The 51,604-nt window shown below is 70.8% G+C and carries 44 protein-coding genes and 1 pseudogene (1 of these 45 running past the window's edge); 24 read left to right on the plus strand and 21 right to left on the minus strand.

Annotation, left to right across the window (positions count from 1 at the left end):
• Window positions 1-80 carry the final stretch of an FG-GAP and VCBS repeat-containing protein gene (locus tag ABT147_RS29570; RefSeq protein WP_351411642.1) on the plus strand. It extends 1,372 nt beyond the left edge of the window, so only the last 80 of its 1,452 coding nucleotides appear in the window; the start codon falls outside the window, past its left edge; the stop codon is at window positions 78-80.
• Window positions 81-159: 79 nt separating this feature from the next.
• On the opposite strand, the gene ABT147_RS29575 is transcribed toward ABT147_RS29570, so the two are convergent.
• The gene (locus tag ABT147_RS29575) at window positions 160-1,068 is read right to left on the minus strand and encodes a GlxA family transcriptional regulator (protein WP_351411644.1); all 909 of its coding nucleotides are present in this window, start codon (window positions 1,066-1,068) and stop codon (window positions 160-162) included.
• A gap of 30 nt (window positions 1,069-1,098) precedes the next feature.
• On the minus strand, window positions 1,099-1,701 hold the full coding sequence (locus ABT147_RS29580) for an isochorismatase family protein (protein WP_351411646.1): 603 nt from the start codon (window positions 1,699-1,701) through the stop codon (window positions 1,099-1,101).
• A 304-nt stretch (window positions 1,702-2,005) separates the two neighbouring features.
• Here ABT147_RS29580 and ABT147_RS29585 point away from each other — a divergent pair, with 304 nt between their 5' ends.
• The gene (locus ABT147_RS29585; protein ID WP_351411648.1) at window positions 2,006-2,461 is read left to right on the plus strand and encodes a cytidine deaminase family protein; all 456 of its coding nucleotides are present in this window, start codon (window positions 2,006-2,008) and stop codon (window positions 2,459-2,461) included.
• 82 nt (window positions 2,462-2,543) lie between these two features.
• Window positions 2,544-3,719 (plus strand): cytochrome P450, encoded by a 1,176-nt coding sequence (locus tag ABT147_RS29590; protein ID WP_351411651.1) that lies wholly within the window; start codon window positions 2,544-2,546, stop codon window positions 3,717-3,719.
• A 20-nt stretch (window positions 3,720-3,739) separates the two neighbouring features.
• On the opposite strand, the gene ABT147_RS29595 is transcribed toward ABT147_RS29590, so the two are convergent.
• Window positions 3,740-4,489, minus strand: a complete 750-nt coding sequence (locus ABT147_RS29595) for a hypothetical protein (RefSeq protein WP_351411653.1) — start codon at window positions 4,487-4,489, stop codon at window positions 3,740-3,742.
• Between the two features lie 222 nt (window positions 4,490-4,711).
• On the opposite strand from ABT147_RS29595, the gene ABT147_RS29600 reads away from it, so the two are divergent.
• Window positions 4,712-5,392 carry a class I SAM-dependent methyltransferase gene (locus ABT147_RS29600; RefSeq protein ID WP_351411655.1) on the plus strand — a complete coding sequence of 227 codons (681 nt, stop codon included), beginning with the start codon at window positions 4,712-4,714 and terminating at the stop codon, window positions 5,390-5,392.
• A 56-nt stretch (window positions 5,393-5,448) separates the two neighbouring features.
• Here ABT147_RS29600 and ABT147_RS29605 read toward each other — a convergent pair whose 3' ends face one another.
• From ABT147_RS29605 to ABT147_RS29640, 8 genes and pseudogenes are all read right to left on the minus strand, one after another.
• The gene (locus ABT147_RS29605; protein ID WP_351411657.1) at window positions 5,449-5,931 is read right to left on the minus strand and encodes an SLATT domain-containing protein; all 483 of its coding nucleotides are present in this window, start codon (window positions 5,929-5,931) and stop codon (window positions 5,449-5,451) included.
• Entirely contained in the window at window positions 5,910-6,632 is a 723-nt protein-coding gene (locus ABT147_RS29610) for a hypothetical protein (RefSeq protein ID WP_351411659.1), read from the minus strand. The genes ABT147_RS29605 and ABT147_RS29610 overlap by 22 nt, the downstream gene beginning before the upstream one ends.
• Window positions 6,633-6,809: 177 nt before the next feature.
• Entirely contained in the window at window positions 6,810-13,007 is a 6,198-nt protein-coding gene (locus ABT147_RS29615; protein WP_351411661.1) for a DNRLRE domain-containing protein, read from the minus strand.
• A 342-nt stretch (window positions 13,008-13,349) separates the two neighbouring features.
• A complete protein-coding gene (locus ABT147_RS29620; RefSeq protein WP_351411664.1) occupies window positions 13,350-13,913 on the minus strand; it encodes a hypothetical protein in 564 nt (187 codons plus the stop codon).
• A 175-nt stretch (window positions 13,914-14,088) separates the two neighbouring features.
• Entirely contained in the window at window positions 14,089-14,532 is a 444-nt protein-coding gene (locus tag ABT147_RS29625) for an isocitrate/isopropylmalate family dehydrogenase (RefSeq protein WP_351411667.1), read from the minus strand.
• A gap of 83 nt (window positions 14,533-14,615) precedes the next feature.
• Window positions 14,616-14,822, minus strand: a pseudogene (locus ABT147_RS29630) (isocitrate/isopropylmalate dehydrogenase family protein); the annotation flags it as partial.
• Window positions 14,823-15,111: 289 nt separating this feature from the next.
• The gene (locus ABT147_RS29635; RefSeq protein WP_351411669.1) at window positions 15,112-16,170 is read right to left on the minus strand and encodes an RNA-binding protein; all 1,059 of its coding nucleotides are present in this window, start codon (window positions 16,168-16,170) and stop codon (window positions 15,112-15,114) included.
• A gap of 124 nt (window positions 16,171-16,294) precedes the next feature.
• On the minus strand, window positions 16,295-19,282 hold the full coding sequence (locus tag ABT147_RS29640) for a tetratricopeptide repeat-containing protein (protein WP_351411671.1): 2,988 nt from the start codon (window positions 19,280-19,282) through the stop codon (window positions 16,295-16,297).
• A gap of 182 nt (window positions 19,283-19,464) precedes the next feature.
• Here ABT147_RS29640 and ABT147_RS29645 point away from each other — a divergent pair, with 182 nt between their 5' ends.
• A complete protein-coding gene (locus tag ABT147_RS29645; RefSeq protein WP_351411673.1) occupies window positions 19,465-19,713 on the plus strand; it encodes a hypothetical protein in 249 nt (82 codons plus the stop codon).
• Window positions 19,714-19,912: 199 nt separating this feature from the next.
• Here the strand turns inward: ABT147_RS29645 and ABT147_RS29650 are convergent, their stop codons facing one another.
• Window positions 19,913-21,130: an acyl-CoA dehydrogenase family protein gene (locus ABT147_RS29650; RefSeq protein ID WP_351411676.1), complete on the minus strand. Its 1,218-nt coding sequence runs from the start codon at window positions 21,128-21,130 to the stop codon at window positions 19,913-19,915.
• A 128-nt stretch (window positions 21,131-21,258) separates the two neighbouring features.
• Here ABT147_RS29650 and ABT147_RS29655 point away from each other — a divergent pair, with 128 nt between their 5' ends.
• From ABT147_RS29655 to ABT147_RS29685, 7 genes are all read left to right on the plus strand, one after another.
• Window positions 21,259-22,107, plus strand: a complete 849-nt coding sequence (locus tag ABT147_RS29655; protein ID WP_351411678.1) for an enoyl-CoA hydratase/isomerase family protein — start codon at window positions 21,259-21,261, stop codon at window positions 22,105-22,107.
• A gap of 94 nt (window positions 22,108-22,201) precedes the next feature.
• The gene (locus ABT147_RS29660) at window positions 22,202-22,834 is read left to right on the plus strand and encodes a hypothetical protein (protein WP_351411680.1); all 633 of its coding nucleotides are present in this window, start codon (window positions 22,202-22,204) and stop codon (window positions 22,832-22,834) included.
• A complete protein-coding gene (locus ABT147_RS29665) occupies window positions 22,831-25,425 on the plus strand; it encodes a putative PEP-binding protein (RefSeq protein ID WP_351411683.1) in 2,595 nt (864 codons plus the stop codon). The genes ABT147_RS29660 and ABT147_RS29665 overlap by 4 nt, the downstream gene beginning before the upstream one ends.
• A complete protein-coding gene (locus ABT147_RS29670; RefSeq protein ID WP_351411684.1) occupies window positions 25,422-26,543 on the plus strand; it encodes an acyl-CoA dehydrogenase family protein in 1,122 nt (373 codons plus the stop codon). The genes ABT147_RS29665 and ABT147_RS29670 overlap by 4 nt, the downstream gene beginning before the upstream one ends.
• 25 nt (window positions 26,544-26,568) lie before the next feature.
• Window positions 26,569-27,102, plus strand: a complete 534-nt coding sequence (locus ABT147_RS29675) for a Zn-ribbon domain-containing OB-fold protein (RefSeq protein WP_351411686.1) — start codon at window positions 26,569-26,571, stop codon at window positions 27,100-27,102.
• Window positions 27,099-28,253, plus strand: coding sequence for a thiolase family protein (locus ABT147_RS29680; RefSeq protein WP_351411688.1), 1,155 nt, complete (start codon window positions 27,099-27,101; stop codon window positions 28,251-28,253). Before ABT147_RS29675 ends, ABT147_RS29680 begins: the two co-directional genes overlap by 4 nt.
• Before the next feature lie 17 nt (window positions 28,254-28,270).
• Entirely contained in the window at window positions 28,271-28,975 is a 705-nt protein-coding gene (locus ABT147_RS29685) for an SDR family NAD(P)-dependent oxidoreductase (protein WP_351411691.1), read from the plus strand.
• A gap of 6 nt (window positions 28,976-28,981) precedes the next feature.
• Here the strand turns inward: ABT147_RS29685 and ABT147_RS29690 are convergent, their stop codons facing one another.
• Window positions 28,982-29,665: a TetR/AcrR family transcriptional regulator gene (locus tag ABT147_RS29690; protein ID WP_351411693.1), complete on the minus strand. Its 684-nt coding sequence runs from the start codon at window positions 29,663-29,665 to the stop codon at window positions 28,982-28,984.
• Between the two features lie 141 nt (window positions 29,666-29,806).
• Between ABT147_RS29690 and ABT147_RS29695 the strand changes: the two genes are divergently transcribed.
• The gene (locus ABT147_RS29695) at window positions 29,807-30,412 is read left to right on the plus strand and encodes a TetR/AcrR family transcriptional regulator (RefSeq protein WP_351411695.1); all 606 of its coding nucleotides are present in this window, start codon (window positions 29,807-29,809) and stop codon (window positions 30,410-30,412) included.
• 17 nt (window positions 30,413-30,429) lie between these two features.
• On the opposite strand, the gene ABT147_RS29700 is transcribed toward ABT147_RS29695, so the two are convergent.
• The 4 genes from ABT147_RS29700 to ABT147_RS29715 form a co-directional block, all read right to left on the minus strand.
• Window positions 30,430-31,830: a dihydrolipoamide acetyltransferase family protein gene (locus tag ABT147_RS29700; RefSeq protein ID WP_351411698.1), complete on the minus strand. Its 1,401-nt coding sequence runs from the start codon at window positions 31,828-31,830 to the stop codon at window positions 30,430-30,432.
• Window positions 31,827-32,852 carry an alpha-ketoacid dehydrogenase subunit beta gene (locus ABT147_RS29705; RefSeq protein WP_351411700.1) on the minus strand — a complete coding sequence of 342 codons (1,026 nt, stop codon included), beginning with the start codon at window positions 32,850-32,852 and terminating at the stop codon, window positions 31,827-31,829. The genes ABT147_RS29700 and ABT147_RS29705 overlap by 4 nt, the downstream gene beginning before the upstream one ends.
• A gap of 14 nt (window positions 32,853-32,866) precedes the next feature.
• Window positions 32,867-33,871: a thiamine pyrophosphate-dependent dehydrogenase E1 component subunit alpha gene (locus ABT147_RS29710; RefSeq protein ID WP_351411702.1), complete on the minus strand. Its 1,005-nt coding sequence runs from the start codon at window positions 33,869-33,871 to the stop codon at window positions 32,867-32,869.
• Window positions 33,872-33,967: 96 nt separating this feature from the next.
• Entirely contained in the window at window positions 33,968-34,423 is a 456-nt protein-coding gene (locus ABT147_RS29715; protein WP_351411705.1) for a VOC family protein, read from the minus strand.
• A 155-nt stretch (window positions 34,424-34,578) separates the two neighbouring features.
• Between ABT147_RS29715 and ABT147_RS29720 the strand changes: the two genes are divergently transcribed.
• The 7 genes from ABT147_RS29720 to ABT147_RS29750 all read left to right on the plus strand — a co-directional run bounded on the left by ABT147_RS29720 (window position 34,579) and on the right by ABT147_RS29750 (window position 43,195).
• Window positions 34,579-35,904: an aromatic ring-hydroxylating oxygenase subunit alpha gene (locus ABT147_RS29720; protein WP_351411707.1), complete on the plus strand. Its 1,326-nt coding sequence runs from the start codon at window positions 34,579-34,581 to the stop codon at window positions 35,902-35,904.
• Complete coding sequence (locus ABT147_RS29725) at window positions 35,901-36,725, plus strand: SDR family NAD(P)-dependent oxidoreductase (protein WP_351411709.1); 825 nt, start codon at window positions 35,901-35,903, stop codon at window positions 36,723-36,725. The genes ABT147_RS29720 and ABT147_RS29725 overlap by 4 nt, the downstream gene beginning before the upstream one ends.
• A 58-nt stretch (window positions 36,726-36,783) precedes the next feature.
• A complete protein-coding gene (locus ABT147_RS29730; RefSeq protein WP_351411710.1) occupies window positions 36,784-38,520 on the plus strand; it encodes a PEP-utilizing enzyme in 1,737 nt (578 codons plus the stop codon).
• 70 nt (window positions 38,521-38,590) lie between these two features.
• Window positions 38,591-38,905, plus strand: a complete 315-nt coding sequence (locus ABT147_RS29735; RefSeq protein WP_351411712.1) for a putative quinol monooxygenase — start codon at window positions 38,591-38,593, stop codon at window positions 38,903-38,905.
• A gap of 175 nt (window positions 38,906-39,080) precedes the next feature.
• Window positions 39,081-41,459, plus strand: coding sequence for a glycosyltransferase (locus ABT147_RS29740; protein WP_351411713.1), 2,379 nt, complete (start codon window positions 39,081-39,083; stop codon window positions 41,457-41,459).
• A gap of 163 nt (window positions 41,460-41,622) precedes the next feature.
• Window positions 41,623-42,024 (plus strand): hypothetical protein, encoded by a 402-nt coding sequence (locus ABT147_RS29745; protein ID WP_351411715.1) that lies wholly within the window; start codon window positions 41,623-41,625, stop codon window positions 42,022-42,024.
• Window positions 42,025-42,175: 151 nt separating this feature from the next.
• Window positions 42,176-43,195 (plus strand): glycosyltransferase family 2 protein, encoded by a 1,020-nt coding sequence (locus tag ABT147_RS29750; protein WP_351411718.1) that lies wholly within the window; start codon window positions 42,176-42,178, stop codon window positions 43,193-43,195.
• A 13-nt stretch (window positions 43,196-43,208) separates the two neighbouring features.
• On the opposite strand, the gene ABT147_RS29755 is transcribed toward ABT147_RS29750, so the two are convergent.
• Genes ABT147_RS29755 through ABT147_RS29770 form a run of 4 tightly spaced genes read right to left on the minus strand, consistent with a single transcriptional unit; the run spans window position 43,209 to window position 46,212 of the window.
• Window positions 43,209-44,264 carry an NADP-dependent oxidoreductase gene (locus ABT147_RS29755; protein WP_351411720.1) on the minus strand — a complete coding sequence of 352 codons (1,056 nt, stop codon included), beginning with the start codon at window positions 44,262-44,264 and terminating at the stop codon, window positions 43,209-43,211.
• A gap of 4 nt (window positions 44,265-44,268) precedes the next feature.
• Window positions 44,269-44,484, minus strand: coding sequence for a transposase (locus ABT147_RS29760; RefSeq protein ID WP_351411723.1), 216 nt, complete (start codon window positions 44,482-44,484; stop codon window positions 44,269-44,271).
• 7 nt (window positions 44,485-44,491) lie between these two features.
• Complete coding sequence (locus ABT147_RS29765) at window positions 44,492-44,794, minus strand: 2Fe-2S iron-sulfur cluster-binding protein (RefSeq protein WP_351411725.1); 303 nt, start codon at window positions 44,792-44,794, stop codon at window positions 44,492-44,494.
• Between the two features lie 8 nt (window positions 44,795-44,802).
• Entirely contained in the window at window positions 44,803-46,212 is a 1,410-nt protein-coding gene (locus tag ABT147_RS29770; protein ID WP_351411727.1) for an aromatic ring-hydroxylating oxygenase subunit alpha, read from the minus strand.
• 367 nt (window positions 46,213-46,579) lie between these two features.
• On the opposite strand from ABT147_RS29770, the gene ABT147_RS29775 reads away from it, so the two are divergent.
• The 4 genes from ABT147_RS29775 to ABT147_RS29790 are packed head-to-tail and all read left to right on the plus strand — an operon-like array spanning window position 46,580 to window position 51,434.
• A complete protein-coding gene (locus ABT147_RS29775) occupies window positions 46,580-47,722 on the plus strand; it encodes a sugar ABC transporter substrate-binding protein (protein WP_351411730.1) in 1,143 nt (380 codons plus the stop codon).
• A complete protein-coding gene (locus ABT147_RS29780) occupies window positions 47,707-49,230 on the plus strand; it encodes a sugar ABC transporter ATP-binding protein (protein ID WP_351411732.1) in 1,524 nt (507 codons plus the stop codon). The genes ABT147_RS29775 and ABT147_RS29780 overlap by 16 nt, the downstream gene beginning before the upstream one ends.
• Window positions 49,231-49,257: 27 nt before the next feature.
• Window positions 49,258-50,388: an ABC transporter permease gene (locus ABT147_RS29785; protein WP_351411735.1), complete on the plus strand. Its 1,131-nt coding sequence runs from the start codon at window positions 49,258-49,260 to the stop codon at window positions 50,386-50,388.
• A gap of 2 nt (window positions 50,389-50,390) precedes the next feature.
• On the plus strand, window positions 50,391-51,434 hold the full coding sequence (locus ABT147_RS29790) for an NAD(P)-dependent alcohol dehydrogenase (RefSeq protein WP_351411737.1): 1,044 nt from the start codon (window positions 50,391-50,393) through the stop codon (window positions 51,432-51,434).
• The last annotated feature ends 170 nt before the right edge of the window (window positions 51,435-51,604 follow it).

Consider the following 51,604-nt stretch of genomic DNA (forward strand, 5'->3'; position numbering starts at 1 on the left):
CGGCGACGTCCTTCAACGCGACGGACTTCGGGTACCCGGTGGTGGCGGGCCGGAGGTTCGCGGACGTGTTCGCCCGCTGATCCCTCGCCTCGCTCGTACGAGCCTTCCGCGCGCGCTGTGCCTCCGCGCGTGCTGTGCCTCCCGCGCTCTCGGGCCGTGTCAGGCGGCTCGGGCGCGCAGGCGGCGCAGCATGCGGGCGTCCTCGAAGCCGACCGAGCGGGCGGCGGCGTCGACCGTGGATCCGTGGCTGATGAGGTGCTCGGCGCGTTCCAGGCGCAGGGTCTGCTGGTAGCGCAGCGGGGTGAGGCCCGTGGCGCGGCTGAAGAGCCGGGTGAGGGTGCGCTCGCTGACGCCGACGGCCGAGGCCAGGCCGGGCAGGGGAAGCGGCTGGTCGAAGCGGGTGTCGATGAGGTCCTGGGCGCGGTGCACGGTGTCGTCGAGGTGGGACCGGTGCCGGAACATCGCGCTGGACTGCGGCTCGTGGCCGTTGCGGCGGGCGTAGACGACCATGTCCCGGGCGACCTGTGCGGCGACGGCGGGCCCGTGCCGGCCGGCGACGAGATGCAGGGCCAGGTCGACCCCGCTGGCGATACCGGCCGAGGTGATCACCCGGTCGTCGGTGGTGAACAGGACGTCGCGGACGACGACCGCGCCGGGGTGGCGCAGCGCCAACTCGTCCTGCACGTCGTGGTGGGTGGTGCAGCGGCGGCCCTTGAGCAGTCCGGCCCGCCCCAGCGCCTCCGCTCCGGCGCAGACGCTGGCCACCGTTCCACCCCTGGTGTGGTGGTCCCGCAGGACCTGCAGGGAGGCGTCGGCGATGGCGGGTGAGTCGGCCAGGGTGACGGCTCGCCAGCCGGGGACCACGATCAGGTCCTCGGGCCCGAGTTCGGGCCAGTCGAGCCCGGCCACCACGGGCAGTCCCTGGGCCGTGGGGATCTGTGGCCGCTCGGCGACGTAGGTGAGGGTGTAGGGGTGCCCGAAGTCGGCCGCGGTGGAGAAGACCTGCGCGGGGCCGGCCAGGTCCAGCAGATGGACTCCGGGCACCAGGAAGAAGACGATGTGGCTCACGATTCGGTCATCATGCCGGAAGATCGGTCGTCATGCCGGCAGATCTGCCGCGGCCTCCACCTCGTCGACGGTCGCGATGGTGGCGAAGCGTCCGGCGAGGGCGTACTCGGTGCGCCGGACGACCTCGTCGGCGGGCAGGGTACGGGGGTCGGCGAGGAGTTCGGCGACGCTCTGGTCGGCGGGGGCGTCGCGGTGCGGGATCGGGTTGGTGGCGGTCGCGTCCACGACGAAGGTGACCGCATAGCCGAGGTCGCTGCCGACGCGGGCGGTGGTCTCCACGCACTGCTCGGTGCGTATGCCGCACACGGCGAGTTCGCGGACCCCGTGCTCGGTGAGGAGTTGCTGCAGGTTGGTGGTGGTGAAGGCGTTGTGCGAGGTCTTGTGGACCAGCGGCTCGCCGTCCTCCCGCCCTTCCAGTTCCTCCAACAGCCGGACATGGCCGAGAGCGGGGTCGAAGGCGTCGCCGCTCCCGGGCTCGGTGTGCAGTACCCACACCACCAGGTCTCCGGCCCGGCGGGCGTGCCGGACCAGTCGGTTCACCTTGTCGGCGATCTTCGGGTCCGAGATGGTTTCCCACAGCGGATGGGCGCGGAAGGACTCCTGGACATCGATGACGATCAGTGCTCGGGTCATGCCCTCAGTCTCAGTCGCGCGGGCGGGGCGGCGACAGGCCGCATCGGGTCCCGAAGCGGACCGATTCGGTCGGGCGAGGCCCGCCCTACGGAAGCCGAGGCGTGGGGCGCGGCCGGGGTGAGCGTGGACACGGTTCGGATTCACGTCGACGCCGCGGCGGGGAAGGCGAACGATCGCTGTGCCGACGGCCGGCGGCGACCGGCGACCGGCGGAACACGCACCGCGCCGATATCGGCTTGCGCGCCCGTCGTCATTCGGGTCAACGTCGCCTGAGACCCGACGAACAGAGAAGACGACTCCGAAGATGACTCCCCCGACACACCACGTCGACCACGAACTGATCCAGGCCGCGGCGCATGTGGCCCGCACTCGCTGCCAGGGCGACAACCACACCATGGCGGCCGCCGCCCGCGCCCGGGACGGCCGGATCGTCACCGCGGTGAACGCCTACCACTTCACCGGCGGCCCCTGCGCCGAACTGGTCCTCATCGGCACGGCAGCCGCTCAGGGCGTCTACGAGCTGGACACGATCGTCGCCGTCGGCGATCGCGACCGGGGCGTGGTGCCCCCGTGCGGCCGGTGCCGTCAGGTCCTCCTCGACTACTTCCCCGCCCTCGACGTCATCATCGGCGCGGGCGACCGCGTCCGAACCGTCGCCATCACCGACCTGCTGCCCGAGAGCTACGTCTGGGCCGACCACCAGCTCGACACCGAGCCGCCCGCGCCGCCCGCCCCGCCCGAGCCGCACGGCAAGGACTGACACCACCAGCCGTCTCCCCTCCGGAACGACTTGTTAGCCTCAGCGGCGTGAACGATCCCTCCCTGCCCGGCCCAGGCACACCATGAGCGTCGCCGACTCCTGCCCGCTCGGCGCCGCGACCACGCTCGCCGAACTCGCCCGGGATCCACATCCGCGCCTGGCGCTGCTGCGGGCGCGGGAACCGGTGTCCTGGCTGCCCGAGTTGGGCGGCTGGCTGGTGACCCGCCGGGATCTGGCGCTGAGCGTGATGCGGGACGCCGAGACGTTCACCGTCGACGACCCTCGGTTCTCCACCGCCCAGGTCGTCGGCCCCAGCATGCTGTCCCTCGACGGCGACCAGCACACCCGGCACCGGGACCCCTTCGCCGCTCCCTTCCGGCCCAGGGCCGTGCGGGACGGTTTCGCCGCGTTCATCGAGCGGGAGACCGACCGGCTCATCACCACGCTTCAGCCGACGGGCGCCGCCGAACTGCGGCGTGCCTTCGCCGGACCGCTCGCGGTCGCGGTCGTGACCGAGGCACTGGGGCTGGTCGGCACCACCGCGGACACGGTGCTGGCTTGGTACGACTCCATCGTGCAGGCGGTCTCGGACATCACCGCCGGCCACGAGGCGGAACCCGCGGGCGTCGCGGCGTACGCGCAGCTGCGCACCGCGGTGGAGGCCACCGTCGCCGACCGGAACGCCGCCTCCCTTCTCGTCTCGGCCGCCGGGCGGCTGTCGGTGCCCGAGGTGGCCTCCAATGCCGCGGTGCTGATGTTCGGAGGCATCGAGACCGTCGAGGCGATGATCACCAACGCGCTGCTGCACCTGCTGCGCCACCCGGACCAACTCGCCCTGGTCCGGGCCGACTTCGACCTGCTGGACGGCGCGATCGAGGAATCCCTGCGCCTCGAACCCGGCGCGGCCGTCGTGGACCGCTACGCCACCCGGGACACCGTCCTCGGCCCGGCCGCCATCCACCGCGGCGACCTCGTCACCGTCTCCCTGACGGGCGCCAACCGGGACCCGGCCGTCTTCCCCGACCCCGACCTCTTCGACGTCCGCCGCGAGAACGCGCGCCTCCAACTGGCCTTCGCACACGGCCCGCACCACTGCCTCGCCGCACACCTCGCCCGCCTGGAGACCCGTATCGCCCTCCAGCACCTGCTCGAACGCCTCCCCGCCCTGCGCCTCGATCCCGAGCACCCCGCCGCCCCGTACGGCCTGGTCTTCCGCAAGCCCACCACCCTGCACGCACGCTGGGACCGCGCGGCCTGACCGGAGGGGCCTACAGCGGGTCACATGTCCGGCAGAAGAAGCCAGACTTCGGAGAAGGCGAGGCCGTGCTCGTGGGTCACCACCCCGCACGGGCAGCCCAGCGAGAACAGGCGCCAGTCGCAGGTCACGGTCCACGGGCCGGTCCTGCCCCCGCACGCCGGGCAGGCGACGGTCTCGGCCGTCCACACCCCGGAAGAGGGTCTGCCGTAGCGTCGGAAGCGGCCCGTGTACCGGACCTGCCAGGGCTCGACCGGGGGTGTGAGCGGGACGGTCCCCGGCGGGCTCGTCGAAGCCAGCTCGGCGAACAGGGCGAGCAGATCGGGGAGCAGGGCCTCGCCGGCCTCTGTCGGTGGCACGGCCGGGCTGCCCGCCGTCCCCGGCGGGGTCCCGTAGCGCGGGGCCGCCGCCGCGGGTGGTGGGTTCGGGGTGGCGTGCCAAGGCAGGAAAGCGCGGGCCACGGCGGCCAGGAGCGCGGCTGCGGGCGGGCTGACGGTGCCTGCGTCGAGGTGGTGCAGGGTGGTGCGCAGGAGGCGTTGGAGTCGCCGGTTCCGGTCCGTGGCCAGCGTCCGTGCGGTCGCTGACCGCCGGGTCGGGAGCGGGGCCGCTAGGCGGTTCAGTACGGCGGCTGCCGCTGCGGAGTCCGCCGGGGCAGGGCGCCACTCCCCGGCGGCCAGGAGCCGCCGCGCCCGCCCCGCCTCACGGGTCAGAGCGCGCGTCCGCAGCGGCCACGGGTCGAGGGCCGCCGCGTGAGTCTCCTGCCCGCTCGTCATGGCCCTCTCTCTTCTCCGCTTCTCGCGTCGTGGATGATCCCCTCCCATACTGCTTCACGCCCGGGTGACCGCCACCGTCAGGTTCGTTCTCGACGCCGACGGACGCGTCACCGGCACCCACGAGGTGGCCCATCTGAGACCCTTCGGACGCTCTTCGGACGCCGTTTTGCCGAACCGGCAACAGGAGTGGCGGACCGGGACACGGTGGGCGACGGTGGGCCCGTGACCGACAACATCGCAGCAGGATCGCCCGCCTCCGACGCCCCCACGGCCGCCGACGGATACCTCGGAGACCCAGCGGTGCGGGAGGAGTGGGACAACCGGTACGCCGACCGGCAACAGTTGTGGAGCGGCCGGCCCAACGGCGCGCTCGTGGCCGAGGTCGCCGGGCTGACACCCGGCCGGGTTCTCGACGTCGGCTGCGGCGAGGGCGCGGACGCCGTCTGGCTCGCGCGCGGCGGCTGGGACGTGACCGCGGTCGAGGTCTCGGGCGTGGCGCTGGAGCGGGCGGCCGGGCACGCGCGGGACGCCGGCGTCGCCGTCCACTGGGTCCATGCCGCGCTCACGGAGGCGGCGCTCCCGCCGGCCTCCTTCGACCTGGTCTCGGCCCAGTACCCGGCCCTGCTGCGCACCCCCGACGCCGCGGCCGAGCGAGCACTGCTCGCGGCCGTCGCCCCCGGCGGCGTACTGCTACTCGTACACCACGCCGGGATGGACACCCAGCAGGCCGACGACGGCGGCTTCGACCCGGCCGACTACGTCTGGCCCTCGATGGTCGCCGATCTGCTCGACGACGACTGGGAGGTGGAGGTCGACGAGCAACGGCCACGCGTGGCACCCGACGGTGGCGCCGGCGCGCACCACACCGACGACGTGGTGCTGCGGGTACGCCGGCTCCGCTGAGACCGCTCAGCTCGCGGCAGGCCCGGCGGCGGCCGGGCAGTGGGATACACGCGCCTTCAGGGACGGGCCGACGGCGTGGGTTCCCGACGCTGCTCCAGCCAGGCGCGGCTCAGGTCGTCCCAGATGGTCTGGTACCGGCCGAAGATCTCGCTCAGCTGATCGAACGTCAGCTCGTCGGCGGGCGTCGATGCCACGAGGTATTCGAGGTCGTCGGCGAGCCGCTGGAACCGGTACTGCGCCTCCTCCATCAGCACCGACCGCGAACGCCAGTTGAAGAACGGCTCGACGGCTCCCAGCAGCGTCACCAGCGCCACGCACGCCAGCGCCAGACCGGCCCACGCGTTGAGATTCTGCAGGCCCAGGATGACGGTGGACGCGGCGGACAGCACCAGCGAGGCCACCTTGACGGCGGACGCGCTTCGGCCGAACCGCCTCTTCTTGCCGTGGGCGTAGCCGTTGCCCTGACGAATCTTGTCCAGCAGGAGGGCGGCCGTCTCCCCCGGGCTGAGACCGACCCCTATTCCGCTGTCCGGCCGCATTGCGCCTCCATGTCCGCGAGGAACAGGCGTGCTGCCCTCAGCCCTTCCTCATCCCTGGCCCACAGCCCCCACTTGGCCTGACCTTCCTGCTGGAACAGTTCCGCGAACGTCCGCCACAGGTGTACTCGAAACCCGTCGGCCTCCCACCACCACTCCGTGTTCCCGGAACCTTCCCGGATCAAGGACAGCCGCGATGCCGCTTCACCGACCCCTTCTACGGACTGACCTACCTTCGGCTCGACCACGGGGATCCAGCTCTCGCACTCCCAGTACAGTGCGTCCGCCTCGATCAGGGCGTCGGCGTCCGCGAACACGGCCACGTCCGCGGCGAAGCGATACACCACCGCGCCGTCGTTCCGCAGCTTCACGGAGTACGGGTGTGCCACCTCGTGGTCGATGAACTCAGCCAGTGGCCCGTGATCCGCGCTGTGCTCGTAGTACGGCCACGGCTCGAAGCGGATCTCCTCGTTGAAGGACCAGGCCGAGGTGCGATAGACCAGCCCGCCGTAGCGGTCCTGAGCCTGCCGGAGCCCGGCGAGCGCCATCGTGGTGTCCACCTCGGGAAACGGCGCGAGCCGGGCGATGAGCTCGGTGTCGTCCGGGTTGTCCTGCACGGGGAAGGGAACAGTGCGGGCCCGCTTGGCGAGAAAGCGGTGCCCCCTGTCCGTCAGCCGTCCAGGTACGTCGAGGATGTGTCGCATCAGGTCATCATCTCCAACTCCGTTCCACGCCTGTGGTGCAGGAGCGCGAACGACGGCATCCGGCGGATCCCATGCCGAGCGGGGTGGCGCGTGACCTCCGCGCCACCCCGCTCGGCCCAGGCCCGCGCGGGTATTACCCCGCGGTGCCTCTCTGTTGGCCAGAGCCGTCAGAAACGGCTAGACCATGTTCTGTCCCTTGGCGTTGGATTTCAGCTTGTGCTTTTTGACCGCGTCCTTGCAGAAGCGGCAGGCGGTTTGTTTCGCCTTTCCGTAGGTCCAGGCCGTGATTTTTCCTCCCAGCTTTCTTCCGACCTTGTTGTTGAACTGGTCGGCCCTGGAGTCACGCTTCGCCTTGTCGCTGCTTCCCGCGTTCTTCTCGTGGGCGTTACCGAGCGCCTTGGCCAGGGAGGAACCGACCGCCCAGGTCAGCATCGCCTGCCAGATGCAGTGCCGGTAGGCGTTCTGCTTCGCCCCCGAGTACCTCTTCTTGGCCTCCCCGAGAGCCCAGTACGTGATGTAGGCCATGTCCGCACACCACAGCAGGAACAGGGCGCATATCGCGGCTTCGGGGACGAGGCCGTTGATGCTGTAGTTGCCGCTGATGTCGTAGCAGTTGACCGGGTCGGCGAAGCAGTAGTCGTAGGAGCTGGCGTTTCCTCCGACGATGCGGTCGACGGAGAGAAATCGCCCTGTGTCCGAGTCGTAGAGGCGAACCCCCATGAGCGTGACCGTGCTCGGAGTCTCGGACGAGCGCTGTTCTCCGCCGAGCCAGCCGTAGCGGGCCTCGTCTGTTCCGGGAAGGAGGTTGCCGTACTCGTCGTAGGTGTTGACGACGGGAGTGGTGGCGTCCACCAGGGGAATCTGCGTGGCTATGTCACCGTGGATGTTGGCGAGTTGGAGAACCACCTCACCGGAGGTGGCACCCGTGGTGGCGATCAGGCCCCCTGTCAGGTCCGACAGGTTTCGGGTGATCTTGTTGTCGCCTTCGCTGATCCAGGTGGGGTTGTCCCCGTCGGCCCCGAAGTGGCTGCGCGCGGTCGCCGTGGTGGCCCAGGCCCCGTTGTCGTCCTGGCTCTCGGTCGTGGACGAGGCGAGCCTGCCGGCCGCGTCGAGGTTCCAGGTGGTGCGCTCGCCGCGCGCCGTGATCTGGCGTACCAGATCGTTGGCGTAGTAGGAGTTCTGCGCGCCGCTCGACTGGGTGGTCGTACGGCCGAAGGCATCGTAGGCGGTGCCGGTGGCGATCAGTCTGTCGGCGCTGTCGTAGGAGGAGTTGACCGTCGTGGTGGCGGGGGCTCCTCCGTCCACGTCGTCGACCGTGGTCACCAGGGACGTACGGTTGGTGTTGTCGTCGAACGCGTACCCGCGGTGGGTCGTGACACCGGTCTGGGTGTCATCGGCCTTGGTCAGGCGGCCGGCCGCGTCGTAGGAGTATTCCTGGTACGCGCCACCGCCCGTGTACGTGGTGCGGGAGACGACCTGGCCGTGGATGTTCTCACTGAGCGACTCGCCCTGGACGGTCCAGCCGGATTCCCAGTGCCAGTAGCGAGAGGTCTCACTGCCGGTGGGGTCCAGGTTGAACTCGACGTCCATGTTCCAGGGCAGCTTCTGCTTGTAGAGGCGCCCGTCGGAGTCGTAGGAACCGGTGACGTCGCCGATGCCTCCCATGACGGAGTCGTGTATTCGGGTCGGCTGGCCGGTGAGGCTGTCGTAGCTGTAGGTGGTCTCCGAAGGAGCCGAGTCGGATCTCCTGGTGACGCGGTCACGGGCGTCGTACTCGGTGCGTGTGACGTTGCCCGTACCGTCGTCGTAGGAGATCTCACGGCCGAGTCTGTCGGCGCTGTGACGAACCGTCGTGGCGCCGTCGGACATGGTGGCCACCTGGCCGTTGGCGGAGTCGAAGGTGATGGTCTGCGTCGGTACCGCTGTGCCGACACCCCCGCTGATCTGGATCTGCTTTCCTCGTCCGGCCGCGTCGTACGTGGTGACGGTGGTGCGTGTCACCCCGTTGGCGGTTTCGGTGACCTTGTTGACGTTGCCCCAGCGGTCGTATTCGAGGGTCTTGGTGGGCAGTTCATCGGGGTTCGGGCCGCCACCGGTGATCTTTCCCGCCGGGCCGCTGGAGCACAGCATGTCCGCCCATTCGGGGCGGCCCGAGCACGCTCCGGTCCCGCCGGCGGACCAGTACTGGGAGACCACCGTCCCCGCGTCGGTTCCGTTGGACTTGGGCTGGCTGTTCTTGGTGATGCGGCCCTGGGCGTCGAACACGGAGGTACGGGTCAGCTTGAGCCCGTTCGGGTCCGTCACCGTGCTGGTGGGCAGGCCCTTCACCCAGTCGTAGCCGGTGGTGCTGGTCCGCACGTCGCCGTCGGCCGGGTAGTCCTCGACGAAGGCACCGGTCGAGGTCGTGGTCGGCTGGTCCATGACCAGCGCGGACCCGTCGGTGGGACGGCCTTCGTCGTAGCGGGTGACGGTGTGTCCCCGCGCGGGCACCTGGGTGCCGGCCGGGATGTCGGGGCTGTCGGAGTCACCTTGGAGCTGCTTGGTCAGGGTGACCAGATGCAGCGGTCCGAGCTGGTCCACGATCCGTCTGCCGTCGGCGGAGTACTTCGCGACGGTGGCCAGCTTCTGGGCGCGCTCGGCCGGCGAATCGGAGAGGATGCCGAGTTCGCTCTGGGTGTTGACCTGGTATTCCGCGCTGCCGAGAGCGAGTTCGCGGTTGGTGGCCCCCAGCTCGAAGACGACATTGCCGAACGCGTCGTACTGAGTGGTGGTCAGATGCCGTCCGGGCAGGCCGGTGTTGACCTGGAGCCCCGAGGCGTTGGTGTAGGTGGTGGTCGCCTTGTCGTAGTCGCCCGCGCCGAGGTCGGTGCCGTTGTGCGAGGCGGGCACCTGGTCGGCGGGGAAGATGGCGGTGGCGTCCGTGGGGGCGTCGGTCTGGGCCCAGGTCCTGGCGTCGGCCGGGGACACCTGGTTGGGCGCCTTGGTGCCGGAGAGCGGAACATCGTAGACAAGGGAGACCGCGGCCTTGCCACCGTCGGTCTCGTCCTTGCTGCCCGGCTTCAGGGTGGGCCGCGAAACGGACAGCAGCATGCCGTCACCGGCCACCGAACCGGAGCCCGCCTTGCCGTACTCGAACGTCCACGGCAGCTCGCCCGGCGGGGTCTGGGTGACCACCCGGCCCGCGCTGTCGTAGGTGTACGTCGTCTTCAGCGCAGGGGAGATCCGGGGATCCCACTGCTCGCGCAGGCGGCCCGAGGCGTCGTACGCGTAGCTGGAGATCACCGTGGCGGTGGCGCCGGACGCGCCCGGGTCGGTGGACCACAGACGGAGGCGGTACACCTGCCCGGCGTAGTCGCCCAGCGTGCTGCCGGTCGCCGTGGTCGTGGTGGCGTACTGGTACTCCAGGATCCGGCAGCCCTTGGTGGACGGCGCGTTCGCACAGGTCTCGTTGCTCACCGCCGACGAGGGGGCGATCGCGTACTTCGGGCGGGCCAGCACGGTGCCGCCCACGGTGACCTTCTCCGAGTACAGCGAGGTGGTGGAGTTCTCCGTCGACAGCGAGCTCTTGGAGAGCTGCCAGGTCGTCGCGGCCGCGTCGATCTTGGTGAACTGCGACGTGGTTCCGTCGGTGTCCTTCAGGGTGAAGGAGCCCGTGAGGCTGCCGGTCAGGGTCAGGGCCTCGGCCCCTTCCTCGGGCTTCCATCCGCCGCCGCTCGTCGCGGTGAACCCGGTCTCGTCCCCTTCGACGTCCACCAGCGCGACCGAGGTGTTCGACGTCTTGCGCAGGTACAGCGACTCGGAGTCGGTGAGTTCCGCGGCGGTGCCCGCGGTCCACTGCGGACCGAAGATGGCGACCTGCCCCTCCTGCTGCCCGCCGGCTGTCGGACGGCGTGAGGAGGCGGTGCGGTTGGCGGTCAGGCCGAACGCCGAACCGTCGGTCGCGGAGAGCGTGGTGTCACCGGTGAGCATGTTCACGTCTCCCGGGCCGGCGGCCTGGGTCGGTGCGGCGCCCGCGTCGCGGTCGACGGTGATGGAGGCGGCCGGGGAGGCGTCGGTGCTGGAGCCGTCGGTGAAGACCGCGCGGACGTCCACCGGACCGTCCTCGGCGAGGGTGTCGGTGATGTTCCACACCAACTCCTCCGGCAGACCGCCGGTCACCTTCACCGGCCAGGCGGCGACGGCCGTGTTGTCCGACTTGCGGCGCACGTCGGCGACGGGGACGTCCTTCCAGCTGTCGGTCTCACCGCGCCGGTACTGGTAGCGGACCCCCGTGTCGGCGGTCTTGCCCTGGCCGGACAGCACGGTCCGCCGCGCCGGCCGGTCCCCCTGGGCCGGGGTCAGCAGTGCCGCGCCGGAGCCCGCGTAGTAGACGAAGGTGGTGGTGGCGGAGGCGTTGCCGGCGGCGTCCTTGGTGCGTGCGGACAGGGTGTGCCTGCCCGCGCGGAACACCGGCTTGGCCGTCGCGGCGGCGCCGGTGGTGGCGATCGTCTGCCAGGCCCCGCCGTCCAGCTGCCACTGGACTTCCTTGACGTCCGTCGACGGCGGAGTGAGGGTGAAGCCACCGGTGAAGTCACCGCTGGCGTTCGGTGTGCCGGACCACTGCCCGGCGGGGAAGTCGCCGGACGCGACCGAGGTCGCGGCGGGGGAGGCGGTGTCCACGGTCAGGGTGCGGAAGGCCGACCAGGCACTGGTGGCGGAACCGTCACCGGCGCGGACCCGCCACTTGTAGGAGCCCGCCGCGAGTGCGGCCGGGGTCCAGTTGGCCTGGGCTCCGGAGGCGACCGCGGCGCTGGAGCCGGTGCGCAGGGCGGCGGTTCCGGTCGAGGTCCACACCTCGTAGTCGAGGGTGACCTGCGAGCCGTCGCCGTCCAGGGCCTTCGCCGACAGCGTCGGGGTGGTGTCGTTGGTGGCCGCCGCGCTCAGCGGGGCGATCAGGGTCGGCAGCTCGGGAACCGAGTTGTAAGTGACCGACACATAGGGGGTGTTGGAGGCGGCGTTGCCGGAGTTGAACCGCTTCCAGCCGTACGGGTCGGTCTCGTCCGTGGCCCGCAGGCCCAGGTGGTTGGTGCCGTTGCCGTTGGCCGCCCACACCTTCGCCAGCGAGGTGACGTCGGCGCCGACCCATCCGTCGTCGCAGGAGCTGGAGAAGCCCTTGGTCTGGGTGCTGGTGGCGTACTTCGTCCCCCAGGACGGCTGTGCCGTCCAGCGCGAGGAGGTGCTCGCGGCCCCGGTGGACCACACCTCCCAGCTCTTCGCGGTGCAGGACCACGAGTGGTACGCGAACAGATTCAGCTTCGCCGCCGAGACCTGCTTGCCCGTGATGTTCTTCATCGGGAACGACAGGAACGACCGCGCCACCTGCGAGGAGCCGTTGTTGCCGAGCTTGAGGTCCGTGGAGGCGGACTGGTCGGTGGTGGTTCCGTCCTGTACGAAGGTGTCGAAGCTGGACCCTACGTTGATCGCGGGGTCGATCGTCACCGGGAACCGCGTCGCGCTGTCGGCCAGGAACTTCGTGTCCGGTGTCAGGGTCAGGGTGACGGTGTCGCCGTCCTGGGCCACCTTCACCCCCACCGGGGCGGTGCGCTTGTGCTCACCGGACTTGGCGTCCACCTGCGCGTCCCACATCACCGGGGTCGGCAGGACTCCGACGGACTTGCCCTTGGCGTCGGCGAAGGAGACCGAGCCGTCCTTGTTCTCCTTCGCGGTCAGGCCCTTGGCCGTCAGGCTGTAGGTGATCGCCCCGCTCGCGTCGACGGCGGAACGATCCTTCAGCTCCAGGAACTGCTCATAGCCGGTACGCGTCGACTCGATCAGGAGGTCCGTCGAGGGGAGGGCGCTCCGGTAACGGGCGACGTTCTTCTCCTCGCCCTCGATCTGGGGCGCGGGAAGGGCCCCGTACCAGCCCAGTTGCATCCGCTGCCCGGTCCGGCCCTCCAGTGTCACCAGGGGCACGCCGGCCGAACCCGTGCTCTCACCGACGCTCTTCAGCCCCTTGGGGGCCGTGGTCTTGCCGGCCAGGCGCAGCCCGTGCGGATGCCGTCGGGCGCCCACCGCGCCGCCCGAGAGCTTCTGCAACGAGACGTCGATGTCCTGCCATCGATCCTTGTCGTCCTGGAACCGGATCGGTCCGGCGTACGCCTCCTCGGTCACCGAACCGTCCGGGTTGACATACACCGTGGCGGTCTCGGTACGGGCGTCCAGCGCCTCGATCCGGCGGTTCTGGATCTTCGCCTTCAGTCGGGCCGCGGCCACCGACCCGGCGGTCGCGGACCCGAGGTCCTTCGCCCGCTTGTCCCGGTCGACGGCCGGGGCTTCGCGGCCCAGGCCGACCGCGACGGTGGAGGTTCCGGCGATCAGGGCGGTTTCGAACGCCATCGCCAGGACGACGGTCGCCGCCACCGAGCGGAGGCGTCTTCGCCGGGCCGGAGGAAGGAAGGGCTGGACGGACGGTCTGTCCGGTCTCCGGCCCGGTCTGAGGAACGTGGCTATCAAGCTCACTCCTTGCAACGGTGCGGGTTCGTCCCGCAAGCACCTGAAGATCTTCATACGGTGCTCACGAATGTCAATCCGTTGCATGACGGGTGATCACTTCCGGCCAAAGTTGGCGGATAGCGATTGGCTTGTTCACCTTGCGGTCACACGAGAAGGGGCTACCGCCTCAGTACACGGCCGGTGTGGGAGCGATACGGCGATGGCCTGGACGAGGCTGACGAGGCTTCAGTCCGAGCAACTGGTCGCGGAACCATCGGCCGTGGAGTTGATGGAGACGCGGTAGCCGGCGCCGGAGTCGAACTCGGGCCCGGTTTCGGTCTCTTCCGCTTCGAGGATCTCCTCGGTCAGGAAGTAGACGTCCAGCGTCGTCGAGTCGTCCTTCTTACCGAGGGTGAAGCACAGGCTCGCGGGCTTGTCCGCCTTCGCGGACTTCCGAGTGGCCGCAGAAGGCTTCCACCCGTCGCGCTCAGCCGCGGCGCGGTAGTGCCGGGTCACCTCGGCCTTGTCGCCGGGGAAGACATAGGTCCGGTCGGCGTACACCCACGCTTCGCCGCTGTCCTCCCAGCAGCCGGCGTTCAGATCCTCGAAGCCCTTGGGCACGATGGTCCCCTGAGGCCTGGAGTCGAGAACGCCGTACGACTTCAGCTCGTCGACCCGGCTCTCGGTGCCCTTGCAGCCCGTGGCGGAGGCGGCGTCCACGAGGGTCTCGCACCCGGTGAGCGCACCGGTCGACACCACGGCCACCAACAGGAGCCTGGCGCACCGGCCGGTTCCCTTACGAGATGCCAAGTCGACTCCTACGGTTGACGTGCCAGGCAGACGACTTCACTGCCTGATACCGAATACACGCGGTTAGTGACATTACCATCTCATCCGCCGCCCACGGTGTGGAGGCAACTCCCGTCGGTCTTGGGGGTGTTCAACAGTTCCGAGTAGGCCAAGTGCGGCCGCCCGGAGCCGGCGGTCAACTCCGGCCGGCGCCGATGGCCTTGATGACGGCGGCGGTGAACTCGGTGGTGGACGCGGAGCCCCCGAGGTCGCGGGTGGCGGTGCCGGCGGCGATGGCGTCGGCGACGGCCTTCTCGATGATCCTGGCGTCGGTGCTGGCCTTCTCGTCGCCATGCCTGGGGCCAAGCCACTCGAACAGCACGATGACGTCGAAGTCCTGGGCGCGGCGCACCAGATGGACGGTCATGGCGTCGATGTGGAAGTCGTCGACCGCCACGTCCGGGTACTCCTGGGCGACTTCCTGGCACACGGTGCGGAACAGACCGGTGGTGAGCCTGAGGACATTGGCCTTGTGGACGATCGACAGCTTCCTGCGACGCGAGCGGGGCAGGCCGAAGGCGACGCGGGCGACGCGTTCGGTGGCCTGAGGTGTTCTCGCGGACGATGACGAGGCCGGCACTGTCGCAGACGGCCTTGGTGCCCGGGAAGCTCTTTGGCGGGGCGGATGTTGGCGAACAGCCGGAAGTGTTTGCGCAGCGTGCCCGAGGGGTTGAGCGCGGACCTGTGCGGCTCGGGGTAGCCGACGGAGTCGTGCGGGCCGAGGTACCACACGTCCAGTCCCGCCCAGGCGTCCACGGTCTCCTCGGGAACGGCCGTGCCACGGGATTCGATCGCGGAGGCGCCGAGCGGCAGGGCCACCCAGTCGACCGGGACACCGGCGGCCCGCGCGGCGGCGGTGGCGATCTCCACGGACTGGTGGCGCTCATGGTGTGGATGCCTCTCGCGACTCTCAAGCTGTCCCTGTCCTGCTTGTCTTCCAGCGTCAGTCAGCCGGTGAAGCCACCCGCGTGCGACACCTACAGCAGAGGCGGAAGCCGGCGATCACCGACGGCCGGAGGCCCTCGCGCTACTGACCCCGCGAGCGGCAGGCAGGCAGGCAGGCAGGCAGTAGGACGTACGACCGGTGTCCGTCGAAGGTGACGCGCGGATCACGTCGAGATCCTCCGAACGCCCGCAGTGGACAGGCCGGTCGAAGCCCTCACCCCTGGCGCCGGCGAAGTGCCCAGTCACGGTCGCTCGGTGTCGGCTCGGTTCGCCAACGAGCTCGTAGGACTCCGTCGTTGTCGGGCATGACAGCCGCGCACAGAGGCATGCGCTCACCCGCATGGACAGGCAGGAGCACGGCGGCATGAGCTCGGGATATCCGGGCGGTCAGTTCGGGGAACTCGTCCTCTTCGGCGATGGCGCTGCGGATGGTGCCGTCGTCGTCCTGCCACACGCCTTCGACGAGGCCATCAGCGGGCAGGGTTCTGAGGACGGCGTCGATGTCGCTGGACAGGGGCGGCCAGACGGCGAGACGGGCCCGGGGAGCCAGTCCCAGGCGAACGGGGTCGATGCTGTCGCGAGTAAGGCGGTGCCATCGTGAGGGCCCTTCGAGGTACGTCTCTTCCAGGATTCCCGCACGACCGGTGACGACTGCACTGTGCACGTCGGCCCAGAAGTCGTCATCGCCGGGCCGCTGGATACCCTGCTCTTCCTCCTCGGCCCCGAAGGCGTACGGGGAGGCGTCCAGGCGTTCCGGGAACAGTCCGAGCTCCCGGGTGCGGGCCAACGCCTCCTCGCAGGGTCGGCTGCTGCCGATGTAGAGGTACTGGTCCCATCCCACATGGACCGTGAACGCGCCTTCCGTCTCCAGTCGGCACCAGGCGCCGTTGTCGCGCAACATGGCGCGCACCAGCCGCAGCGCGATGTCGAGCGGCACTTCTGCCCCGTCGTGAAAACCGGTGAGGCCGGCAGGGAAAAGCCCGTCCAACCCAAAGCCGCCCACCGGAGGCTCCACACCGAAGTGCACGAACGACGCGACCTGTGGTTCACGTACGGCCAAGTGATCGACGCCGCTGTCCCCGGCGAAGGCCGCGACCGCCTGAAGATAGGCCGCCTCGACCTCACCGTGATCGCTGACGGTGTCCTCACTGCCGGTGTAATGCCCGTGCTCGTCACGGTCGGCGGGGTCGTACTTGGTGACGCGGTAGACGTAGGGGAGCTGCACCGCCCCATCATCCAGCACGTTTGTGCCACGCCGCGAGGAAATGGTCAACGCAATGCGTCCCCTGGGCGCAGGGGGGTGAGAACGTCGTCCATGCCCCGTACGGGCACATCCACCAGTACTCGGTCGGCGGCAGCATCCCGTCGACGGCGATGATGCGGCATGGAGGGCATTCTCAGAACGCGAGTATGCCCAGTGGGCGGACCGCACCCTCGGCCACGCGCGCGTACCAGTCGAGCACCGGCTCTGCCCCGGCTCCCCCGGCCCGGAAGATGTCGTCCAGACTCGCGGGTACCACGACTGTCCCGTCTTCTGCCAGAAGGGGCAGCGGAGACAGGTCCTCCTCCACGGAGGAATCCGTCTCGGCAGCGCGGCGGGCCAGACAGCGGAGGATGCAGTAGCCGATCGCCTCGGAGTCCTGACGCAGCGAAGCCGGCAGCGACAGGTGCCGGACGACGGCCATGGCCGCCCCCAGGTACCGGACCGTAGCGCTGGCTTGTCGGCCGGGATTCGAGATCTCTGAGAGGAACAGGACACGCACATGCAAGAGGAGTGCTTTGCACGCGGCCACCGGATCCCTGCCTATCGAGTCGAGGACCGTGTCGACGAGGGCACTGCTCTTGGCCAGGAAGGGCCGCAGATCCTCGGCCAGGGCGGCCCCGTAGCGAATGCGGTCGTAGCGTTCCTCGACGGGGAGCAGGTCGAAGACGTTGCCGTTGATCTGTGAGAGCCGTTCCGCGTGTGCGGCCGTGAAACCGCGAGTGCTCGGGGCCTCCGCGCATCTCCTGACCGCCTGAGTGATACGGCAGGACTGCGTCGTCATGTTCGTGAGCGCCATTGTCCCGGCCGGGATATGAGGATCGAATGCCTCGTCGAACGGCCATTCCATGGGGTGTTGGCCATGGCACCGCCAGTTCAGTTCGTCAAGGACCGCATCGAGGTACTCGGCGTCGATTCTGGCCGCTGCTCGCGCCAGGCCCGCGAGCGCGACCACCGCGCCGACGGAATGGGCGGCATTCTGCTCCGCGTTGACGAACTTCTTGCGCGCCCAGTCGCACACGGTCGCAGCGTTCTGCCACGCGCCGCATTGTTCCTCAGCCCGAGACAGCAGGAGGAAAACCTCGGCCAGCCAGGGCTCTCGCTGTCCCTCCGCCAGCTCCATCCGGCGCAACTCGTCGAGCAGCGGCGGGACATATTCCACGGCCCTGTCCGCCTCGTGCAACAGCAGGCATGTCTCGATCCGGACGAGTCGCGCCCACAGGAAGTACTCGTATCCGTGGCTATCGGAGAGTTGCGACGCCCTGCCGGCGATCGGGCCGAGCTGCGACGCGTATGCGGCCGGACTGATGTCGCCGGATTCGAGCCGCTGACGCAGATACGTGCTGATCAGTTCCAGCGAATCGGGCTCCTGAAGCGCCGTGAGTGCGTTGCCGCGTTTCAGGGCTGTCAGCACGTGGCGCATGATCCAGCCGACGCCGATGTCCTCAGGAGTCCCCTGGAGTCGGGTCTGCTTACAGAGAGCGTTTACTGCTCTGCCGATTCGGATCCGTGCCGCCTCCTCGGGCGAGATGCTCGTGATCCCGGGAATTGCCCGGTACAGGTCCTCGTACTCTCGAAAGGTCACTCCGGTCACAGCCTGACCCACCAGGACATGACCGCTCATGGCGGAAAGAGCCTGCGCGGCGCATTTGTTCAGTGCCTGTCCGGTGTCCAGTCCCAGAAGGTCCTTGGTGATCGCCTGCGTCAGACTGTGCACCGTCCACATGTCCTGGAACGACTTCACGATGCGCATGCGCCGCAGCGTGGACAGCGCACGGGCGAAAGCGAACCTGTCCGTCATACGAGAGGAGTCGTCTCCGCGGCGCTGCCGGTACGCGGCGTGGGTGTGCGCCGCCAGGTTCATGGCCAGATTCGCGTGGTGCAGGACGGTGGTGACCGCCAGCAGATCCATGGCCTCGGGATGACGCTCTTCCAGCAGCGCCATCAGATGTCGGTGAATGACCGTCAGGGAACGGTGTCCCATGGAGGTTTCCGCCTCGAAGGTGGTACTGGCGGACAGGCGGAGCTGCTCGATGAACTCCCCGGGGCGCAGCCAGCCCTCACTGATGAGGACGCTGGAATGAGCGAGGGCGAGAGGCAGGCGCCCCACTTCCTCGGCGAGTTCCCTGCACTGTCCGTCCGTGGCGTGGTCGGCCACGATCAGGAGGCGGGCCATCTGGAACGCCTCCTCCTCATCCAGACAGCCGACCTCGACGATCCGGTGGGGCACAGGGATGCCGAGGTCACCGCTGTTGGACGTGATGATGACCAAGGTGCTCAGTGCGGACTTGACCACCCGTTCGACGGTTCCCCAGTCAGCAACGTCGTCGAGGAGCACGACAGGGGGCAGGTCGGCGGCCCGGGCCTGCAGGAACGCGCGGAAGGCCCCGATCGGATCGCCGTCGACTCCGCTCACGGGTAGACCCCTCTTCCCCACCTCCCTGGCGAGGGCATCCCGCAGCGTCTGCTCCTCGCCGGCTTCGAGGAGCAGCACGTCCCGATCGCTGAGACGTAATGCGGCCTCCTGCGCGAACGTGGACTTGCCGCAGCCCCGGGAACCGACCAGGCATACGACACCGCTCCTGGCGGAGCCGACCGCCACGTCGAAATCGGCGACCAGCCGGGGACGCTCGACGTACAGGGAGGTGGGTGGCGATGGTGTCGGTGAAGAGCCGGTGGAGGCAGCCGACTCCATCTCCAGCAGCTTCTCCGCGAGGATTCCGCGGAGCGTGTTGGTCCGGCGACCCCAAGTCGCGCGCGAGCCACGGAAACCCGACATCTTCTTCGCGTATCCGGTCAGCCGGTTGTAGTCGAAGCGGTTGCCGTCCGCGTCCGGTGGCAAGGCCGTGAACCCGTACAACACCCCCGCGAGCTCTCTCCATGTCGCGGTGAGATCGTCTGCCGAGGACTCCGGGAGGTCCTCGACCGCCGCCCTCACGACCGAGCGCAATGCCGCCGAGCGGTTGGAACTCCACTCCCGGGGGCGAAGGCTTTCGCTGATCCGGGCCAGGACGGGAAAACGCATCTCGTCCTCCTCGTTGGGCCGGGAGAACAGCTGCAGTTGCCGGTCGGCGGCGAATCTGAGCTCACGTCGCAGGTCAGTGGGGTCATCGAACCGCTGCATGCTCCGAGTGTTACCCAAGCGTGCTGCGTCCCACCGAGGATTCCCGACATCGGCGATCGGGCCCGCGGGCCGACGCTCACGCGATTGAGCCTGTGATTGAGCTTCAGCGCATCAGCATGCTCACACCTGCGATGCGACCTTCATGCCAAGCGTTGACCAGCAGGACGGAAGGTGGACGGTCAATGAGTGGGAAGAAGCGCGCACAGGGCGGCGACATGATGCCTCGGCGACGCAAGTTGTCGGTCGTGATTCCTTCGGCGAGCACTGTCTCGGGCTGTGCCGTCGTCACCGGCAGCAGCACGCTCGGCGCGAGTGTCGCGGCCGGCAGGGCGCCGACGGAGCCCGGACAGATCTGGCCGCTGGTCGTGCTGACTGTGGCGACGATGCTCTACGACCTTGGCCGAAGGGCACTCCGCCGGCGCCGCGTCTGACAGGCAACCAAAAAGCGCGGTGCCCAGGCATGTTCCCGGGCACCGCGCTTTACGGACCGGACGGCCGGCATGGGCGAATCGCCTCGTTCGGCCCGGAAACGGGGATGGGGCGGCGCGCGGAGGAGACCGATACCCCAAGACGACCCCTGTGTCCTCCCGCAATTCGACCTCCGTCCTCAGCCGTCAGCCCCGCCCGTCCTCAGCCGTCGGCCAAGCCCGTGCGCGCCTGCCGGTAGGGCCGTACCGCGCGGCGCGCTATGGCGAAGCGGTGTGTCTCCGACGGGCCGTCGTAGATCCGGAAGGGCCGTACCTCGCGGTACAGGCGGGCCAGTGGGGCGTCGGCGGCCGAGATGCCGAGGGCTCCGCAGATCTGCACCGCGCGGTCGACCACGCGGTTCACCGCCTCCGCCACGAAGGTCTTGGAGACCGAGGTGAGCTGTGGGGCGGCGGCGGAGCCGGTGTCCAGTTCCCAGGCGGTCCGCAGGATCAGCGCGCGACTCGCCTCGATGTCGATCTCGGAGTCGGCCAGCATCTGCTGGACCATGCCGAGGTCTCCCAGCGTCGAGCCGAACGCCGTCCGGCTCCCCGCCCGTTCCAGGGCGACGTCCTGGGCGCGGCGGGCCGCTCCCAGCCAGCGCATGCAGTGGGTCATCCGGGCGGGACCGAGCCGGACCTGGGCGCCTTCGAAGCCTCGGTCGACCGCGCCGAGCACCTGCCCCTCCCCCACCACGCACTCCTCGAAGACGATCTCGCTGTGCCCGGCGAAGAGAGACTCGTCCAGCGTCTCGATGCTCCGGACGATGCGCATGCCGGGGGTGTCGGCGTCGACCAGGAACATGGTGGCGCCGCCCGGGTCGCCGGGGCTGCCGGAGGTCCGGGCCATGACGATGGCGAAGTCGGCTCCCTGGGCGCCGGTGATGAACCACTTGCGGCCGTCGATGCGCCAGCCGCCGGGAACCCGGGTCGCGGTGGTGCGCAGGGAGCGGGGGTCGGCGCCCGCTCCCGGGGCGGGTTCGGTCATGGCGAAGCAGGACCGCGTGTCTCCCGCGGCGAGCGGACGCAGATACCTCTGCTGCTGCTCCTCGGTGGCCACCTTCTCCAGCAGGTGGGTGTTGCCCTCGTCCGGGGCCGCGCAGTTCAGCGCCAGTGGTCCGAGCAGCGAGTAGCCCGCCGCTTCGAACACCACCGCCTGTCCGCGCAGGTCCAGTCCGTGTCCGCCCCATCGGGCCGACACATGGGGAGCGAACACACCAGCCTCACGGGCGGCTTTTTGCAGCGTTTCCCGCAGCGCCTCGGGGGCGTCGTGCACGGACCCGCCGCACTCGCGCTCGGCCGGGATGACCACGTCGCGCACGAACTCGGTCGTCGAGGCCGCGAGTTGGGCGACATGGGGATCGACATCGAACTGGATGGGCACGGGGCCTCCCGCCGACGGGCGTACGGGCGTCGGTGCCCGTCGCGTCCTAGAAACTGTATAGCGTCTTCAGTATCTTGCCCGGAAGCACCCCGGACGGGAAGACGACAGAAGATGTCAGGAGAAACACCATGAACCTCCCCATGAGCCTCTCCGTGAACACCGAGCCGGTCCGGGTCGTCCGCCATCCCGACGGAGTCGTCGAGCTGCTGCTGGACGACCCCGGGCGGGGAAACGCTTTGGACCTGAGGACGGCGGAGGCGCTGCGGGACGCGGCCCGCGAGGTGGCCGTGGATCCGGGTGGCGCGGTTCTGCTACGGGCGGCGGGCGGCAGTTTCTGCGTGGGCGGTGACCTGCGCGCCTTCGCCGGTCGCGGTACGGAGACCGGCACCTATGTGCACGCCGTGGCGACCGCCGCGCACACCGCGATACAGGCCCTGTACGACCTGCCGGTGCCGGTGGTGACCGCCGTGCGCGGCGCGGCCGCCGGCGGCGGGATCGGGCTCGCCCTCGTGGGAGACATCGTCCTGGCGGCCCGGTCCGCGCGTTTCCGGCTGGCGTACACGGCGGTCGGTCTCACGCCGGACTGCGGGGCGTCCTGGTTCCTGCCGCGCCTGGTGGGCGCCCGCAGGGCGGCGGACCTGATCCTCACCAACCGGGTCCTGACCGGCGACGACGCCGAACGGTGGGGCCTGATCTCCCGGTCCGTGGACGACGGGGAACTGGACGAGACGGCACACCGGACGGCAGCCGAGCTGGCCGCCGGTGCCACCGGCGCGCTGCGCGCCGCGAAGGGTCTGCTGCGCGCCGGCGCCGGTGACGACCTGCGCCGCCACCTCGCCGACGAGGCGCGGTCGATCGCCGCCCTCGCGGACGGCCCGGAGGCACAGGCCCGCATGGCGTCGTTCCTCGCCGCGCGGGGCCGTACGAAGGCGGGCGAGGGGCGGGCCGGGGCCAGGGAATCGGAAAGTGTTTCTTGAGTCCCTCTTCACTAACGTGCCCGCCGGGGCGTAACCTCCGGGCAACACAGAACCGAGGAACCGGTCACCACAGAACCGGGGAAAAGGTGTGGCGATGCAATCTGCTGCCGTGGGCCTTCCGGACGCTCTCGACGGGCCCCTCACCGAAGCCGTCGTCGACCTCGTTCTGCGGGGGATGTGGCGCGGCCGGCCGGAGTCCGAGCACCGTCCGCTGGTCGATGCCGGGCTGGCGATGGTGAAGGGCCCGGTGGTGCTGCCGACCGAGTCCGCCAAGGCCGTCGCCGCGCGGATCCTGCGGGTTCCCACCGGCTCCGAGCAGGAGGAGCGGATCACCGCCGCGTACGAGGCGTTCCTGCCGGTCAACCGGAAGATCCGCGATGTGTGCACGGCATGGCAGTGCCGCCCCGACGGCTCCGTCAACGACCACTCCGACGACGTCTACGACGCCGGGGTGCGCGAGTCGCTGGAAGACGTGCACGAGGCCATCCAGCCCGTGCTGCGCAGGCTGGACCCGGTGCTCGCGGGCAGCGGACGCTATCTGCCGGCCCTGGAGGACGCCCTCGACCGCTTCGACGACGGCGCGCACCAGTGGCTGGCCTCGCCGCTGTGCGACTCGTACCACACCGTGTGGATGCGACTGCACCAGGAACTGCTGCTCGTCCTGGGGATCAGCCGGGCCGAGGACGAGGCCCGTGAAGAGGAACTGGTCAACGGGGGCCGGGGTTGAGCGTCACCGACCGCGAGGCGGGCGCGCTCGCACGGCCCGAGGGTCCTCTCCCGCCCTCCGGAGCCGCCGGCCGCATCCTGGTCCCCTACGGGCAGGGACGCATCCGGGGCCTGGACGCCGACGAACTGGGCGCGCACGGTGCGGCGATGGACCGGCTGGTGGCCCTCGGCCTGCCGGTCGTGCCGGGGCTCACCGTGCCCGCCGGAGCCGCCGCATCGCTGTGCGAGACCGACACCGCCCGGGCCGCCGTCGACCTGGTCGAACAGCTCGCGGGGCGGCGCATCGGGGACACGACCCGGCCGCTGCTGCTGCGTCTGTCGGCGAGCGCGCCGACCGAGATCGCCGGACTGCCGCCCGACCTGGCCTGTCTCGGTGTCGACCCCGCCCGTGCCGACGACCTGTGCGCCGTCATCGGGCGTGCGGACGCCCTGCACGAGGTGTGGGCCGCGACCGTACGCATGATCGCCGAGTACGCCCTCGACGTACCCGGCGCGGTGCTCGACGACGCCCTCCTGGACACGCCCGAGCCACGGGCGCGGGTGGCGCTGCTGCTGTCCCTGGTGGCGGAGCACGGCTCCCGGCCCTTCCCCGACGACCCGGCGCAACAGCTCGCGCTGGCCGCCCGCGCCCTCCTCGCCCGATGGGACTCGCCGCGTGCGCGGAGGTCCCGCCGCTCCCAGCGGCTCCCCGCCGAACTGGCCGTCGCCCTGCATGTGCAGGCCCTGCGCATCGGCCCGGCCGACCACTCGGGCTACGGCACAGCTGTCAGCCGCGATCCCGAGACCGGCCGACTCTCCCCGCAGGGTTCCTTCTTCCGTGGGGTGCGCCGCAGCGCCCCGCCCCCGCACACCGGTGAACCGCTGGACCGGCTCGCGGGCGGCACCGCCCTACTCGAGCACTCCCTGCTCACCCTGGAGCGCCATCTGCGCGCACCGGTGTCGGTCGACTTCGAGGTGCGCGACGACGCGATCGCCCTGCTGGCCGCGTCGGCGCAACTCCGTCCGCCGCTGCGGGCCTCGGTGTGCCTGGCGGCGGACCTGGCCCGGGACGGGGCACTCGGCCGCGAGGAGGCCGTACGGCGGATCACCCCCGCGCAGGTGCAGGAACTGCTGCACGCCCAGCTCCGGCTGACCGGCGGGGAGGAACTCCTGGTGAAGGGGCTGCCCGCGTCGCCGGGAGCGGCGACCGGAGCGGTCGTACTGTCCAGTGAACGTGCCCTCGAACTCGCGGCCGACGGCACCCGGGTGGTCCTCGTGGCCGCCGAGACGACCCCGGCGGACGTCCCCGGGATGCTGGCCTCCGTCGCCGTACTGACCGGCAGCGGCGGCATCGCCTCGCACGCCGCCGTGGTCGCGCGGGGCGCGGGCAAGCCCGCGGTGTGCGGCGCGGAGGGACTGCGTGTGGACCCGGCCGCCGGGACGGTTCGCTTCGGGGAGCGGGTGGTGCGCGAGGGCGACCCGGTCTCGCTGGACGGCCGTACCGGCGCCGTGTACGCGGGGACGCTGAGCGTCAGTGTCGCCGGACCGCCGCCGGAGCTGTCCACCCTGCTGGAGTGGGCGGACGGCACGCGCCGGCTGGGCGTGCGGGCCAATGCCGACACTGCCGCCGAGGTCGAGACGGCCCTCTCCCTGGGCGCGGAGGGTGTCGGGCTGTGCCGTACGGAACACCAGTTCCTCGGCGAGCGGCTGCCGTTGATCCGCCGGGTGCTCCTGGCCGCCGACGCGGCCGCCCGCGACGAGGCGCTGTCGGAGCTGGAGCGCGCCCAGCACGAGGACTTCCGCGCGCTGCTGACCGCCGTGGGGAACCGCCCGGTGACCGTGCGCCTGCTGGACGCCCCGCTGCACGAGTTCCTGCCCGCGCCCGGCGAGGCCGGGGACGCGGCCGAGGAACAGCGGGCCGCCGCGCTGCGCGAGGCGAACCCGATGCTCGGGCTGCGCGGGGTGCGGCTGGCGCTGCTGCACGAGCGGCTCTACCCGGCGCAGGCCGAGGCGCTCTTCACCGCCTGGGCCGAGGTCGCCGCCACCGGGGCCCGGCCAGAGCTGGAGGTGATGATCCCGCTGGTCAGCCTGCCGGAAGAGCTGGCCGCCGCGTCCGCGTACGTGCGGGGTGCGGCCGACGCGGTCGCCGCCCGCACCGGGGTGGAGGTCCCGTACCGGCTCGGCACGATGATCGAGACCCCCCGGGCCGCACTGCTGGCCGGCGAACTCGCCGAGCACGCCGAGTTCTTCTCCTTCGGCACCAACGACCTCACCCAGCTCACCTACGGGTTCTCCCGGGACGACGTCGAACGTCAGGTGCTCGCCTCGTACCAGGAGCGCGGGTTCCTGACCGCCAGCCCGTTCGCCCGGCTCGACCCGCACGGGGTGGGCGCGCTGGTCGCCCTGGCGGCCGAGCGCGCACGGGAGGTGCGGCCCGGCATCAAGCTGGGTGTGTGCGGTGAGCACGGTGGGGACCCCGAGTCGATCGCGTTCTGCGACGACCTCGGTCTCGACTACGTCTCCTGTTCCGCGCATCGCGTGCCGGTGGCCCGGATGGCGGCCGCGCACAGTGCCCTGCGGGAACCGTGCGAAGAGAGCGGGAGTGCGCGATGACGAGCACCGTGGCCGACGGTACGACGGCCCTGTCGGACACCGAGCTGGAGGATCTGCGCGAGACCGTTCGGTCGGTGTGCGCGGACGCCGGCGGTACCGGCGCGGTACGCCGGCTGTCCGAGGACGCGCCCGGCATCGACACCGGGTTGTGGGACGCCCTCGGCCGGCAGGTCGGCCTCGCCGGGCTCGGGCTGCCCGAGTCGGCGGGAGGCATCGGCGGCCTCGCCGAGATCGCCGTGGTCTGCGAGGAGTTGGGCCGGACACTGGCACCGGTGCCACTGCTGTCCTCCACCGTGCTGACCGGACAGGTGCTGGCCGGCTGCGGTACGGCCGACAAGGCGCTGGCCGAGCTGGCCGGGGGCGCCGTGCATGCCCTGGCGGTCGCCGCGCCCGACGGGGTGTGGCGGGCCGGAGCCCTTCCGGTGGCCGTCTCCTGGCAGGGCGGCGTGCCGCTGCTGGACGGCACCGCGCCGTTCGTCCTCGACGGCGCCGACGCCGAGACACTGGTGGTGGCCGCGGCCGGGACCGACGGCGTGGACCTGTTCCTCGCCGACCCTCGCGAGCCGGGAGTCACGGTGCGCCGCGTCCCCACCCTGGACCTCAGCCGGGGCCAGGCCGTGGTCACCTTCTCCGGCGCCCGGGCCCGGGCGCTGACCGCGGGCGGCGAGGGGGCGGACATCGTCTCCCGCGCGCTGGACGTGGCCCTGGTGGCGCTGGCCGCCGAGCAACTGGGCGGAGCGCAGGCCGCGTTGGACATGACGGTGGCCCATGTGCGCGACCGTACCCAGTTCGGCCGGGCGATCGGCGGCTTCCAGGCGGTCAAGCACGCCTGCGCCGACATGCTGCTCCAGGTCGAGGGCGCGCGGTCGGCCGTCGTACGCGCGGTCCGGGCGGGCGGCTCACCGGAGGCGCTGGCCGAGGCGGCGGCGGTGGCACAGGCGTGGTGCGGCGAGGCGTTCGTGTCCGTCGCCGCCGAGTGCGTGCAGTTCCACGGCGGGATGGGCTTCACCTGGGAGCACGACGCACACCTGTACTTCCGGCGCGCCCAGTCGGACGCGGTCCTGCTGGGCGGCGCCGCACACCATCGGGAACGGCTGGCCGGGCTGCTGGGCTGGTGACGTGGCAAGGGAGGAGGGACGGAACGTGACCACCAGGCTGATCGACGAGTCGTTGTTCGAGAACCGGGGAGCCCGGGAGGACCGGGGAGACCGGGAGGACCGAGGGGACGGGGGGAGTCAGGAGAACCGGGAGTTCGACGACGGGGATCCGCCGCGTCTCGTGGGCGCCCGCTGCTCCGGGTGCGGCACCGTCGTCTTCCCCCGGCAGGACTCGTGCCCCAGGTGTTCGGACGGGACGATGACCGCGCGGGTGCTGCCGGTGAGCGGGCAGGTGTGGTCGTGGACGCTCCAGGCGTTCCCGCCCAGGTCTCCGTACCGGGCGCCGTCCGGCGGCCACCGGCCCTACCACGTCGGCTATGTGGACCTCGGTGAGGTGCTGGTCGAGGCACGGCTGGCGGTGCCCCGCGCGGAGATCCGGATCGGTCTGCCCGTCCGGCTCACCACGGTGCCCGCCTACCGGGACGAGGACGGAACCGAGGTGGTGACCTTCGCGTTCCGTGCGGAGCGTGACGGGGAGCGCGAAGCGGATCGGGAAGCAGATCGGGACGGGGAGCGATGAGCCGGCCCGACGACGTGTACGTGGTCGGATGCGGGATGCACCCCTTCGGCCGCGACGAGAGCGTCACCGGTATGGACATGGCCGAGCGCGCGGTGCGCGAGGCGCTGGCCGACGCCGGTGTCGCCTGGGAGGACATCGGTTACGCGGCCGGCGGCTCCGACGTGTCCGGCAAACCCGACACACTGGTGGGCCGTCTCGGCCTCACCGGGGTGCCGTTCGTCAACGTGCAGAACGGCTGCGCGACCGGTGCCTCCACCGTGCTCACGGTGGCCAACGCACTGCGTGCGGGCGAGGCCTCCCTGGGACTGGCGGTGGGCTTCGACAAGCACGAGCGGGGCGCGTTCCATGTCTCGGCGGCACGCTACGGGCTGGGCGACTGGTACGCCGAGACCGGCATGATGCTCACGACCCAGTTCTTCGCGTTGAAGACGCGGCGGTATCTGTACGAGCACGGGATCTCGGAGCGGGCGCTCGCGATGGTGGCCGCGCGGGCCTTCCGCAACGGCTCGCACCACCCCCTGGCGTGGCGGCGCAAGCCGCTGACGGAGCGGGAGATCCTGGACTCCGCCGAGGTCAGTCCCCCGCTCACCCAGTACATGTTCTGTTCGCCCGGACAGGGCGCGGCGGCCCTGGTGCTGGCGCTCGGCGACCGCGCGTTCGATCTGTGCGAGCGGCCGGTCAGGCTGGCATCGCTGGCCTTCCGGACGCGGCGGTTCGGCTCGTTCGAGGTGTTCTCGCCCTGGCTGCCGCCGGGACCGCACCGCAGCCCCAGCGTCGACGCCGCGGAGGCGGTCTTCCGTACGGCGGGGGTGCGACCGGCCGACGTACAGGTCGCCCAGTTGCAGGACACCGACAGCGGCTCGGAGCTGATCCACCTGGCGGAGACCGGGCTGTGCGGCCACGGCGAGCAGGAGGAGCTGCTGGCCGCCGGTGTCACCGAGCCCACGGGCCGGATACCGGTCAACACCGACGGCGGCTGTCTGGCCGGCGGGGAGCCCGTCGGCGCCTCCGGGCTGCGGCAGTTCCACGAGGTCGTACGGCAGTTGCAGGGCCGCGCGCCCGGTGTGCAGGTACCGGGCGCTCCCCGCGTGGGCTTCACCCATGTGTACGGGGCGCCCGGGATCAGCGCGTGTTCGGTCCTGACAGTGTGAAAGGCGGCGAACAAGGCATGCGGCAGAGTGGCAGAACCGCACTGGTGACCGGCGGGGCACGGGGAATCGGCCTGGAGATCGGCCGGCAGCTCGCGGACCGGGGACTGCGGGTCCTGGTCGGGGCGCGAGAAGCGGCGGCGGCCGAGAAGGCGTGCCGCGCCATCGGCCCGGCGGCACTGCCGCTGGTCCTGGACGTGACCTCCGCGAAGAGCGTCACCGAAGCGGTCCGGGGGGCACGGGAGCGGACCGGCGGGATCGATGTCCTGGTGAACAACGCGGGAGTGTCCCTGGACGGGGAGCTGCGGCCCCCGTACGTCGACGAGGACATCCTGCGCGCGACCCTGGACACGAACTTCACCGGCGCCTGGCGGGTGGCGCAGGCCGTGGTCCCGGGCATGGCGGCAGCCGGCTACGGCCGGGTCGTGAACGTCACCAGCTCGTACGGCTCGCTGGCGCTGATGGACTCCGGCCGGCACCCCGCCTACCGCGTCTCCAAGACGGCGCTCAACGCGCTGACCCGGATGCTCGCGGCCGAGCTGGCCGACACGGGTGTCCTGGTCAACGCCGCCGACCCCGGCTGGACCCGCAGCGGCATGGGCGGCCCGTCCGCCCCGCGCGGTCCTGAGGAGGGCGCGGACACCCCGGTCTGGCTGGCGACCCTTCCCGAGGGCGACGCGACGACGGGCGGGCTGTTCGCCGACCGCGAGCCCCTGCCCTGGTGAACCGCCTCAGGTCCGGGACGTGGCCGGCTTCGCCGACTGCGTCTGCTTCGGCGGTGCCTCCTCGGCGGCGACGATGCGCAGGGCCAGCGCCCTGACGGCCTCAAGGACGGACCGGGAGGGCAGCTGGGACAGCGGTCCCCCCTCCGCCCGCAGCGCGGTGACGAGCATGGTCGTACTGATCAGGGTGCGGACCGCGAGCGCCTGTGCCGCGTGCCGGGCCTTCGCCGCGCGGGGGCTGCGGGTGGTGCCCTCGGGCAGGTAGTCGTAGCCGCGCTGGATGTGCCGCTGCTCGAACTCGTCCCGCAGGAGCTTGACGCTGCCGTTGGCCGAGGCGACCTGGACCTGGTAGAGCCGCGCCTCGTCCGGATTGCGCTCCACCCAGTCCCATACGGCGTCGATGACCCGGACCAGGCCCTCCGCGTCGCCGGGCTCGGACTCGGGACGTGCCGCCTCCACGACCGCGTTCAGCTGGTCGAAGACCCGGCGCATGGCGAGTTCGAGCACTTCCTCCTTGCCGTCGAAGTGGTAGTAGACGGCCGTGGGCACCACCTGGGCCTCGTCCGCGATGTCCTGGATGCTGGTCTCCGCGAACCCGTTGCGGCCGAACACCCGCACGGCGGCGGTGATGATGTGCTGCCGCCGGGAGGGCCGGTGGGCGGGCTGTTTGCCGTTCTTCGTGGTGGCCATCATGCTCCCTGCCGACTGCCGTGAACCCGCCGTCCGTGGGCCCTGCGTACTCAGCAGTCTATCCAGTAACTCCAACCCTCCGTGGGCATAATTCCTGGTGCGTATGGGGCTCCGGGGCCTTCGGGTCCCGGCATACTTGACATCATGACGACCTCCCGGACCCGCGCCGCTCACCGTCCGTCGCGCAAGCAGTGGGTGATCGAGGCAGCCACCGAGTTGTTCGCGACCCAGCCGCCGGACGAGGTGACGGTGGCCGACATCGCCGCTCGCGCGGAGATGACGTCGGCGGCGGTGTACTACCACTTCTCCTCCAAGGACCAGGTCCTGTCGGAGGCCATGCGGGCGTTCGCCACCGCGCTGCGCGAGGAGATGCGGGCGGTCACGGAGGCCCACGAGCCCGGCTCGGGCATCGAAGATGCCATCACCACACTGCTGGCCTGGATGGGCGAGTACCGGTCCGCCGCCACCGTGTACTTCGTGTCGTCGGCCGGCATGAGCCAGGAGGCCGAGACCCTGCGGCAGGAGAGCCGTACGGAGTTGCTGGAGGAGCTGGTGCGGCTGATCCGCAAGGCCCGGGTGTCGGTCTCCGACGCCGAGGCGGCGGTGACCGGCCTGGGCCTGTTGGCGCTGCTGGAGACCGCGGCGATCTCGCAGGTGCGGGGCGACGACGTCTACCGGTCGCTGGGGCACCGCTCCTTCGTCCGCGAGGTCGGCGCTCTCGCGGAGCGGATCGCCGACCCGGCCACCTGAGCGTTGTAGGTCTCGGATCACACCAGGAGACGGAGGGGCTTGCTCAGCAACTCGCCGACCGTGCGCAGATATTCGGCGGCGGGTGCCCCGTCGACGGCACGGTGGTCGAAGGTGAGGCTCAGGGTGAGCACCCGCGTGCGCAGCGGCCGGTCGTCCACCCACTCGACGCCGTCCCTGAGCCTGCCCACCCCGAGGATCGCGACATTGCCGGGGTTGATCACGGGCGTGAAGAAGTCGACGCCGTATCCGCCGAGCGAGGTGACGGTGAAGGTGGCCCCCTCCAGCTGGGTGGGCGAGATCCGCCCTTCCCGCGCGGCCTGGGCCAAGGCCCTCGAACGGCGGGCGATCTCGGGCAGCGGCAGCGCCACCGCGTCCTCGATCACGGGGACCATGAGGCCGCCCGGAACGGCGACTGCGAAGCCCAGGTGGATGCCGTCGAGCAGATGGACGGCGTCCTCCCGCACGGTCGCGTTGAGCAGTGGGTGCTCGCGCAGGGCCAGGGCGGCGGCCTTCAGCAGGAAGTCGTTGAGGCTGGGCACCGGCAGGTCGCTGTCGGCCCACTCCTCCTTGAGGCGGTCCCGCAGGGACACCACGGCGTCCATCCGCACCTCGTAGCCGTGCGTCAGCTGGGCCATCTCCTGGAGGCTGGCGTGCATCCTGCGGGCGATGGTGCCGCGCATCCCGGTGAGCGGGAGGACGTCGCCGGGCTGCGGGACCGTGTTACGGCGGACGGGCGCCGGGGTGACGGCGTCCAGGTCGGACCGGCGGATCCGGCCGCCCGGCCCGGTGCCGTTCACCGTGGAGAGGTCGATGTCCCGTTCCTTCGCCAGCTTGCGGACCAGCGGCGAGGAGGGGGTGGCGCCCTGCGGGACCGGCGCGACGAGGTCGCCGGGGAGGGCCGCGAGGAACTCCTCCACGTCCTCGGAGACGATCCGGCCACGCGGCCCCGTGCCGCGTACGGCGGTGAGGTCGACGTCGGCGACCGCGGCGACCCGCCGGGCGTTCGGCGAGGACAGCAGCCGGCCACCGGCGCCATTGACGGAGGGCGCCGCACCGGCACCGCCGATGCCGGGGGCCGCCCCGGTGCCGGTGACGGTCGGCGGGACGCCCGGACCCGCACCGGCCCCTGGCCCGGCGGGCGTCGGCGCACCCGCCGCCTCCGGTGGCTGCTCCCCCTCGGCCAGCAGCCAGCCGATGAGGGCCCCGGCCGGGACAGTGGCTCCCGCCGGGACCACCGGGTGGAACAGCCCCCCGGCCTCCGCCTCGACGTCAACGTCGACCTTGTCGGTGGCCAGCCGCAGCAGCGCGTCGCCCTCCGCGACGGCGGCGCCGGTGGGCACCAGCCATTCGTCGATCGTGCCTTCCTGCATGGTCAGGCCGATCTTCGGCAGCAGAACCTCGACCGCCACGTCGGTCACGACCTTTCGAGCAGGCGCCGGCAGCCCTGGGCGATACGGGCGCGATCGGGTATGTACGCCTTCTCCAGGACCGGGGAGAAGGGCACCGGGGAGAAGGGGGCGCCGATGCGCAGGACCGGCGCGTCCAGGTAGTCGAAGACGGTGTCCTGGATCTGGGCGGCGATCTCCGCGCCGAGCCCGCCGAAGGTGACGGCCTCGTGCACCACGAGCACCCGGTTGGTGCGGCGGACGGAGGCGAACATCGTCTCGGTGTCGAGGGGCTGCACGGTACGGGGGTCGATGACCTCGATCTCCACGCCCTCGGCGGCGAGTTCGTCGGCCGCCGCGAGGGCCTCCCCCACCATGCGGCCGAGGGCGATCACGGTGACGTCGGAGCCCTGCCGCGCGGTGTGCGCCTGGCCCAGCGGGATGCCGTAGATATCCTCGGGCACCTCGGCGGTGCTGCCGAGCAGGACCTTGTTGAGCATGACGACGACCGGGTTGTCGTCCCGGATGGCCGAGACGGTCAGGCCCTTGGCGGTGTACGCGTCGCTGGGCATGACCACCTTGAGGCCGGGCACGTGGCACAGCCAGGCCTCCAGGCTCTGGCTGTGCTGGGCCGCGGCGCCGAGGCCCGCGCCGGAGGCGGTGGTGATGGTGAGCGGCACGGACAGCGCGCCGCCGAACATGTACTTCATCTTGGCCGCCTGGTTGACGATCTGGTCGAGGCAGACGCCGATGAAGTCCATGAACATCAGGTCGACGACGGGGCGCAGGCCCCGGGCGGCGGCCCCCACGCCGAGGCCGACCAGGGCGGCTTCGGAGATCGGGGTGTCGATCATGCGGCGGGGGCCGAACTCGTCGAGCAGGTTGTCGAACATACGGAACACGCCGCCGTATCCGGCCACGTCCTCGCCCGCGACGAAGACGTTCTCGTCCTCACGCATGGCCTGCGCGAGACCCTCGTTGAAGGCCTTGACGTAGGACAGCTTGCGGGCGGCGACGACCGGGGCGCCGGCCGGTGCTCCGGTGGTGGTGGTCATGGCAGTCATGGCGGTCATCCCGAGTAGACGTTGAGCAGCAGGTCGGCGGGGTCGGGCAGCGGGCTCGCCTCGGCGTACGCGATGGCCTCGGCGATCTCGTCGCGGGTGCGCTGCCATACATCGTCCAGCTCGGCACGGGTCGCGGTGCCGTCGGCGACCGCGCGGGCCTCGATGAGGTCGATGGGGTCGCGGGACTTCCACTCGGCGACCTCCTCGTCCGAGCGGTAGGGGTGCCGCAGGCCCTTGACGCCCTGGTGGTCGAAGAAGCGGTAGGTCTTGGCCTCGATCATCATCGGGCCCCCGCCGGCCCGGGCCCGTTCGACGGCTTCGGTGGCGGCGCGGTGGACGGCGACCGCGTCCATGCCGTCGACGATCACGCTGGGCATGCCGTAGGCGGCGGCCCGGTCGGCGACATCGGTGAGCAGCATGTGTCCGGACTGCGGGGTGAACTCCGCGTAGCCGTTGTTCTCGCAGACGAAGACGACGGGCAGGCCGAGGATCGCGGCCATGTTGGCGCCCTCGTGGAAGGCGCCGATGTTGGTGGCGCCGTCGCCGAAGAAGGTCACGGCGACGCTGTCCTCGCCCTTGTAGCGGGCGGCGAAGGCGGCGCCCACGGCGATCGGGACACCGGCCCCGACGATGCCGTTGGCGCCGAGCATGCCGCGGGTGAGGTCGTTGATGTGCATGCTTCCGCCGCGGCCGAGGCAGGCGCCGGTGACCCTGCCGTACAGCTCGGCGTACATCTCGCGCAGGCCGACGCCCTTGGCGACGGCGTGCCCGTGGCCGCGGTGGGTGGAGGTGATCTGGTCGTCGTCGCGCAGGGCCGCCATCACTCCGGCGGCCACGGCTTCCTGGCCGACATAGAGGTGCAGGAAGCCCGGCAGTTTGCCGGCCTCCATCAGCTTTCCCGCCTCGGTCTCGAACAGCCGGATGCGCACCATGCGTTCGTGCAGGTCCTTGATGATCTGCGGGCTGACCTGCGGGGATTTCTTCGACGCTGTCGACGCTCGTTGAGCCATCGTCCGCCCCTTCGTCCGAGGGAGGTTGCCAAGCAATCGGACTTACTTGTGCCGGTCTACAGTAACCAGCATGGGGCACCTTACTGAACAGTGTCTCTAATTACTATGCCCGGGTTCCGGGCAGCCGCCTCGCGCGTCCACCAACTCCACGGTGTTGCCCTCCGGATCCGCCCAGAAGCTGATCCGCCGGCCGTGCGCCCGGATGACGACCGGGTCCGACAGGGGCCGGGCGCCCGCGGCCGGCAGCGCGGCCACCACCGGGTCCATGTCGTCGAAGTGGAAGGTGAGATACGACAGCCCCGGACGCCCGACCGACCAGGGCGCCGCGAACGCCGACACCGGCGCCGACCGGGGACGGATCAACTTGACGCACCCTCCGGAGGGGACCCGCAGCCAGGCGACCGTCAGCTCGCCGCCGAGCCCGGCCGGGCCCCCGATGGACTCCGGAACGCGTGAGCGGTGCTCGGCGCGACAGCCGAACGCGTCGAGGTAGAAGCGCTCCATCAGCTCCAGGTCCCGCACCACCACACCCACCTCGAACGGCAGGGTCATGACCATCGCACCCACCCCCAGGGAACACCGAGCGGCCACTTCGACACTTTCTATTGACAGAGCACACTAAGTCCTGTTGTCGTTTCGGACACAACCCAGCCGTCGCGTTCCGAAGCCGGTCACCGGCTCGCGGCTGGGAGGATTGTGAGGACATCGTGGTCCAGACCAGTTCGCCGGAGATTCGGGAAGCGGGAGCCGAGCGCGGGTCGCCGGCCTCGGCCCCCGCAGCGCCGTCGGCCCCATCGGCCCCGTCGACTCCCGAGTACGCGTCGTGGATCAGCCAGGACCGGTCCACCGACGCCGCCTCCGTGACGATGCGGCGCGAGGCCGCCGAGCTCGTCGAGCGGGTGATGGCGCACTATCGCGACAACACGACGCACGAGGCGGACGGCCAGTGGACGGAGGCCGTGGCCAACTACCTCGACGCCGACCGCTGGCAGCGCGAGACGGACGCCGTCCACCGCAGCGTCCCGCTGCCGCTCGCCATGTCCTGCGAGCTGCCCGGGCCGAACACCTACAAGGCGATCGACGTGCTCGGCATCCCGGTGCTGATCACCCGTGACCGGCAGGGCGCCGTGCACGCGATGATCAACGCCTGCCGGCACCGGGGAGCCAAGCTCCTCGAACCCGGCTGCGGGGTGTCGAAGCGGCTCACCTGCCCGTACCACTCCTGGTCGTACGACCTGGCAGGGGAACTGCGGGGCGTGTACGCCGAGAAGACCTTCGGCGAGGTCCCGCGCGAGGGCCGCAGCCTCGTCCGGCTGCCGGCCGGGGAGCGCGCGGGCATCGTCTTCGTCTCGCTGGACCCGGCGGCCGAACCCGACCTGGACGCCTGGCTGGGCGACCTCCAGCCCCTGCTGGAGGGCCTGCGGCTCGCGGAGTGCCACCACTACTCGACCGGCGAGCTGACCAGTCCCAACTGGAAGGTCACCCTCGACGGGTATCTGGAGACGTACCACTTCGCCTCGCTGCACCCGAAGACGGTGTTCGAGACGAACCTCTCGAACATGATGGCCCACGACACCTGGGGCCCCCACCAGCGCATCGCACCGGCCCTGCGCCCCATCGCACAGGCGGTCGAGCTGCCGCCGGACCAGCGCGACCCCGGGGACTGTGTGGGGCCCATCTACTGGCTCTTCCCGGGTCTCGCGATCGCCGGAGGCTGGCGGCAGAAGATCGCCGTCTCCCTGGTGCTCCCCCGGACGGCGACCGAGTCGGTGACCCAGCAGATCATCCTGCTGCGGGAACCGGCCGTCACCGAGGAGGAACGCCACGCCGCCGACCGGTTCGGCGAGTGGTTCCACGAGGTGGTCCGCGACGAGGACTACGCGACCACCTACGGAGTCCAGCAGGGTCTGAAGGCCCTGGAGGGGACCGATTTCGTCTTCGGACGCAACGAGCCCGGGCTCCAGCACTTCCACCGCACCATTCACCAGCACCTGGACAGGGGCGCCACAGCAGCCCCCAGAGCCACCAGGTGAGCAACCAACAAGACTCGCGGGAGAACACCATGGTGGCTACGGGCAGCCTCGACGGACGTGTCGCGGTGATCACGGGCAGCACGCGCAGCATCGGCCGCGCCATCGCCGAGGCCTTCCTGGCCGACGGCGCGACGGTCGTCGTCAGCGGCCGTTCGGAGATCAAGGGCAAGCAGGCCCTGGAGGAGATGGGCGCCGGGGACCGGGCCGTCTTCCACCCCTGCGACGCCAATAGCCAGGAGGACATCGAGGGCCTCGCCGACTTCGCCGCCGAGCGCTTCGGCAGGCTCGACATCTGGGTCAACAATGTCGGCGGCAGCTCCGGCTTCGCCCCGATCCACCTGCTCAGCGACGAGGCGTGGCACGACGCCCTCAACCTGAACGTCAACGGCTACTTCTACGGCACCCGCCGGGCGCTGCCGAAGATGCTGGCGGGCGGCTGGGGCCGCATCATCAACATCTCGTCGGTGGAGGGCAAGCAGGCCAACAAGCCCGCGATCAGCCACTACATCACCAACAAGCACGCCATCCACGGCCTGACCAAGGCGACCGCCTTCGAGTACGGCACCCAGGGCATCACCTGCAACGCCATCTGTCCCGGCGCCGTCGACACCGACCTGATGCGGGCGGCGGGTCCGGCCGCGGCGGAGGCCGAGGGCATCTCGTACGAGGAGTGGCTGGGCCGGTTCGCCGAGCACGCCGCCACGAAGAAGATCACCACGGTGGAGCAGGTCGCGGCGGTCGCCTCGCTGCTCGCGAGTGAGGCGGGGGCGGGTATCACCGGCACGCTGATCAGCGTCGACGGCGGTACGGCGCAGTGGTAGGCGCGGGACGGGCAGGGGCGGGCGCGGTTACGGGTACGGACAGCGGGAGATCTCGGTCATGAAGAGCTGGATCACGGACTGGCAGCGCAGTGAGCGGCTGCCGCACTACACCCGGGCCAACGCGGGCGAGACCCTGCCGGACCCCGCCAGCCCGCTGGGCTGGACCCTGGTCTGGGGGCGCGGCCTGCGGGGCTGGCGGAACGGCTTCGTCGGCTTCGGCATCTACCGCGAGGAGGAAGTGGCCGGCCCCCGGCCGCCGTTCGTCGGCATGTTCGGCGGCCACTTCTATCTCAACCTGTCCCACATGCGGCTGTTCGGCATCCGTATGGGCCAGACCGCGGACCAGATCGACGCGGCCTTCGTCGGCCAGCGCTCCGACACACCCGTGTACGTGGCCCACCCGGACGACCAGGACGAGGAGCTGACCGGCAAGGCGGGCGCGACACTTCAGCGGATGCTCGGCCAGGCCGGCTTCCCGGAGGCCGACGCCGACCGGGAACGGCTGCGCGCCCTGCGCCGCTCGCGCCCCGACCTCACCCAGCTGTCCGACGCCGAACTGGTGGCGCACGCACGGTCGTTGCTCGACGAGGTGGAGACGACCTTCCAGCGGCACGTCGAGTCGTCGCTGCCCGCGTCCGTCGGACCGGCGATCCTCGGCCCGCTGTGCGCGAGCGTGGACCGCCCCGGCGCCATGCTCGACCTGATCGGCGGTCTCGGTGACGTCGACTCCGCCTCCCCCTCGACCGGGCTGTGGACACTGTCCCGCCAGGTGGCGGCCTCGGCCGAGCTGAGCGCGCTGTTCGACCGGGGTACGGCGGCGGTGGAGCAGGCGCTCGACACCGCGACGGGGGATGTGAAGGCGTTCCGGGACTCCTTCGAGGAGTTCCTCGCGGAGTCCGGCGACCGCGGCCCCAACGAGTGGGACATCCACGCGCTGTCCTGGGAGGCGGCGCCCGTCCAGGCACTGGCCCTGGTCGACCGGATCCGGCACAGCCCCGACGACGACTCCCCGGCCGCCCGTCGCGAGCGGCTGACCGAGGGGCGTGAGCGGACGGCGCGGGAGATCCGGGCCGCGCTGCCCGAGGAGACGCGGCCCATGCTCGACGCCGGTCTGCACGCCTCCCAGGTGTGGATCCCGGCCCGCGAGCGCACCAAGGCGAACTGCGTCACCGTCGTCAACGAGATCCGTATGGCCGTGCGGGAGCTCGGCCGGCGGGGTGTCGAGGCGGGGCTCTTCGCCCGGCCCGAGGACGTGATGATGCTGCTGGACACCGAGCTCGACGACTATGTGGCCGCCCCGGAGCCCTTCGGGCCCGTGATCGCACGGCGGCTGGAGGAGTACGCGGGGCTGCACGAGCTGGAGCCGCCGTTCTTCGTCGCCGACGACGCGCAGACCGAGGTCGACAGCTGGCCGCGACGCGCCGAGGAGCGGACCCCGGCGGCCGTCGAGGGCGATGTGCTCCGCGGTGTGGGCGGCAGCCACGGCACCTACACGGGCACCGTGCGGGTGGTCACCGACCCGGCCTCCTGCGAGGCGCTGGAGCCCGGCGAGGTGCTGGTCGCGCCGATCACGGACGCGGCCTGGACCCCGCTGTTCCTGGTCGCCGGTGCGGCCGTCGTGGACGTGGGCGCGCTCAACAGCCACGCCGTGGTGGTCTGCCGTGAGCTGGGCATCCCGGCCGTGATCTCCGTCGAGAGCGGCACACGGCGGCTGCGGGACGGCATGGTGATCACGGTCGACGGTGACAAGGGCACGGTCACCGTGGACAGCGTGCCGGCGGCAGCCGCCATCTGAAGCACCGCGGGCCCGTCGGCTCTCCCTGCCCGCTCGACGGGCCCGCGGGCACGACCACGAAAGGACCACCGTGGCAGAGGAAGTCATCGTCGCCGGCTGGATGGACTACGCACCCGGCGACCGCGACACGATGCTGGAGCACCTCGTCGAGCTGGGCCACCGTACCCGCGCGGAGGAACCCGGCTGCCTGGACTACGCGATGACCGCCGATCCCACCGACGAGCGGCGCATCCGGGTGTACGAGCGCTGGGCCTCCCAGCAGGCCCTCGACGAGCACTTCGCCACCCCGCACATCAAGGACTTCCGGACCGCGGTGGCCGAACTGACCCGGGTGGGTGTCTCGTTGGACGCGTTCGGCGTCACCGCCGCACGGCCCATGCGCTGAGTCCGCCGACGGCGGCCCCCTGGAGAAGCCGATGCCGGCCGGTTCCTTCATCCGCCGCGCTTCCAGGAGGGGGGCCTCCCGGGTGAATGGTCCACCGACGGGCCCAACGGGAAAGCCCATTGACCGAACAGCCCGACATACTGTGCGAATGCCTGCACAAAAGACAATTCCTCACTTGATTCACCAGACGTGGAAGGACTCCGATCTCCCGCCGCAATGGCAGAAGTGGTCCGAGTCCTGGCGGCTGCACCACCCCGGCTGGGGGTACCGGTTGTGGACCGACGCGGACAACCGCGCATTCCTCCAGGAGCACCATCCCTGGTTCCTGCCGGTTTACGACGGCTACCCCGAAGCGATCATGCGGGCCGACGCGATCCGCTATTTCCTGCTCGACCATTTCGGCGGGCTCTACGTGGATCTGGACTTCGAGTGCCTGAGCCCGGTCGATGGAATCCTTGACGGGCGGGAACTCGTCCTCGGCTGCGAGCCCGAGGCGCACACACGGCTGCTGCTCGCCCGCCGGCGCGGCTTCGACCGCATCGTCGGCAACGCGTTCATCGCGTCACGGCCGGGCCACCCCTTCTGGGCCCATGTGCACCGGCAACTGATCGGCGCCCACAAGCAGTCCAACACGCTCGACGCGACAGGCCCGTTCTTCCTCACCCGAGCGATCGACAGCTCCCCGGAGCCGGACTCGATCACGGTTCTCGCCCCGGAGGTCCTGTACCCCGAAGTGAGCCCGTACGCGACAGAGCTGTTCGGCCCGCAGGAAGCGGACTACGACCGTGCGAACGCCGTGCACCACTGGTCGGGCAGCTGGGCGTGCGACACCCCGGCCACGCCGCGGCTCTCCCCGGTCACACGGTTCCCGTTCTGGGCCAGCCAGGAACTGCAACCGGTCGCCGACGGCCTGCTCAACGTGGAGGCACAGCGCCGCCGCTGGGCCTCGGGCGCGCCCGCGCCGACGGTGTCATGCCTGATGGTGACCAAGGACCGGTCGGCGACGGCACAACGTGCGATCACGTGCTTCCGCGCCCAGACCTACGCGAACCTTGAACTGGTCGTGGTGGAGGACGGCACTGATGACGCCCTCGAGCAGCACATCCGTGATCTGGACGACCCGCGGATCCGCCATCACCGGCTCCCCTCGGAGGGCCGGACGCTGGGGGAACTGCGCAACGAGGCGGTGGACCGGGCCACCGGCCCCTACGTATGCCAGTGGGACGACGACGACCTGTACGACCCGGAGCGGGTCGAGACGCAGATGGCGGCGATTCTCGCGCTCGGCGCCGAGGCCTGCTTCCTTGCCCGTGAGCGGTTGTGGTGGCCCGCCCGCCGCCGGCTCGCGATCTCTTGTGCGCGGGTCTGGGAAGGGTCGATGGTGTGCGCGAAGGACCGGCTTCCGCGCTACCCGGCGCTGCGTCGGGGCGAGGACACCCCGGTGGCGGAAGAGGTGGTCCGGAGCTGCCGGGTCGTTTCGGTCGACGCGCCCGAGCTGTACACCTACGTGTGCCATGGGAACAACACGTTCGACGAGTCGCATTTCGCGGAGCACTTCGAGGTGGCGACCCAGATCTGGGCCGAACCCGACGCCTACGCCGAGCGGTTGCTGGCCATGGCGACCCGGCTGCCGCTCGAACCGGGGGACATCGCCCACGCCGAGACCGGTGCCGAAGCCGCCCGAACCCCCGAGCGGAAACCGCAGGCGGCCCCCGAGCCCGCCCCGGCGCCGGCCGAGGAGCGGCCCTCGGTGCTGGTGCTCACCCCGCTCAAGGACGCGGCCGCGTTCCTGCCCGTCTACCTGGACCGCCTTCGCGCCCTGGACTATCCGCGGGGGGCGATCTCGCTGGGCCTGCTGGAGGGTGACAGCGGGGACACGACGCCCGAACTCCTCCGGCAGGTCCTGCCGGACCTCGAGGCGGAGTTCCGGCGGGTGACGCTCGTACGCCGCGATTTCGGCCTCCAGTTGGCCGGTCCCCGTTGGGAGCCCGGCATCCAGCGCCGGCGTCGGTCGGTGCTGGCCAAGGTGCGCAACCATCTTCTCTCCCGGGCGCTGATCGACGAGGAGTGGGTGCTGTGGCTCGACGTCGACGTCACGGACTACCCGACGGACCTCGTCCAACGCCTGCTCGGCGCGCGCAAGGACATCGTCGTCCCGCACTGCGCCACCGCACCCGGTGGGCCCACGTACGACCTCAACACCTTTGCGCTCAGGCCCGGATCCGGCGCGCTCAACTGGACTCAGTGGCTTCGCGACGGCATCCTTCAGCCCCCCAAGGGCTTCGGCCGGATGTACCTCGACGAGCTGCGCGGGCAGGGACTCGTCCGCGTCGACTCGGTCGGCGGCACCGTGTTGCTGGTGCGCGCCGACCTGCACCGCGACGGCCTCGCCTTCCCGTCCTTCCCCTACCGGCAACTCATCGAGACCGAGGGGCTGGCCGCGATGGCCCAGGACATGGGCACCGCCTGCTGGGCGCTGCCGGATCTGGAAGTGGTGCATCCGCACCATGCCGTACCGGAACGGGCGCGCACCGAAGCCGTGTCCCTTTCCTGACCGGCGGAGGGGGGCCGGGCGGGCGTCGATTCAGCCACCTCACTCACGGTGAGTGTTCGCTTTGACACATTAAGTGAGCAATTTTACGGTGGTTCCACTGCCCTCGCCGTGGAGGTTCCGGCGCTTCGGGGCAGGTCCCCATCCCCTGCAGAAAGGCACCACCGTGAAAGCCCGTGTCATCACCTCGCTGGCCCTCCCCGCGGCACTGGCCACCGCCGGTCTGCTCAGCACCGCGGAGGCGGCCTACGCCGCCATCGGTCCGGACACGCTGACAGCGTCCGCGAAGTACGGATACCAAGGGCAGTCCATAGACGGCGAGGCCGGCGTCACCCCCGTGTCCGGGCCCCCCTGCACGCCGATCGGCAACGTCACCATCACCGACTACGGGCACTGCTGCACGCCGGTGGGCAACGTCACGATCACCGACTACGGGTACTGCTGCACGCCGATCGGCAACGTCACCATCACCGACTACGGCCTGTGCCTGGACCAGCACGAGCACGTAGGCGACCACCACGAGCACGGGCGCGACCACCACTACAGGGATCAGCACCAGTACAGCTAGCGCTTGATCCAGCGGTCTGCTCGGGCGTGGCCCTCGAAGAGGGCCGGGGGGGCGCCCCGCGCCCAGCACACCACAGCCGACCACCCGTCGCAGCCCGCGTCCTCCCGGCTCCCGTCACTCCGTCTTCCCGTTCCGAAGCGAAAGACCGCGTATGCCGCCGCACAGCCCCCGCAGTTCCGACCCCGTGGTCTCGGTGGTCATCCCCTGCCATGACTACGCCCGCTATCTGCCCGAGGCCCATTCCAGCGTGCTCGCCCAGACCTTTCAGGACTGGGAGCTCGTCATCGTGGACGACGGCAGCACCGACAACACCGTCGAGGTGGTCAAGTCCCTGATCGACCGCCATCCCGACCGGCGCGTCAGGCTGCTCCAGCAGGCCAACGCCGGCGTCTCCGCCGCGCGCAACACCGGGATCGCGGCGGCCACGGGCCGCTACGTCCTTCCGCTGGACGCCGACGACGTGATCGCTCCCACGATGCTGGAGAAGACCGTCGCGGTCCTGGACGCCGACCCCGGCATCGCCATCGCCTCGACCGATGTGTTCACCTTCACCGACGACGATCTCCCCCCGCAGGCGATGCCCCTCCCCGCCTACAGCAGGGAGCTGATGCTCCAGCGACTGATCATGTTCTACTGCTCGCTGTACCGACGTGAGGTGTGGCAGACCGTGGGCGGGTACGACGAGACCATGCGGGCCGGAGAGGACTGGGACTTCTGGATCGGCTGCGTCGAGCACGGCTTCGACGCCCACCACATCCATGAGCCGCTGTTCGGGGCGCGCAACAAGGACACCGGACTGCATCTGGAAGCCGCCGAGAACGACCTGGCCATCCGGGCGCGGATCGTCGCCAAGCATCCGAGCCTGTTCAAGCCGGTCACCCGGGGCTGGGCGCGGGCCGTGCTCAGCCAGGACGCGGAAGCCTGCCTGCGGGACGAGCAGGTGCCCGACGACATCCTCACCCGGGCTGCCGAGATGGACCAGTTCCTGACCGCCGTCATGGCCCTGCAGCGCACCGCGCGGGTGCAGTACTACCACATCAAGCGGCTGGAGAAGGCACTGGCCGCTCGCGACGGTGCCGCCGATCCGCCCGTTCCGGAGAAGGCTCCCCTCCCGGAGAAGGACGCCGCCCGGGGGAAGGCTCCCGCCCCGGCAACGGTTTCCGCCGTCTGACGCGGTGGCCGGCTCATCCGGTGGCCGACGTACGGCCGTACGGGTCCGGTGCCAGCCGGACCAGCATCTTGCCGGTGTTGCCACCGGCCAGCAGGGACAGCAGCGCCCCCGCCGCGTTGTCCAGGCCGTCCACGACCGTCTCGCGGGCGGTGATCCGGCCCTCGGCGAGCCAGCCCGCGACCCGTCGCTCGAACTCCGGCCGCAGGTCGTCGTGGTCGCGGACGATGAAGCCGCGCAGCGTCAGCCGCTTGAGGACCGCCTGGATCAGCTGGTTGATGTCGGCGGACCGTCCGTCGCCGCCGAACTGCGACATCATGCCGCACAGGGCTACCCGCCCACCGGTGCGCAACGCGTGCAGGGCGGCGGCCAGTTGCTCACCGCCGACATTGTCGAAGTAGACGTCGACACCGTCGGGTGCCAGCCGGGCCAGCGCCTCGCGGACCGGCTCGGCACGGTAGTCGGCGGCGGCGTCGTAGCCGAACTCCTTCACCAGCAGGGCGCATTTGTCCGGCCCTCCGGCGGTCCCGATGACACGCTCCGCGCCCAGCAGACGCGCGAACTGGCCGGCGGCTGTGCCGACGGCCCCGGCCGCGGCCGAGACGAGGACGGTGTCGCCGGGGCGGAGTCCGGCGACGCGGGTCAGGCCGACGTACGCCGTGAAGCCGGTCTGGCCGAGCAGCCCCAGCCAGGTGGGCAGCGGGGCGAGCCCTGGGTCGATGCGCTCCGCGCCGTCGGTGTCCGCCGCGTCCAGCACGGCCCGCTCCCGCCAGCCGAGCTGGTGTCGTACGAAGGCGCCGGCCGGCACCGCAGGGCAGCGGCTCTCCTCCACCACGCCGAGAGCCCGGCCGTCGAGCGGCGAGCCGGGAGTGAAGTTGTGCGTGTAGTGCTTCTCGGTGCTCTCCAGGCGCCCCCGCATGGACGGGTCGACGCTCATGTAGAGGTTGCGGACGAGCAGGTGCCCCTCACCCACGGGTGGCAGCGGGCGCTCCTCGACGGCGAAGTCGTCGGGCACCGGTTCCCCTGCGGGCCGGCGCACCAGACAGACCACGCGCGTGGTTCGGGGTGTCACCGGGTCACTCCCCCGGCTGCAGGGTGCCGCGCCGCCGGGCGAGCCGCCCCACCCAGCCGGCCATCTGCAGATCGGCGTGGCGCAGTTCGCCCGACTGCCAGCGGGCCTGGAAGTCGAAGACGCCCCGCGCGCCGGTCTTCGGGTCGGTCACCTCGACCAGGCCGTCCTCGGTGAGCCGGTACACATGCCCGGTCAGCGGGTGGATCACTTGCTTGGGCATGGGGGCCTCACTCCTGCACTCGGCGGCGTACGCCGCGCTTGGTCACGGTGACCGGGCCCTCGACCCGGAGCCGGCAGGCGAGCCGGGTCAGGCCGTCCACCGGCCTGCGCAGGGACTCGATGCCCTCGCGCTCCAGCGGGCCCACCGGGGAACAGTTCTCGGCGCCCTCGTCGACCTGGACGAAGCAGGTACGGCAGGTGCCCTGTCCGCCGCAGAGCGTGGGCCAGCGGTAGCCGAGCCGCTCGGCGGCGGTGAACAGGTCCTCGCCGTCGAGTACTTCGAGCTCGACGCCGGAGGGTCTGACCGCCACCCGGTGGCTCACTTGTCCATCCACTGGTCGAGCGTCCGGTTGAAGTGGCGGATGCGGCTCTCCTGGTAGTTGGCGAGGGTGATGCCCGGCTTGCGCATCGCCTTCAGGCCCTGCTGGACGTAGGGCAGGTTCTCGCAGTCCTGGTCGAAGACGGGTCCGAGCACGCCCAGTTCGGGGATGTCGGCGAAGAGTGTGTCCTCCGGTATCCAGCGGATCTTCGCCGGGGGCGGTGTCTCGCCGGGCTGCTTCGGGGACGACATGAAGATGATCTCGGCGGTGCAGGAGTCGGGGTCAAGGCCGTGGGGCCGGAACCGGTAGATGATGTTCGACTTGGCGCCGCCCCAGGGGTTGAAGTTGGGGAACAGCAAGTAGTTGATGGCGTCGAGGAGTTCGGTGTCGGGGGTCTTCGAGAAGTCCTGCTGCGAGGTGGCCGCCAGCTGGGCACGCATCCGTTCGGCGAGGACCTGGCGGGCGGTGCCGCCGGGCGGGATCGCCGGCAGTTCGTCACCCTCCCGCATCACCAGGTCACGGCCCTGCGCGGCGGCGTAGAAGGACCGTGAGTCGTAGAAGGTCTCCAGGACGTCCTCCTCCGTGACGGAGTCCGCCACGTGCGGGCTGGGCGCGCCCTGGATGTTGATCATCCGGTTCCAGTTCGGCTGGTCCGCCATGACGTCGTACTGCGAGTTGGCGTCGGCGAGCCACGGCAGCATCTGCGGGTGGGTGGCGATCACATGGAAGGACTCGATGAACGCGTCCTGCGCGACCTTCCAGTTGCAGGGCAGCACCTTGCCGATGTGCAGCGATTTGTAGCGGTTCTCCAGCGGCCAGATGTAGTACTCGTCGAAGGTGCCGCGGTAGCTGTCGAAGGACTCGGCGTACGGGTCCATGTTGATGAAGACGAAGCCGCGCCAGGTGGCCACCCGCGCCTCGGGGAGGGCGAACTTCTCGGGGGTGACGTGCGGGAAGTCCCAGGCGCAGGGCGGGGTCCGCATGGTGCCGTCGAGGTTCCAGGCGAAGCCGTGGAACGAGCAGCGGAACTCGCCGACGTTGCCGCCGCTCGTGCGCAGTTTGCGGCCGCGGTGCAGACAGACGTTGACGTAGGCGCGGATCTCGTCGGGGGCCGTGCGGACGACGATGAGGGAGTCGTCGCCGATCTCGTAGACCTCGTGGTCGCCGACCTCGGGAATCTCGCTCTCCAGGCAGGCGAACTGCCAGACGCGCCGCCAGACCTGCCGCATCTCGCGCTCGGCCCACTCGCGGGAGGTGAAGCGGGCGGTGTCGATGTCCTCGCTGCCGAGGGGGTCGTTGCGCTCGAACCGCAGGGCGGGGGGAACGGGGCGGCTGTCCTGGTCGAGGTAGTCCTGGACGCTGGGCCCGGGGCACCGCGCAGTGGCCGGCTCCGACGTTTCGTCCATCATCTCTCCTCCGGCAGAAACTTTAGAGTGAGTGTAGTTACGGGTGGCGGTATGGAGCAACACTCACGTCGGCGAACGACCCCGACGGCTTCGTCTCTCACCACCCCATTCACCCATGGGCCTGGAATTCCCTGCGGCGGACCTCTCCCCAAGACCGCCGGGGCATGTCACACTCCGACCCACTTGAGGCTGTAGTTCCTCAAAAGTTTCTCCGTTCCCGGACGGTCTCTGCCGTCCGGCCCCCGCCCCATGGCGTCCGCGCCCCGGGGCGACACAGAACCGATCCGCCTGACCGGAGCCCGACCGCCGCGGACGCGGAAGCGACGCGGGGCGCGGCAGCCCAGGCGACTCACCACGGGAGTACTCAACGATGAGTTCCAGACCCCGTCGCGCGGTCCGCCGCGCCCTCACCGCGACCGTCCCCGTCGCCTCCCTGCTCGCCCTGGCGGCGTGCGGCACCGGCGCCACTCCGGCCGCCGACTCCACACAGGCGGCGGCGCCCGGCTCCCCCGGCCTGACGGCGGCCCGCGAGGCCCTGGCGAAGTACTCCGAGCGCCCGGCCTCGATCTCCGTCACCGAGCCCGTCGGCAAGAAGATCCCCAAGGGCAAGAAGATCGACTTCATCCTCTGCGGTGTCCAGTCCTGCAAGGACCTCGCCGACTTCTTCACCGAGGCCGCCGAGGAACTCGGCTGGAAGGTGAAGCAGATCGCCACCCAGGGCACCCCGGAGACCGTCCAGGCCGCCTACGAACAGGCCCTGCGCGACAAGCCGGACGCCGTCATCGCCTCCGGTTTCCCGCGTGCCGTCTACGCCAAGCAGCTGGCGCGGCTGAAGGCGGCCGACATCCCCGTCATCCAGTCGAACGCCGACGACGTGCTGGGCGACGGCGTCTCCCTGCTGAAGAACGGGCCGGACGACGTCGGCATCCAGGGCGAGATGCTCGCCTCATGGGTGGTGTCGAACAGCGGCGCCGAGGCGAACACCGTCTACTTCGACCTTCCGGCCTACACCATCCTCAAGCCGGTCAAGGACACCTTCGCGGCCAAGTACCAGGAGTGGTGCGACGGTTGTGCGCTGGACAACGTGGACGTGCCGATCACCGCCGTGGGCAAGGACATGCCGGACCGTGTGGTGTCGTACCTCCGGTCGCACCCGAAGGTGACCCATGTCGTCTTCTCCCTGGGCCTGCTCAACGTGGGTGTGCCGGCCGCGCTGAAGACCGCCGGTGTCACCGGCAAGCACATCGTCGTCAACGTCGGCGACGCGCAGAACTACCAGTACATCCAGAGCGGTCTCACCGACGGCGCGATGGCGCTCAACTCCCATGAGACGGCCTGGCTCCAGGCCGACGCGCTGGCCCGGTACTTCACCGGTCAGCCCATGGACGTGGACCAGCGGGCGGAGCTGCCCAACATGCTCGTCACCAAGGACAACCTGCCCTCGGCCGACGGTGACTTCCCGATCGTCGAGGACTACCAGGCGCAGTTCAAGGCGCTGTGGGGACTGAGTTGACCGGGCCGGTGCTGCGGGTGGCCGCCCTGTCGAAGAGATTCGGCGGCACCCAGGCCCTGAAGGACGTCGATCTGGAGGTCTCGCCCGGCGAGATCCACGCCCTGATCGGGCCCAACGGCTCCGGCAAGTCCACCCTGATCAAGATCCTGGCCGGCTACCACCACGCGGAGCCGGGCGCGGTGGCCGAACTCGACGGCGAACCCTTCGACCTCGGTCAGGTCACGTCCTCCCGGCACGACCGGCTCCGCTTCGTCCACCAGGAGCTGGGTCTGGTGGGCGAGTTGAGCGCCATCGACAACCTCGCGCTCAGCCATGGCTTCGCCCGGACGGCCTTCGGCAACATCCGCTGGCCGGAGATGGAGCGGCGGACGAGCGCCCTCGTCGAACGGTTCGGCCTCGGCATCGACGTACGCAGGCCCCTGGCGACGGCGCCCCCCGTCCAGCGCACGGTGGTGGCCATCGCCGCCGCGCTCCAGGGCTGGGAGGGCCGCCGCGGTGTCCTGGTCCTCGACGAGCCGACCGCCGTGCTGCCGCCCGGTGAGGTGGCCCGCCTCTTCGACATCGTGCGGGAGGTCCGCGACGCGGGCGCGGGCGTGCTGTACGTCTCGCACCGGATGGACGAGATCTTCGCGCTCGCCGACCGGGTCACCGTGATCCGCGGCGGACGCCGGATCGCCACCCGGCGGGTCGCCGAACTCACCCCGCGTGCGCTGGCGGAGCTGATGGCGGGCGAGGAGACGGAGACCGACCACCGTCCCGCACTCCCCTCCGGTGGCGCCGACCCCGTGCTGGAGGTCCGCGACCTGTGGGCCGGGCCACTGCGCGGGATCGGCTTCGACCTGGCCAGGGGCGAACGCCTGGGCATCACGGGCCTGGTCGGCTCCGGCCACGAGATCGTCCCGTACGCGGTGTGCGGGGCCCATGCCGGGCGGGTGAGCGGCAGGCTGCGGCTGCCGGAGCGCTCCGAGCGGTGGACCCGGGCCCGGGACGCCGACCGCCTGGGCCTTCCCCTGGTCCCGGCGGACCGGGCGGGCGAGGGAGTGATCGGCGACTTCTCGGTCGGCGAGAACCTCACCCTGTCGCTCCTGGACCGGCTGCGCGCCCGCTCCGGACGGCTGAGCCGGCGCCGCGAGTCCGCCCTGGCGGAGGACTGGATCCGCCGGGTCGGCGTGCGTACGGCCGGACGCGCCGCCCGGATCACCACGCTGAGCGGCGGCAACCAGCAGAAGGTCGTCATGGCCCGCTGTCTGGCCCGGCGCCCGCCGGTCCTGACGCTGTGCGAACCCACGGCGGGGGTGGACATCGCCACGCGCCTCCAGCTGTACGACCTGATAGAGCGGCAGGCCGCCGAGGGCATGGGCGTTCTCGTGTCCTCCTCCGACACACAGGACCTGCTGTCGCTGTGCACCCGTGTCCTGGTGGTGCGGGACGGCCGGATCGCACGGGAGATCAGCGGCCAGGACATCACCGAGCCCGCGCTCGTGCACGCCATGGAAGGAACCGAGTGACATGAGTCCTGGAAGGAACCGAGTGACATGACGTCCATCCCGACGCGGGCGGCGGAGCTCCCGCCGTCCGCACCGGAGAGATCCGCGGTGTCCGTACCGGGGACACCGGTCCGACGCGCGGTGTCCGCCCTGTCCTTCCGGAACATCGGCGCCGTCTACGTGTGGCTGGTCATCGCCGTGCTCTTCTCCGTCTGGGCACCGGAGACGTTCCCGACCACCACCACGGTCAAGCAGATCCTGAACGGCAACGCCGTGGCCGGGCTGGTGGCGCTCAGCGTCGTCCCCCCGCTGGCCGCCCGTGTCTTCGACCTCTCGGTCGCCTACACCATGTCGCTGACCAGCGTGCTGACCGCCTACTTCCTGGTCTCCACCGGCCTCGGGCCCGCCGCCGCGATCGCCCTGGCCATGACCGCCGCACTGCTGGTCGGAGTCGTCAACGGCATCGTCGTGGTGGTGCTGCGCGTCGACTCCTTCATCGCCACCCTGGCGACCGGTGCGCTCATCCAGTCGCTGATCACCATGGTCACCAACGACAGCTCCATCACCGGCCTGCCCCTGCTCGCCGAGCCGTTCGCGAGCATCGCCCAGCTGGACGCCGGCGGCATCACACTGCCGGTGCTGTATCTGCTGCTCGCCGCCGTGACCATCTGGTTCCTGCTGGAACACACCGCGACCGGGCGCCGGTTGTACGCGACCGGCTTCAACGCCGACGCCGCACGGTTGCAAGGGGTGCGCACCGACCGGCTGCGCTTTCTGACGCTGGTGTCCTCCGCGCTGCTCTCCGGTTTCGCGGGCATCGTCTTCGCGTCCTCCGTCGGATCGGGATCACCGACCGCCGGCACCCCGTATCTGCTGTCGGCCTACGCCGCGGCCTTCGTCGGGGCGACCCAGCTGCGCGCCGGACGCTTCAACGCCTGGGGCACGGTCCTCGCGGTCCTGCTGCTCGGCACCGGCGTCACCGGCCTCGGGCTCGCCACCAGTGCCCCGTGGGCCGCGAGCCTGTTCACCGGCTCGGTCCTCATCGTCGCGCTGGTCCTGACGGGTGGCCGGATCGTCCTGCCCGCTGTCCTGCGCCGCCGCAGGGGGAACCCCTCGGATGCCGGCCCCGAGGCTCCCGCGGAGGGCACGGCCCCGCCTGCTCCCAGCAAGGAGAAGTGAGAATGAAGGCTCTGCAGTACCTGAAGGTGGGGCAAGCCCCCGAGGTCGTCGACATCCCCGTGCCGGAACCCGGCCCGGGCCAGGTGCTGTTGAAGGTGACGGCGGCGGGCCTGTGCCACTCCGACCTGGCGGTCATGGGCTGGCCCGAGGAGCAGTTCCCGTACCAGCTGCCCATGACGCTCGGCCACGAGGGGGTCGGCACCGTCGCGGCCCTGGGCAGCGGAGTCAAGGGGCCGGCGGAGGGCGAGGCGGTGGCGGTGTACGGCCCGTGGGGCTGCGGTCGCTGCCACAAGTGCGCCGTGGGAAAGGAGAACTGCTGCCCGCACGCCGCCCGGCTCGGCATCCTGCCGCCCGGACTCGGCTCCCCCGGCGCCCTGGCCGAGTACATGCTGGTGAAGTCGCCCCGCCATCTGGTTCCCCTCGACGGGCTCGACCCGGTGCAGGCGGCACCGCTCACCGACGCCGGGCTGACCCCGTATCACGCCCTCGTGAAGTCCCTGCCCAAGCTGGTCCCGGGCAGCACCGCGGTCGTGATCGGCGTCGGTGGGCTCGGCCATCTCGCCGTCCAGCTGCTGCGCGCGCTGACGCCGGCCCGGGTGATCGCCCTCGACCTCGGCACGGAGAAGCTGGAGCTGGCGAGGGCCGTCGGCGCCCATGAGGCGCTGCTCTCCGACGACTCGGCGGCCGGGCGGATCCGGGAACTCACCGGTGGGACGGGGGCGGAGGTGGTGCTGGACTTCGTCGGGGCCCAGGCGACGCTGGCGGTCGCCGCGGCGGCGGTGGCCGTCGAGGGGGATGTGACCGTCGTGGGCATCGGTGGGGGCACGCTCGCGGTGGGCTTCGGTGGGGGGTTGCCGTTCGAGGTGTCCGCCACGTTTCCCTACTGGGGGAGCCGTGCGGAGCTGATGGAGGTCGTCGAGCTGGCGCGGCAGGGGCTTGTCTCCTCCCATGTCGAGACGTTCTCTCTGGAGGAGGCGCCGGTGGCCTATGAGCGGCTGCATGCGGGGGACATCAACGGCCGGGCGGTGGTGCTGCCGCACGGCTGAGCGGGGTGGGCAACCCCGGTGCCTTTCTCGCCCCCGCCGCCCCTACCCGTCCCATCCCCAGGGGCTGCGCGCCCCTTCGACCCCCCGTCAAAGACTCGGGGCTCCGCCCCGGACCCCGTTCGCGCAGTTCCCCGCGCCCCCCAAAAGAGGGGGGGGGGCCGGGGGGGGCA

This window comes from Streptomyces sp. NPDC001868 (assembly GCF_040297125.1).
Lineage (GTDB): Bacteria > Actinomycetota > Actinomycetes > Streptomycetales > Streptomycetaceae > Streptomyces.

Coding starts and splice junctions, on each gene's coding strand:
- ABT147_RS29705 (WP_351411700.1), bottom strand. CDS start 32,852: ATGACCACCACCACCGGAGCACCGGCCGGCGCCCCGGTCGTCGCCGCC.
- ABT147_RS29790 (WP_351411737.1), top strand. CDS start 50,391: ATGAAGGCTCTGCAGTACCTGAAGGTGGGGCAAGCCCCCGAGGTCGTC.
- ABT147_RS29685 (WP_351411691.1), top strand. CDS start 28,271: ATGCGGCAGAGTGGCAGAACCGCACTGGTGACCGGCGGGGCACGGGGA.
- ABT147_RS29695 (WP_351411695.1), top strand. CDS start 29,807: ATGACGACCTCCCGGACCCGCGCCGCTCACCGTCCGTCGCGCAAGCAG.
- ABT147_RS29605 (WP_351411657.1), bottom strand. CDS start 5,931: ATGCGGCCGGACAGCGGAATAGGGGTCGGTCTCAGCCCGGGGGAGACG.
- ABT147_RS29610 (WP_351411659.1), bottom strand. CDS start 6,632: ATGCGACACATCCTCGACGTACCTGGACGGCTGACGGACAGGGGGCAC.
- ABT147_RS29615 (WP_351411661.1), bottom strand. CDS start 13,007: ATGGCGTTCGAAACCGCCCTGATCGCCGGAACCTCCACCGTCGCGGTC.
- ABT147_RS29710 (WP_351411702.1), bottom strand. CDS start 33,871: ATGGCTCAACGAGCGTCGACAGCGTCGAAGAAATCCCCGCAGGTCAGC.
- ABT147_RS29585 (WP_351411648.1), top strand. CDS start 2,006: ATGACTCCCCCGACACACCACGTCGACCACGAACTGATCCAGGCCGCG.
- ABT147_RS29730 (WP_351411710.1), top strand. CDS start 36,784: ATGAAGAGCTGGATCACGGACTGGCAGCGCAGTGAGCGGCTGCCGCAC.
- ABT147_RS29770 (WP_351411727.1), bottom strand. CDS start 46,212: ATGATGGACGAAACGTCGGAGCCGGCCACTGCGCGGTGCCCCGGGCCC.
- ABT147_RS29595 (WP_351411653.1), bottom strand. CDS start 4,489: ATGACGAGCGGGCAGGAGACTCACGCGGCGGCCCTCGACCCGTGGCCG.
- ABT147_RS29670 (WP_351411684.1), top strand. CDS start 25,422: ATGACGAGCACCGTGGCCGACGGTACGACGGCCCTGTCGGACACCGAG.
- ABT147_RS29655 (WP_351411678.1), top strand. CDS start 21,259: ATGAACCTCCCCATGAGCCTCTCCGTGAACACCGAGCCGGTCCGGGTC.
- ABT147_RS29590 (WP_351411651.1), top strand. CDS start 2,544: ATGAGCGTCGCCGACTCCTGCCCGCTCGGCGCCGCGACCACGCTCGCC.
- ABT147_RS29580 (WP_351411646.1), bottom strand. CDS start 1,701: ATGACCCGAGCACTGATCGTCATCGATGTCCAGGAGTCCTTCCGCGCC.
- ABT147_RS29750 (WP_351411718.1), top strand. CDS start 42,176: ATGCCGCCGCACAGCCCCCGCAGTTCCGACCCCGTGGTCTCGGTGGTC.
- ABT147_RS29785 (WP_351411735.1), top strand. CDS start 49,258: ATGACGTCCATCCCGACGCGGGCGGCGGAGCTCCCGCCGTCCGCACCG.
- ABT147_RS29715 (WP_351411705.1), bottom strand. CDS start 34,423: ATGACCCTGCCGTTCGAGGTGGGTGTGGTGGTGCGGGACCTGGAGCTG.
- ABT147_RS29645 (WP_351411673.1), top strand. CDS start 19,465: ATGAGTGGGAAGAAGCGCGCACAGGGCGGCGACATGATGCCTCGGCGA.
- ABT147_RS29680 (WP_351411688.1), top strand. CDS start 27,099: ATGAGCCGGCCCGACGACGTGTACGTGGTCGGATGCGGGATGCACCCC.
- ABT147_RS29760 (WP_351411723.1), bottom strand. CDS start 44,484: ATGCCCAAGCAAGTGATCCACCCGCTGACCGGGCATGTGTACCGGCTC.
- ABT147_RS29640 (WP_351411671.1), bottom strand. CDS start 19,282: ATGCAGCGGTTCGATGACCCCACTGACCTGCGACGTGAGCTCAGATTC.
- ABT147_RS29775 (WP_351411730.1), top strand. CDS start 46,580: ATGAGTTCCAGACCCCGTCGCGCGGTCCGCCGCGCCCTCACCGCGACC.
- ABT147_RS29690 (WP_351411693.1), bottom strand. CDS start 29,665: ATGATGGCCACCACGAAGAACGGCAAACAGCCCGCCCACCGGCCCTCC.
- ABT147_RS29660 (WP_351411680.1), top strand. CDS start 22,202: ATGCAATCTGCTGCCGTGGGCCTTCCGGACGCTCTCGACGGGCCCCTC.